Source organism: Streptomyces lanatus, assembly GCF_014655715.1.
GTDB lineage: Bacteria > Actinomycetota > Actinomycetes > Streptomycetales > Streptomycetaceae > Streptomyces > Streptomyces lanatus.
Genome location: NZ_BNBM01000009.1, coordinates 228,101 through 285,771, shown reverse-complemented (window position 1 = coordinate 285,771; position 57,671 = coordinate 228,101). Strand labels below are relative to the sequence as shown.

Genomic DNA, 57,671 nt, shown 5'->3' with positions numbered 1-57,671 from the left:
GACGCCTGGCCGCAGCTGTGGCGCGCCCAGTGGCGCTCCGAGTGGCCGGACGCCCCCGTCGGCGCCCTGCCCACTCTGCAACTGGCCCTGCGGGACGGCCGTATGGATCTGTGGCCCGCCGGCACACCGCTCGAACCGGGACTCGCCGGCGTCGGTCCCGGCGGCCTCGCCGTTCTGCCGCTGCCCGCGAAGGGCAGCGTCGCCGGGGTGTGCCTGGTCGGCTGGGACCAGCCGCACGAGTTCATCCCCGAGGAACGGTCCCTGCTGACCGCCACCGCCGCACTGGTCGGACAGGCCCTCAAACGCGCCCACGCCCATGACGCCGAGCAGGAACTCGCGACGATGCTCCAGCGCAGCCTGCTGCCCCGACGGCTGCCCGAACTGCCCGGCGGCACGGCCGTCGCCCGATATCTGCCGGCCCGCCACGGACTCCAGGTCGGCGGCGACTGGTACGACGTCATCGCCCTGTCCGAGGACCGGGTCGCGCTGGTCATCGGCGATGTGCAGGGACACAGCGCCGGAGCCGCGACGATCATGGGCCAGATGCGTACGGCGGTCCGGGCCTACGCCGTCGAGGGCCACCCGCCCGACGTGGTCGTGTCCCACGCCAACCGCCTCCTCGTCGGCATGGAGACCGACCTGTTCGCCACCTGCTGCTATGTCGAACTGGACATGGAGGAGGGCAACACCCTCTTCGTGCGGGCCGGACACCTCTCCCCGCTGCTGCGCCACCCCGACGGCCGCACCGAGGAGGTCGAGGTCGAGGGCGGGCCCCCGCTGGGCATCGTCGACGAGGCGGAGTTCCCCCTGACCGCCCTAGCGCTGACCCCCGGCACGGTGCTCGCCCTCGTCACCGACGGCCTGGTCGAGGCCGCCGACCTGCCCCTGGACGTGGGCATGGAACGCACCCGCGGCGCGCTCGCCGCCGCGGATCCGGCGGACCCGGCGCGCATGGCCGACGCGCTGCTCGGTGACATCGGCCGCCGCGAGGACGACGTGGCGCTGCTGCTGCTGCGCTACGACGGCATGAAGACCAAGCCGATCCGGGCCGGCTGGGTGGTGTGGCGGCTGCCCGACGCCGTGATGCACGCCCGGCGCTTCACCGCGCGCACCCTGCGCCGGTGGAAGGTCCAGGAGGCCGCCGACGCGGTGCTGCTCGTCGTGTCCGAACTGGTCACCAACGCCCTGGTGCACACCCAGGGCTCGGTCCGCCTCGACCTGGTGCTGCGCGGCGACCGGGTCCGGGTCAGCGTCAGCGACTCCTCGCCGCGGGCGCCCGCCAAGCCGGTGATCGTGGACTGGGAGTCGACCGGCGGGCGCGGCCTGCTGCTGGTCGAGGCGGTGTCGGACACCTACGGCACGGTGCCGGTGGCCGGCGGAAAACAGGTGTGGAGCGAGGTCACGGTGGAGCGGAGCGAGCCCGCCGCCGTGGACGCCCCGCTCTGAACGGAAGCGAGGGGAGCTGTGCTGAGGACCCGTACGCTGCACGTCGTCGCGGCTCTCGTCGCGGGACTCCTGGCCCTGTCCCTGGCAGGCTGCGGCGAGGACGCCGCGGACTCGGAGGGCTTCACGGTCGGGCTGCTCCTGCCGAACCGGGTGACCCCCCGCTGGGAGCTCTCCGACAAGCCGCTGATCGAGAAGCGGCTCAAGGAACTGTGCGACGACTGCACCATGATGTACGCCAACGCCGAGAACGACGCGTCGCGACAGCGCGAACAGATGACCTCCATGATCACCAACGGGGCGGAGATACTGATCCTCGACCCTGCCGACAGCAAAGCGCTGCGCTCCTCCATCCAGGAGGCGAGACGCTCGGGCGTCCCGGTCATCGCGTACGACCGGCTCGCCGAAGGCGCCATCTCGGGTTTCGTCAGCTTCGACGGCGCAAAGGTCGGCAAACTCCAGGGCGAGGCACTTCTCAAGGCCATGGCGGACCGGGGCGAGGGCAGCACCGTCGTGATGATGAACGGCGATCCCAGCAGCGCCAACGCCGCCTGGTTCCGCAAGGGCGCCATGTCCGTCCTCCAGGGCAGAGCGGACATCGCCAGGTCGTACGAGACCATCGGCTGGAGCCCCGAGAACGCCCACGCCAACATGTCCGCCGCGATCTCCGCCCTGGGCGCGGACCGCATCAGCGGCGTCCTCGCGGCCAACGACGCCATCGCCGCGGGCGTCATCTCCGCCTTCAAGAAGGCCGGCGTCGAGGAGATACCGCCGGTCACCGGCCAGGACGCCGATCTGGAGGCCGTGCGGCGCATCGTCCAGGGCGAGCAGTACATGACCGTGTACAAACCGTTCGAGAAGGAAGCCGCCGCTGCCGCCGCCATGGCCGTCGCCCTCGGACGCGGCGAGGACGCCCGCGACGTCTCGACAACGGCCACCGACAGCCCCACCCACAAGGACATCCCGTCCATCCTGCTCACCCCGACCCCGGTGACGGCCGGCGAGATCGAGTCGACCGTCGTCAACGCCGGAGTGTTCACCGTCGACCAGATCTGCACCCCGAGGCTGCGCGCCGACTGCGCCGCGATCGGGCTCACCGGATGAGGCGGTGGGCTGGTCGGCACGCCCGGCGGGGCGCAGCATGGGAGGGGAACGAACAAGGGAGGTCAGCGATGAAGACCGGAGACTCGGACTACGACCGCTGGCTGTACTCTCACACCCCCTCCCAGGCCGAGGGCGAACGCGAGGAGACGGCCGAGCGTTCGGCCGCGCAGCAGCATCCGGACGTCCCCAGGACCGAGCCGTCCCAGGCCGAGGGCGAGCGCACGGACGAGCCCAGGACCAGGTGAGCGACCCGCCGGGTCAGCGCAGGGTGCGCACGAACACGTCCCCGATCAGGTTGGTGTCGTCGGGCACCAGGCCTGGGTGGTACGAGTCGAACACGGCTGTCGACTCGTCCGCGCTCAGCGCCGCCTGCCCCACGGTGACGGGTGCGCCGTCCTGCCCCGCGGAGAGCAGCTCCTCCCGGCCGGTGCGCGGATCGCGCAGGATCAGGCCCAGCGGCCGGCGGTCCGAGTCCGCGGTGTTGAGGAGCAGCTTCGAGCCGTCCGCCGACAGATCCGAGACCAGGGTGAGATCGGTGGGGGAGCGGCCGTCGACGCGCTGGAGCGTGCCGTCGCGCAGATCACGGACGAAGGCGTTCCAGCCGTCGTTCGGATCGGCGCCGGGCACCAGATCACCGGCCATCGAGTTGAAGCCGACCTTGGAGCCGTCGGCACTGAGCACCGGAGCGACCGCCGACGTGTCGGCCGGCGTGCCGTCATGGGTGGCGTCGGCCTGCACGGTCCGTCCGGTCACCCGGTCGTACACCAGGATGTCGCCCTGGTCGTCGTCGGCCGGTCCCGAGTAGCCCTCCAGATAGGCGACCTTGCGGCCGTCGGCGCTCATCGAGATCTGCTGGCACTGGTGGAAGTTCCTCGAGCCGTCCGAGGGCCGGCTGACCCGCCGCACCTGCTGTGTCCGCCGGTCCAGAAGCATGACCCGGCAGGCGAAGGCCCCGTGCTCGTCGACGTCGGGGCGGGCCACGAAGGCGACGTACCGTCCGTTCGCGCTGACCGGGGCGATGCCGTACGACACGTGGTAGCCCTCGCCCAGCGCGGGAGCCAGACGCTCGATCCGCCCCGTGCGCAGGTCCATGAGCTGCACGGAGGAGGTGGCGGTCGCCGCCGAGTACGAGTTGAAGGTGAGATAGCGCCCCGACTCGGACAGCTGAGGCGTGGACGTCGTCTCCCCGGGCACCGACACCCGCGAGAGCGGGGCGCCGGGAGCCGTCCGATAGAAGACGCTGTACGACACGTCCGCGCCGGGCACCAGATTGGTCGCCCCCGACGCGAAGGCCACGACGCGTCCGTCCGCGCTGACCACGGGCTCCACCGAGTGGCGGTTGCCGCCGGTGCCGTCGGGGGCCACGCTGATCCGTTCGGTGCGCGGGGTGTCCGCTGCCGCCCCCGCGGGTCCGGGGAGTGAGGCGAGGGCGGCTGCCAGGGCGGCGGTGACGGCGAGGCGTAAGGAAGGTCTCATCAGGTGGCTCCCTCTTCGGTCCGGGACGACATCACGGGACGACATCAGTCGGGAATCCAAGCGCGGAGCACGCGAAGGGGCAATACCGCAAAGCCCTTGTCCCACTGGACCGTTCGGCCGCGATCATGCATACTTTGAACACGTTCAAAACGGGGAGCTGGAACATGCGTGACTCGATCGCCACCGACCGGACCGACACACCCGCCACCGCCCTGGGGCCGACCGCGCTCGTCCTCGGCGCCCTCTCCACCCTGGGGATCTACCTCTTCCTCCCGTTCACGGTGATCGCAGGAGGACTTGCCATGACCCTCGGAACGGCAGGCATCCACTACGCCCGCCAAGGCGTCGGCCGCATGTGGATCAGCGTGCTGGGCACCGCGCTCGGGGCCGCCGGCATGCTGGGCATCGTCGTACTCCTGGCGAGCCTGTAGGCCGGTGGGTCTCAGGCCCTGGCCGCCCACGCCGGCTTCCAGACCTCGCCCTCCGGTGCCTCCCGCCGCACGGACAGGAGGTGCTCGCGGAGCGCGGCGAGCGCCGGGTGCGGATTGTCGGCGCGCCACAGCAGCGAGTGCGGGTAGACCGGGGTCGGGTCGCGCAGCGGGACGAGGCGCATGTCGTAGCCGGCCGGCCACGACAGGGGCGTCTCGGGGCCGAGGAAGGTCGCCAGTGTCGAAGAGGCCTCGATGGTGTCGATGAGGGCCTCGACGCCGAAGTTGGGGCCTGCCGTCTCGATGATCGGGCCGAATGCGGCGGCCAGCGCCTCGTAGTACGCGGTCCACTCGGCGCCTGGGACATTGCCCGGCATCCAGATCCGATGACCGGCCAGCTCGGCCGGTGTGACCGCGTCGGCGCCGGCGAAGGGGTGCGCGGGGCCGGTGAACAGATGGAGCGGCTCGTCATGGACCGGGGTGAACTCCACACCGCCGGGGATCACCTGCCCGGGCATGATGACCGCCCGGAACGTGGCGTCGATCGTGCCGTCCCGGACGGCGGCGATGGCCTCCTCCGAGCCCGGAAGCGTCACGATGTCCAGGCCGATCCCCGGATTCACGCGATGGAACTCCCGCACCACCCCGGCCAGTGACATCCGCCGCCCCACCACGTCGACGCGCAGCGCACGGCCACCGGGACGCACGGCGGCCCACGCCCGTTCCTCCGCCCGGAGCAGGGAGCGCGCGTGGGCCAGGAACGCCCGCCCGTCGAGGGTGAGCTCCGCACCACGCGGCGTACGCGTCAGCAGCCGCACCCCGAGCTCCCGCTCCAGCGCGGCGACCCGCTTGGAGACCGCCTGCTGGGTGACGGACAGATCGACGGCGGCCTTCTGGAACTGCCCGGCGTCGGCGACGGCGACAAAGGTGCGTACGGCGTTGAGATCCACGGCGGCCACCGTACGCGGCGCGCAGGTCCTAGAAGCCGTCGACGCCGAGCTCGGTGATGCCGGCGTAGAACCAGCTCCACACATGGCCACCGGGCGTCGCGTGATCGAGCAGCCCCGGGGCCAGCTCGTCCATCTCGGCCAGGAACGTCTTCGCCACCGTGTCCTGGTTGCCCTCCACCGGATAGGGGTGCCAGCAGGCGTTGCTGTAGCGGTAGACGGCCTCCAGGACGCGGGTGAACACCTCGAGATCCGGGGCCAGTTGGACGAGCTTTCCGCCCGATCTGCGGTCCAGCAGGCTCCACATGTGCACGGAACCGTTGTGCCGGTGCAGGAACAGCTCGCCGTAGTCGACCTGCCCGAAGGTGATCAGGTCCGCGGCGGTCACCCCGTCGGGCAGCCCGCCCCCCGACAGGTCGCCGCCCGCCGGGGGACACATCGCGTCGGCCGTACGGGCCTCGAACACGGCCCCATGGCACATCCACAACGTCGGCAGCCCGACCTCGCGCAAGTACCGCCTGCTGCCCGGGTGTTCCAGCCCCTCGGGAAGCTCGCTCTCCGGGATGCGCAGCACATGCCGCTCCCCGAAGGCGTCGTCCACCCTCGCCGCGGTGAGCGGACCGGTAGGCCGCCGTACCTCCGGCTCCGGGTCGGGCAGGGCCTCCTCGGACGAGGAGTAGTCGATGCCGTCACCGCGAGGCCAGTCCAGCAGCACCTTCTCGTCGGCCTCCAGCACGGCAAGCCCGTGGTTGCCCGCGATGAGATACCGGATCGTGCCTTCCTCGGCGGCGAACGACGTCGCCTGCTCCCAGCTCTCCGGCGCCATAAGATCGAACTCGTACAGTTCGGGCGCGCCCAGCGTCTCCAACGACAACGGCGCCTCCGGCAAAGACTCCTCGGCCCGGACCCGCACCCGCTCGCCGGTCTCCGCGTCGAACCAGACCGGGCCGCGCCACTCGTCGGCGACCTCGATGAGCTCGCGTCCCTCGTGAAGCCGATGACGCACCTGGTAGTAATCGCCGTTCATGCTCGGGTTGGCCACGAACCAGTTGGCGGGCCGCCACCACGCCCACACCGTCCGCCACGGCATCCCCGGCTCCGCCGCCGCGATCCCCTCGGCGTACTCGTCGTGCCCGGTCGCCCTCGCCGCGAACAGCAGCCACGAGGCGAACTCGGCGGGCGTCACCTCCGCGTCCCCGAAAATCGCCTCGGCCTGAAGGAAAACCTCACGCCCCACGCCGTCCACATCGCCCCTGGCGGCGATGAGCTCCCGCACCACGGCACGATCGGCGGCCAACAGCCGTGCGGGGTCGGCCAGTACGTCGTCAAACTCTGCACCCATACGGCCATCCTGTCACCCGTTGGTGACATGCCTACCTGCGGTCCTCTTGCTGTCAGGGCGGCGGGTTGCGGGCGGCTGCGTGGCGGTGGAGCCCCGGGGGCGCGGGCGATGTGCCGGGTGCAGTGTCCGCTGCCGGGCGACCGCCGTGGCGGCAGGCCGATGCCCCAGATGCCGTGTCCCCCACCGACAACCCGACCCGCGCCCCTTCCCCCTCACCGCAACGGATGCACCGCAGCCAACTCCGCCGCCGGCCGACCCGTGACGATCGACTCCGCCAGCAGCTTCCCGCTCACCGGCCCCAGCGCTATGCCCCACATGCCGTGCCCGCCGCAGACATGGACCCGGGGCGAACGGGTCGGGCCGATCAGGGGCAGCCCGTCGGCCGTGCACGGGCGCGGGCCGGCCCAGACGTCGGCCCGGTGGGCGAGATCGGCGGACGGCAGCAGATCCCGGGCCGCCTCGACGATCGCGTCGACACGGCGGGGGTCGGCGGGCCGGTCGGGTGCCGTGAACTCCATCATCCCCGCCACCCGCACCCGTTCCCCGAGCGGCGTGCACACCACCCGCCGCTCGGCGAAGTACGTCGGCCGCGTCGGCAGCCCCTCCGCAGCCACCGTGAAGCTGTAGCCCCGGCCCGACTGCACCGCCGTACGCACCCCGAAGGGCGCCGCCAGCCGTCCCAGCCAGGCGCCCGACGCCAGGACCGCCGCGTCGGCCCGCACCGACGTCCCGTCCGACGTGAGCGCGGCGACCCCGCTCCCCAAGTCCCGCACCCGGCTCACCTCCACGCCGGTGACGATCTTCCCGCCCCGGTCGCGGACCGCGTCCGCCAGCGCCGCGACATACGCCCCGGGGTTCAGATGACGCTGCCCATGCAGCCGTACGGCCGCCGCCACCCGCACTGCGAGCGCCGGCTCCAGCTCCCGTGCCTCGGCGCCCGTGAGCAGGTCGTAGCCGACCTCCTGCCCGGCCGCGCGCACCGCCTCCAGCTCCGCCACCAGCGGGGCACGCGCCCCCTCGGAGGTGAAGGCGATCAGACATCCGTCACCGGTGTGCGTCGGCTCGGCCACCCCGCCCGCCGCCAGCTCGTCGTACGCCGACAGCGCACGGCGGTTCAGCGACGCGAGCGTGGCCATCGCCACCTGCCAGCGCTGCTGCGTGCAGTTGCGGGTGAACGCCAGCAGGAAGCGGGCGAGGCGTGGGTCCGGGCGCGGCGGGATGTAGAGCGGGGACGACGAGGACAGCAGTCGCCGCAACCCCAGCTTCAGCGCGCCCGGTTCGGGCAGCGGCACCGACAGCGCGGGGGTGAGCCAGCCCGCGTTGCCCCAGGACGCGCCGGCCGCCACGCCCCGCCGGTCGACGACGGTGACCTCGACGCCCGCCTCCTGCAAGAACCAGGCCGTCGCCAAGCCCGCCATGCCCGCACCCACGATCACGACACTGCGCGGGCTCATGACCGGCTCCCTGCCGCGACCGACGGCCGCCGTTCCGCCACGCGCGTGGCCTGCTCGAAGGCGTACCCCGCGCTCAGCACGGCCGCGTCCCCCCGGTGCGGCCCCACCACCTGCACCCCGACCGGCAGCCCGCCCGGCGTGAAACCGGCCGGGACCGACAGCGCCGGGCAGCCGGTCATCGTGATCAGGTAGGCCGAGCGCATCCAGTCCAGATAGGTCTCCATCGCGGTGCCGTCCACGGAGGTGGGGTGCGCCAGTCCGATGTCGAAGGGCGCGACCTGACTGACCGGCAGCAGCAGGATGTCGTACGTCTGGAAGAACGCCCGGACCCGGTGGAAGAGCGCGACCTGGAGGAGCTGGGCGCGGCCGAGGTCGGGGCCGGTGAGCTTGCGGCCCTCCTCGATGTTCCACACCACGTCCGGCGCCATCCGGTCCCGGTGCTCGGCCAAGAGCTGCCCATACGCGAGCTCCATCTGCCAGGCCCGCTGCACCAGGAACGCCTCGTCGGCGCCCGTCAGGTCCGGGCAGGCCTCTTCGACCTCGGAGCCCAGATCGGCGAACACCTCCACCGCGCCTCGCACCACGTCCCGCACCTCGGCGTCGACGGGCACGCTCCCGCCCAGGTCGGGTGAATAGGCGACCCGCAGCCCCCGGATGTCGCCGTCGAGCGGCCCGGCGAAGGCCGAACCCGGCGTCTCCAGCGCCAGCGGACTGCGCGGATCCGGCCCGGCGAGCACCGACAGCGTCAGGGCGACGTCCCGCACGGTGCGCGCCATGGGGCCCTTGACCGACAGCTGCCCCCACGGCGCCTTGTCGGGCCAGGACGGCACCCGGCCGGGGGAGGGACGCAGCCCGACCACGTTGTTGAAGGACGCCGGGTTGCGCAGGGAGCCCCCGGTGTCGCTGCCGTCGGCGATCGGCTGCATCCCGCAGGCCAGGGCGGCTCCGGCGCCGCCGCTGCTGCCGCCCGCGCTGCGGGAGAGGTCGTAGGGATTGCGGGTGGCGCCGAAGACGGGGTTCACGGTGTGCGAACCCATGCCGAGTTCGGGCACGTTGGTCTTGCCGATGGTGATGGCCCCGGCTTGACGGAGGCGTTCCACGACCAGATGGTCGCGGACGGGCACGAGGTCGGCGAAGAGCGGTGAGCCGTATGTCGTGCGGATTCCGGCCGTGTCGTGCAGATCCTTGTGCGCGACTGGCAGCCCGTGCAGCGGCCCCACCTCGGCCCCCGAGGCGAGCCGTTCGTCCGCCTCGGCGGCCTCCGCGAGAGCCCGGTCGGCGGCCAAAGTCACGATCGCGTTCACCGCTGGATTGACCCGCTCGATCTGTTCGAGATGGGCGGTGACCACCTCACGGGCGGAGACCTCCCGGCGCCGCAGCGCGGCGGCGAGGTCGGTGGCGGTGCTGAAGCACTGCTCTGCGGCGTTCACAGTCCTCCCAGGGTTTCCTTGAGCTGGACGACGGCGAGCACTCCGAACAGCACGAAGGAGCTCGACAGCAGCACGTTCGAGACGGTCTTGTTGCGGTACGGCGCCTGTAGCCCCCGCCGGTTGAGGAGCACCAACAGCGCCCCGGACAGCAGCGGCAGGACGAGGGAGCCCACGGCGGCGTAGGTGAGGACGAGGCGGACCGGCCGGCCCATGAAGATCACCGCCACCGACGTGACCGCGCAGTACAGCACGAACAGGCGGTACGGGCGGCTGCGTTGACCCATGTGCCGCTCGGCCTCGGCGTCCGGGACGCCGCGCAGGGTGCGCAGGGAGTCGGCCAGCAGATAGCACAGGGCGTTGAAGCCGCCGACGAGGGCACTGAGGGTCACGAGGAAGAAGGTGCCCAGGAACAGCACCCGCGCCACAGAACCCAGGTCAGCGCCGAGCGGATCGGCCAGCGCCGCAAGACCGTCGTTGCCGGTGATCGTCCGGCCGGTGCCGAAGAGCAGACCCGTGCCCACGATCGAGGTGCACACCACGAACAGGAACGTCACCGCGTAACTCACGGCCGAGTCCGCCCGCATGACGGGCAGCCAGCTTTGATGCCGCCAGCGCCGCTCCCGCACCCAGTAGCTGTACGACGCCACCCCGGCCGTACCGCCCACCCCTCCGATCAGCGCCAGCACGGTGATCAGATCCCCCTCCGGCAGCCGCGGTCGCAGCGACGACACCAGCGTGGCCGGGTCGTCGATCCTGACGACCGTGACCACCGCGAGCACCACCATGCCGATGAACTTGGCCAGCATGAAGCCGCTCATCACCCGCTCGAACAGCGCGTACCGGCCCACGTACACGAGTCCGGCCGACGCCAGCGCGATCACCACGGCCAGCGGCCGCAGGGGCAGCGCGGGGAACAGCGTCGTAAGCGCCAGCGACGCCACCGAGCTCAGCGCCGCCCCGTACAGCAGCCCGATGACCAGCACGAACACCAGGAAGGCGTACGGCAGCCAGCGGGCCGCCGCGCGCAGGCTCGCGATCACCGTCAGCCCCGACGCCAGATACAGCCGCCCCACAGCCTCGGTGAGCGCGTACTTGAGGACGACCCCGACGGCGATCGCCCACAGCAGCGCCATGCCGTAACCGGCCGCGCCCGCCAGCGAGGTCACCATGTCTCCGGCGCCCACACTGGTGGCCGCCAGGACGAGCCCCGGCCCTAGGACGGTCAGGCGTCCGCGTCGGGTGGTGGGGGCGTGAACCTGGGGCGGGCTTTCGGGTGTCACGGTCACGTCGGCCACCTCCGGCGGTAGGGGAAGCGCGGTCCGGCTTCCCGGCAGGGTCGGGCAGGCTGACGGATGCGAACAACGATCCCTGTGAAATCGACGGAATCGGCCATACGCTCAGGCCGATGGACGCACCGCACCCCGGCCCCGTGGCCGATTCGCTGGACCGGCGCATCATCAGCGCGCTGCAGATCGACGGCCGCGCCTCCTGGCACCGCATCGCGACGGCACTCGGCGAACCGGAACGCACCGTCGTCCGCCGGGGCACCCGGCTGCTGGACTCCGGCCTGGTGCGGATCGGCGCCATGGCGGTACGGGGCCGCAGCACCGTGCTCGCCGTGCGCTGCGCTCCCGGCCGGGCCCGCGTCGTCGCCACCGCGCTGGCCGCCCGCCCCGACTGCGTCTTCGCCCATGTGCTGACCGGGACCTGGGACTGCGTCGCGGAGGTGCAGTGTCCCCGCGACCGGCTCGCCGGCCTGGTCATGGACGAACTCCCCGGCCTGCCCGGCATCGCACGCACCCTGACGCTCCCGGTTCTGCGCCATGTGCGGACGATCCGCGAGTGGCACGCGGGCCTGCTCACGGAGACGGAGATCGCCGCCCTCGCGGACGGTACGGCCGCCCTGCCAGGGTCGGCCGACCTCCTGCCCCCGGTCGACGGTGCCGGTGAACTCTCCCGCGCCGACCGCCTGTTGGTGAACGCGCTCGCGGAGGACGGGCGGTGCACCTACGACGAACTCGCCCGCGTCTCCGGCGTCTCCGAGGCCACCGCCCGACGCCGGCTCGGCACCCTGCGGCGCGGGGGCCGGGTCCGGATCCGTGCCGTCATCGAACCGGTGCTGCTCGGACTGCCGGTGGAGGCCGTGCTGTGGGTGCGTGCCGTCCCGGCGTCCGTCGACACGGTGGCGGCGGCGCTCGCCGAGTCCCCGCACGTCCGGTACGCCAGCTTCGTCACGGGCGAACGCCAACTGCTCGCGCTCACCGCGTTCCCGGACGAGGCGGCGCTGCACGAGTTCGTCACGCGCTCGGCGTGGTTGCGCGAGGCGGTGTCGGTGGATGTGTCGATGGTCCTCGGATCGCTGAAGCGGGGCGGGATGCTCGCGCCTCGCCTGCACGGATGACCGGCGCTCTGCTTGCAATACATCGGAGGAGTCATGAACTTGGACGGGGTTCGTTGATGTAGGTGCCGTGGTCAGTGCAGGTGATCGCCCGAACTCCCGCCACTTCTGGTGCCGTTGAGGTCATTGACAGCTTCCCGGGTCCTGCTAGGTTCCGCGATACACCCGATGTATCGATGATCCGTCAGGTCTGGAGGACAAGGATGACCTCAGAGCCGGAGCAACGTTCGAAGGTGGCCCGAAGAGCCGTACTCGGCACCGCGCTCGGCGGCGCGGCAGTCGCGGCCCTGCCCGGGACGGCCCACGCCGGGGACGGCAGGCGCGGCAGCCCTTGGAGACTTCGCAACACGATGACCGGTGACGGCGCCTGGTCCGGCTTTCTGCGCGGCCAGGACCTGCTGTGGACCAGGCTGCCCACCCGCTGGTACGAGGGCCCGTTCCTCGGCGACGGGCTGCTCGGCAGCATGGTCTACCAGGAGCCCGGGGCCAACCGGATCCGTCTCACCGTCCAGCACAGCCGGGTCCAGGACCACCGGCCCCAGTTCGGCAGCGGCTGGGGCACCTGCCGACTGCCCGTCGGACACCTCACCCTCGACCCCGTAGGCACCATCACCGCCGTCGACTGGCGGCTGAGCCTGTGGAACGCCGAGCTCAACGGCACCGTCACCACCACCGCCGGCACCCTCACCCTCGCCGCCCTCATCCACGACGAGATCCTCGCCGTCCGGGCGACGGCCGACGGCGGCGAACGGGTCACCTGGACCTTCCACCCCGAGGAGGCCATCAGCCCCCGCAAGATCAGCGAGGCCCCGCCCAACGGGTACACCGCCAACCCGCCCTGGACCACACGAACCGCCCCCGACGGCACGGAGCAGGTCCTCCAACCCCTCACCGGCGGCGGCCAGACGGCCACCGCGTACCGCCTGGGCGACGACGAACTGCTGCTCTCCGTCGGCCACAGCTTCCCCTCCGACACCGCAGCCGAGGCCGACTCCCTGCGTAACCTGCGCCGCGCACAGTCGTACAGCAGCCTCCGGCGACGGCACACCCGCTGGTGGCACGCCTTCTACCGCAAGAGCTTCATCTCGTTCCCCGACCAGCGGCTTCAGAGCTTCCACTGGATCCAGCTCTACAAGGTCGCCTCCGCCAGCCGCGCGGGCGGACCGGTGATGGCCACCTCAGGACCCTGGCTGGAGCCAACACCCTGGCCCGCGGTCTGGTGGAACCTCAACGTCCAGCTGGAGTACTGGCTCATCCACGGCTCCAACCACCTGGAACTCGACGCCCTCGCCACCACCCTGCGCCAGAACCAGGAACAGCTCATCGCCAACGTGCCCGCCGCCTACCGCGTCGACAGTTCCGGAGTCGGCCGCAGCTCCGACATGTTCGCCAACCGGGGTGTGGGGCAGCCGGGTTCGGGCGCCGAGACCGGTGACCTCACCTGGGCGCTGCACAACGTGTGGCTGTCGTACCGCCACTCCATGGACAAGGCGCTGCTGCGCGACACGATCTACCCGGTGCTGCGCCGGGCCATCAACTACTACCTGCACTTCCTCACCCCGGGCAGCGACGGCAAGCTGCATCTGCCAAGCACCCTCTCGCCCGAATACCCCGTCGTGCCGCCGAGGGACACCAACTACGACCTCGCCCTGATCCGCTGGGGCTGCCTGACCCTGATCGAGTCCGCCGAATTCCTCGGCATCCAGGACGAGTTGAAGCCGCGCTGGCAGGAGGTGCTCGCCAAGCTCACGCCGTACCCCGTAGACGACAACGGCTTCATGATCGGCGGCGACACCCCGTACGCCCAGTCCCACCGCCACTACTCACACCTGCTGATGGTGTACCCGCTGTACCTCGTCAACTGGGACCAGCCCGAGAGCCGCGAGCTGATCACCAAGTCGGTCGAGCACTGGCACGCGATCACCGGCGCCCACCGCGGCTACAGCTATACCGGGGCCGCCTCCATCTATGCGATGACGGGGGACGGCGACACGGCGATCGGCTATCTGCGGAAGTTCTTCGACCCCAGCACCCGCTACCCCTGCCAGGCCAACACCCACTACACCGAGGCCGGTCCCGTCATCGAGACGCCGTTGTCCGCCTCGCAGTCCCTGCACGACATGTTCTGCCAGAGCTGGGGCGGGGTGATCCGGGTCTTCCCGGCCGTGCCGACCGATTGGAAGGACGTCACCCTGCACGACTTCCGCACCCAGGGCGCCTTCCTGGTGAGCGCCGTCCGCAAGGCGGGCACCACCCGGTTCATCCGGATCAGAAGCCTGGCGGGCGAGCCGCTCAAGCTGCGCCACGGCCTCCGGGGCAGGCTCACCGTCCTCCTCGACGACGGCACCCCCGCCCGCACCCACGACCTGGGCGACGGCACCCTCGCCATCGATCTGCCCAAGGGCCGCGAGGTCCTCGTCCACTCCGGCTCCCGCCCCGACCTGGTCATCACGCCCGTCGCCATCAGCGAACCGGGCGCGGCCTGGGGACTGCCGTAAAGGCCATACACCTCGGAGGGTTTTCATGGCTGTTCCGATCAGAACGGTGGTCGCCGGGCTCTGCGCAGGGCTGGTGGCCGCACTCCTGACGACCGCGCCCGCGAGGGCCGAACAGGACGACCAGGTCTGGGCCCTGTCCACCGGGACGCACGCACCCCGGGCCCGGATCACCCTGGACTCCGGCACGCTCAGCCTCGCGGTGTCCCGCGATGGCCGTACCGTCATCGAGCCGTCGCCTGTCGGCATCGTCACCGAACAGGCCGACCTGTCCAAGGACTTGCGCTTCCTGCACCGCAAGGACCGGACGGTGGACGAGCGTTACCGCACCAAGTCCGGGAAGCGGCTCGACCGCCGGGTCCATATGAAGGAGACCCGGCTGTCCTTCGCCACCGCCGCGGGCGCCCGGCTGGACCTAGTCGTCCGCGCCTCCGCCGACGGCGTCGCCTACCGCTACGTCCTGCCGGGCGCGCACGGCGACGTCCTCGGCGAGACCTCCGCCTTCAACCTCCCGGCGGACGCCGCCGCATGGCTCGGGACCTACCGGGTCGACAACGAGGGCCAGTTCGTGCAGTACACCGCCGCGACGGCGCCCACCGGCGAGTACTCCGACCAGGCGCTGTTCGAGACCAGCGGCGGCTACACACTGCTCGCCGAGTCCGACCTCACCGGCGCCTACTCCGGCGCCCGGCTCGCCCACACCCAGGGCACCGGCACCTACCGCATCAAGCTCGCCGACGACCGGATCCGCACCGACGGCCCCCTCACCACCCCGTGGCGGGCGATGGTCACCGGCGACCTCGCCACCGTCACCCGCTCCACCTTCACCGACGACCTCGCCCCCGCCCCCAAGGTCACCGACACCTCCTGGATCAAGCCCGGCACCGTGCTGTGGACGTGGCTCGCGGGCGGAAAGGAGGCGGGGCAGAGCCTGGCCGCGCAGAAGGCGTACGTCGACTACGCCGCCGAGCGTGACTGGCCGTACGAGGCGGTCGACGCGGGCTGGTACTACAAGCCCGGCGAGTGGGAGACCGTCGATCCCGACTGGCAGACGAACAGCTGGATGCCGGAGCTGGTGCGGTACGCGCGGGCCAAGGGCGTCGGCATCGTCGTATGGATCCATCAGCGGGAACTCGACACCCCGGAGGAGCGTGCGCAGTGGCTGCCCACCCTGGAGCGGTGGGGCGTCAAGGGAGTCAAGATCGACTTCATGAACTCCGAGGCGCAGCCCATGCTCCAGTGGTACGACACCATCCTCGCGGAGACCGCCGCCCACCATCTCCTGGTCGACTTCCACGGCTCCACGATCCCCAAGGGCATCCAGCGCACCTGGCCGCACGTCATGACCCTGGAGGGCGTGGCGGGGGAGGAGAAGCGCACCAACACCGCCGCCCATCTGACCACGCTGCCCTTCACCCGCAACGTCATCGGCTCCATGGACTTCACCCCCGGCGCCTTCCACCGCGTCGGCCTGCGCCCCAACTCCGACGCCGCCGAGGTCGGACTCACCGTCGCCTACGAATCGGGCCTGCAGATGTTCGCGGGCACCCCCGAGTCGTACGACCAACGCCCGCTCGCCCGCGCCTACTTCGACCAGGTCCCGGCGGCCTGGGACGACACCCGGCTGCTCGCCGGCCGGCCCGGTCAGGAAGCCGTGCTCGCCCGTCGCGCCGGTGACCGCTGGTTCCTCGGCGGCGTGTACGCGGGCGCCGCACGCACGGCCGAGGTGCCGTTGAGCATCGGGCCGGGGCGTTGGCTGGTCGAGACGGTCGAGGACGGCGCGGACGGGCTGGTGCGGGAGCGGAAGGTGCTGCGGGGCGGCGACACGCTGCGGGTGGAGGTCGTCGCGGGGGGCGGGTTCGCGGGGATCGCGTGTCCGTGGCGGCCGGGGATCACCACCTGCCATCGTAGCTAGTGAGTTCATGTATATGAACATTGCTCATGTGGGTGTACAGCGCTGTGTTCGTCGTGCGAGGCTCGGTCAACTCCGTTCTCCTGATGACCAGTTGGAGGGACCGGCATGAGTGTTTCCCGGCGAACTGTGCTGGCTACGGCGGCCGGTGCCGCGGCGATGAGCGCCGCCGCGGCACCGGCCGTGGCCGCGGACCGGACACCGGTACCGGCCTTGCGCACCTTCCGCGCGGCGGCCGATTACGCCATCGACAAGCTGCACGCGGTCGCCCCGACCGTGACCGCCTTCCCCGTCGGCACCAAGTTCGAGAAGTGGACGTACTCCCAGAACGGCGACTGGGTCGGCGGGTTCTGGCCCGGCACGCTGTGGATGGCCTGGCTCTACAGCGAGGACGACGCCTTCCGTAACTGGGCACTCGCCTCGGCGGAGAAGCTGGCCCCTCGCCAGTACGACACCGGCACACACGACCTCGGTTTCCTCTTCTACCCGTCCTGGGTCACCGCCTGGCGGCTCACGGGCGACGACAAGTGGCGGGCCGGGGCCCTCCGGGCGGCCGACTCGCTGATCCAGCGGTACAACCCGCGCGGGCGCTTCATCAGAGCCTGGGGTGCGCTGGGAGAGCAGCAGAACGCCGGCCGCGTCATCATCGACACGATGATGAACCTCGACCTGCTGGCCTTCGCGAGCGCCCAGACCGGCGACGGGAAGTACCTGAACATCGCCACGGAGCATGCGAAGACGGCCCAGCGGGTGTTCCTGCGCCCGGACGGCTCGACGCCGCACGTCTACGACTTCGACCCGGCCAGCGGTGCCGCGATCGGGCCGAACACCGTGCAGGGGTACAGCCCCACGTCGTGCTGGTCGCGCGGCCAAGCGTGGGGACTGTACGGATTCACCACCATGTACCGCCGCACCGGGAACCGGGACTTCCTGGCCACCGCCCGCAGACTCGCCGATTACGCGGTGGGCGCCCTGACCCCGGACCACGTCCCGGTGTGGGACTACCGCGCCCCGCAGCAGCCGTACGACATCAAGGACGCGTCGGCCGGTGCGATCATGGCCTGCGGGCTCCTCGACCTGGCCGCGGCCACCGGCAGACAGGCCTACCGCGACGTGGCGCTACGGCTGCTCACCGCACTGGCGGAGACCTGTCTGACGAGGAAGTCGACGCGCGCGGACGCGGTGGTCGCCCGGTGTACACGTAACCGGCCGAACGAGGACGGGGTCGAGGTCTCCCTGCCCTATGCCGACTACTACCTGCTGGAGGGCATTCTGCGGGTGCTTCAGCCGGAGGATGTCGACCGGGCGATCGACCTGTCCACGGTCTGATCGCGCGTCAGCCGGCGATCGAGTCCAGTTGTTCCGCCGCCGGGCGCAACGCCCACAGGTCGCCGCCCGGCGGCTCCTCCAGCAGGGGAACGGCCCGTTGCGCACGCCGGTCTCCGGCGTCGGCGGCCGCGTGGACGACGTCGGTCGCCGCGAACCGGTGGAACTCCAGCTCGGGATGCGGCCAGGCGGCGGCTCCTGTGGCGGCGGGCAGCAGATAGTCGACCGCCTTGAACAGGCTCTGCCCGTCCGGCCCCCGGTATGTCCACAGATCCACGCCGACGTGGCGTCCGATGGCCGCGAGCCGGGTGTAGGCGACCAGGTCGAAGGTCGAGTAGTGCCAGCTCCTGGTGCGGGTCAGCTCCTGGGGCTGGCTGCCGTCTGCGGCGATCTGCGGCGCGATGCGCTTGGCCCGGGCGTCCAGGACCAGGCGGCGGGCGAGATCCTTGTCGCCGGTCGCGTGGGCGAGGGCGGCGAGCTGCATGTCGTAGAAGGTGCCGTGGTTGTTGGTGGCGGCGGCCTCCTGCTTGCCGAAGTCGCTGTCGCGCAGCCAGTCACGGAAATCGACGTTCCACTTCGCCATACCGGTGCGGTCCTCGGCGGTCCAGCCGGGGGCGCCGGTCTCCAGCAGCGCGATCGCGTCGAGGACGCTGGTGTACGACTGGGAGAAGTCGATGATGCCGATGGCTCGGCCGTCGTACTTGCACGGGATGAACTGGGCGTGGTTGAGGTTGGGGTTCATACGGGTGGCCGGGTCGAGGAACCAGGTGCGCAGGACCTGGCCCGCCTTCTCGGCGTATCGCTTGTCGCCGGTGTAGTACCAGGCGAGGGACAGGTCGTAGGTGGAGTCGAAGGTCTTCTCTACGTCCTGACGGTCGGTGCCGGAGTCGACCTCGGGGTTGCGCTCGCCGTCGCGCTGTACGTAGGGGCAGCCCCAGGGGTTGTCCGTGGTCGGGGTCTTGGTGGGCCACCAGTAGGGGGCCTGGCTCAGATAGTCGTGGACGTCGCCGCCGGGGGCGGGGCGGGGTTTGTCGACGACCGTCCACGGGCCCTGGTTCAGCCACTTGTCCGCCCGTGCGGTCAACGCCCGGACCGCGCGGCGCAGTTGGGGGTCGCCGCTGTTGAGGCGGATCTTCGTCTGCTGGAGGCGGGGGCCGTCCAGGACGGTGGTGTGCGGGATTCGGGGCGTGGGGTGGGCCGTGGCGGCGGGGGCGGCGCCCGTCGTGAACGCGGCCAAGGCCACCAGTAGGACGCCGAGGCGGGGTTTTGCACTCATGTCCGTCCTCCCATTTTGGTTCATGGTTGTGAATGACGTTCAGGTGTGCGGTTGGATGTGAGCATGACATTGCGGGGGAGGGTGGGGAAGGGGCGTGCGGGGGTTTATTGGTGCGGACCTTTACGGCCTTCCGGGACTCCTACGGACGCAGCAGCCACCCCTCCTCCCCGAGGAGGACATCGGCGCGGCGATTGGTGTCGTGGCACCAAGCCCGAGTGCCAGCACCCGCACGATGCCCCGATGCGCCTCTCCCGGCCAGGCTGGTGATCCACACGAAACCAGACCTGGAGATCCGTTTCCCGTGGCTACCTTGCTCTATCGGCTGGGCCGGACCGCCTGCCGGCGCCGCTGGCTCGTCGCGTTGTTGTGGGCCGTGCTCCTCGGAGCCGTCGGCCTCGGTGCCGCAATGGCGCCGGCCGCCTCCGACGACGGCTCGTCCTTCATGCCCGGCATCGAGGCGCAGAAGGCGTTCGACCTGATCGGCGAGCGCTTCCCCGGCTCCTCGGCCCAGGGCGCGAACGCGCGGATCGTGTTCGTCGCCCCCGACGGCGAGAAGGTGACGGCCACCGACAACCGCGAGGCCATCGAGGCCTTCGTGACGCGGGCGGCCGAGGAGCCCCAAGTCGCGCGTGCCGCCGACCCGTTCACCGCGAGGGCCGTGAGCGAGGACGCCACCACCGCCTACGCCACCGTCGACTTCAAGGTGGCCGCGAGTGATCTCACCGATGCCGACAAGGCCGCGCTGGACAAGGCCATCGGCCAGGCCCGCGACGCCGGGCTCACCGTCGAGGTCGGCGGCAACGCGCTCGCCGAGCAGCCCGCGGCCGGCGGCTCGTCCGAGGTCATCGGCATCGCTCTCGCCGCCGTCGTCCTGCTGATCACCTTCGGCTCCCTAGCGGCCGCGGGGCTTCCGCTGCTCACCGCCGTCATCGGCGTCGGCGTCAGCATGGCCGCCATCATGGCCCTCGGCAGCACCTTCGGCCTCTCCCTGACCACCGGCACGCTCGCAACGATGCTCGGACTCGCGGTCGGCATCGACTACGCGCTCTTCGTCGTCTCCCGCTACCGGGAGGAGCGCGCGCACGGGCACGAGCCGCGCGAGGCGGCCGGGCTGGCAGTCGGCACGGCAGGCTCCGCCGTCGTCTTCGCCGGGCTCACGGTCGTCATCGCGCTCGCGGGGCTGTCCGTGGTCGGGGTGCCGATGCTGACCAAGATGGGGCTGTGCGCGGCGGGCGCCGTGGTCGTCGCCGTACTGATCGCCCTCACCCTCGTCCCCGCACTGCTCGGCATGTGGCCGAACGCCGTGCTCTCCCGCGCCACCCGCAAGCGCGGCCGGACAAACCTGCCTGCGGACAACGGCGGTTCGCGCTGGGCGCGTCTCGTGCTGCGTCGCCCGGTGGCCGTGCTGGTGGCCTCCGTCGTCGGCCTGGGCGTAATGGCGCTGCCCGCCGCGCAGTTGGAGATGGGCATGCCGGGAGCCGAGTCCAAGCCGGTCTCGTCCACGGAACGACGCGCCTACGACGAGCTCGCCGACGGCTTCGGCGCGGGCTTCAACGGCCCCCTCACCGTCGTCGCGGACGTCAAGGGCGCCGACGACCCCGAGGCGGCCGTCGCCAGGATCACCCAGGAGATCGAAGGCACCGACGGCGTCGTGTCCGTCTCCGCCCCGCAGTTCAACCAGGCCGGCGACGCCGCCCTGTTCTCGGCGATCCCGGCGACCGGCCCCAACGACGAGCGCACCAAGGACCTCGTCCAGACCATCCGCGCCGAACGCGCAGGACTGGAACACGACACCGGCGCCACCTTCGAGGTCACCGGCAGCACCGCCATGGACATCGACGTCGCCCAGGCCCTCCAGGACGCACTCGTGCCCTATCTCGCCGTCATCCTGATCCTGGCGCTGATCCTGCTGCTGGTGGTGTTCCGTTCGCTGCTCGTCCCGCTGAAGGCGGCCCTCGGCTTCCTGCTGTCGGTGCTGGCCGCCCTCGGCGCGGTCGTCGCGGTCTTCCAGTGGGGCTGGGGCGCGGAATTGCTGGGCGTGGAGCAGCCGGGCCCGATCATGAGCCTGATGCCGATATTCCTCGTCGGCATCGTCTTCGGCCTGGCGATGGACTACGAGGTCTTCCTCGTCGCCCGTATGCGGGAGGCGTACGTCCACGGCGACCCGGCCCGCCAGGCGGTGGTCAGCGGCTTCCGGCACAGTGCGCGGGTCGTCGGCGCCGCTGCCGTGATCATGATCGCCGTCTTCTCCGGGTTCATCGGCGCCGGCGAATCCATGATCAAGACAATCGGCTTCGGACTCGCCGTCGCCGTGCTGTTCGACGCCTTCGTCGTCCGCATGGCGCTGGTGCCCGCCGTACTGGCCCTGCTCGGCGACCGGGCGTGGTGGCTGCCGGGGTGGCTCGACCGGCTGCTGCCGCGGGTCGATGTCGAGGGTGCCGGGCTGACGACGACGCCGGAGCGCACCGCGGGAACGCCGACGGCGCGGGAACCGGCCCGGATCTGAACCGCACACGGCCGACGGTGTGTGAGCATGACTGTCCTCGACCCCCTCTCGGAGCATGATGAACACGAGCCGGCAGCGCTGGGCGGCCACCCGTCCACGGACCGTCGAGGCACTCGCGCTGGCCCTGCTGTCGTTGCTCACGGTCACCGGTGTCGTGGTCACCTGGGCGGTGATGTCCAGGCCACCCCTGTGGCCGGCCATCGCCCTGTCCGTCCTGGCCTGCACCGCACTGCGCCTCAGGCGTGCCCGGCCGCTCCCGGTGCTGATCGCCACCCTGCTGTGCACCATGGCCCAGGGAGCGCTCGGCTATCTCCTCACACCCCTGGTGATGACGCCCCTCCTCGTGGCGCAGTACTCCCTGAGCGTGCACAGTCGCCGCCGCGTCACCTGGAACAGCGCACTGGTCGCCGTCATCGGCATGGTGGCCACCGGCTTCTTCCACGCCCCGTTCCACGACTCGCCCGTGCTGTCCGTCGTCAACCCGACGGCATGGGTCCTGTTGTCCGCGGCCTTCGGAAGCTATGTGCGGGTACGCCGGGAGTACGCCGCCGCCCGCGCCGAGCACATCGCACGGGAACGTGAGGAGGAGGCCCGGCACCGGGTGATGCAGGAACGGATGCGTATCGCACGGGAGCTGCACGATGTCGTCGCCCACCATCTGACCCTCGCCGACGCCCAGGCCGGCACCGCCGCCCACCTCGCCCGCACCCACCCCGACCAGGCGCTCGACATCGTCGGCAAGCTGCCCCAGAGCACGTCCGCCGCGCTGCGCGAACTCAAGGCCACCGTCGGACTCCTGCGCCAGGACACCGACCCCGGCGACGACCTCACCCCCGCACCCGGACTGCGCGATCTGCCCGAACTGGTCGACGCCTGCGCGGCGGCCGGACTGACGGTGACCGTCACCGCCGAGGGCGAGACCCGCCGGCTCACCCCGGTGCTCGACCTGACGGCGTATCGGATCGTGCAGGAGGCGCTGACCAACGTCAGCAAGTACTCCGCGACACGTGCCGCGCGCGTCCGCCTCGCGTACACCCCACGCCGGCTGACCCTGACGGTGACGAACGACGCCACGTCCGGTGTCCTGGCCGGAGCGGGAGGTGGCTTCGGCCTGGTCAGCATGCGGGAGCGGGCCGCGGCGGTGGGCGGCAGCCTTCAGGCCGGGCACCAGGGGGAGGGCGTCTTCGAGGTCGCCTGCACACTGCCGATCGACAGCCAGGACCGTCAGGACAGCCATGACACCCACGACCACTACGACTGTTACGACGAAGGCCCCGCCACATGACCATCCGCGTCCTGCTCGCCGACGACCAGGCCCTGCTCCGTGCCACCTTCCGTATCCTCATCGACTCGGTCGACGACATGACGGTGATCGCGGAGGCGGCCGACGGTCGTGAGGCCGTCGACCTCACCGCGACGCACCGCCCCGACGTGGTCATCATGGACATCCGGATGCCGAACGTCGACGGAGTGCGGGCCACGGCCGAGATCTGCGCCCGCCCCGAACTCACGCGGACCCACGTCCTCGTCCTCACCACCTTCGAGAACGACGAGAACGTGGCCAAGGCCCTGCGCGCCGGCGCGAGCGGCTTCCTCGGCAAGGGCGTCAGCCCCGAGGTCCTGCTGTCCGGCATCCGCACCGTCGCGGCCGGCGAGGCCCTCCTCTCACCCACCGCCACCCGGTCCCTGATCACCCGCTTCCTGGCCACCCCCGACACCGAGGGCTTCCTCGCGCTCCCCGACGCCGTGAAGTCCCTGACAGACCGCGAACGCGAGATCACCGCCCTCGCCGCGTACGGAAAATCCAACGCCGAGATCGCCGAACGCCTCGTCCTGAGCCCGCTGACCGTACGCAGCCACATCCAGCGGGCCATGACCAAGCTGCACGCCCGCGACCGGGCTCAGCTGGTCGTCGTCGCGTACCAGAGCGGACTGGTGAAACCGCAGGCGGGTCCCGCGAGTTGACACGCCCGTACGAGTACGGACCGCGAAACCGGATCCGGACAATCACACCCGCGGAGCGGTTAAGGGATCCTCACCTCCTGGTGGCCGTGCGGTGAGAGGTTCATGATGGGCGCATGACGTTGGCCGCGCGAGCCTTCGCGCAATTGGCGACCTGGCCCGACCTCACCGAGGCGGAACCGAGCTGCGGAACCGGCCGGGGGCTGGTCACGGTCCATGGCGAGATCGCCCACCTCCACTCCGACTGGGAACTCGACCTCCATCTCACGGCCCGGGTGATACGGCGCTTCGAGGAGCACCTCCGGGCCGCCACCGCGGTCCGTCTGGTCCCCGGTTCGCACTGGGTGACGCTCCATCTGGACGTCGTCGCGGACGTCGACCTGCTGATGACCTTGATGAGCCTGGCGCTCCAGGCCCACCAGGCATGGCCGGCCCCCGAACAGTGGCCCGCGACCCGGTGCAATGAGCATCGCGTCGCGGTGGTTTCGCGCGAGAGTCTCAGCGGAAGTTGAGAAGCGGCAGCCGAGAGGCAAGCGGCGACTGAAAGGCTCGCCGACCGGGCAGGTGCCGTTCCGGCGCGACCGGGCGGTCGCGGCCGGGCCCCCGGCCGGTACCGGCCTTCGGGGGAATTCCGGGCCGGCTTCGCGGCCGGACGGCCGGTGGGTGGTACGTGCAAGAGGTGTCCGCGCCGCCCGACCCGCCCGCACCGCCCCCCGACCCGCCCGCCTCGCCGTCCGGACGCCTGAGCGGCGGCGAGTCCCGTGTGCCGGACGCGCTGCGGACCGCGGCCGCCTACGCATGGCGGATCATCGTCATCGGCGTCGTGGTGCGCGCCGTCTTCTCCGTGCTGGGGCAGTTCCACCGGATCGCCGTCGCCGTCTTCCTCGGCCTCGTCATCACCACCGTGCTCCGCCCCACGGCCGGTCTCCTCGCCCGGTATCTGCCCCGGCCGCTCGCGGTGGCCACCGCTCTCGTCGGCGGCATCGTCGTCGTCCTCGGCGCGCTGGCCCTGGTGGGTGAGATCGTCGCGGATCAGCGCACCGGGCTGCAGAAGGAGTTCGTGGCGGGCATCGGCCGGATCGAGCGCCAACTGCAGGACCCGCCCTTCCGGCTTCCCCCGGATACCTTCAACGATCTCCAGTCCCGGATCGGCAAGCTCCTGTCGAGCCATCGCTCCACCCTCATCAGCGAGGCGCTCAGCGGCGCGAGCCGGCTGGTCGAGGTGCTGACCGTGATCGCCCTGGCCCTGTTCTGCGCGGTCTTCTTCACCCACTCCGGCGACCGGCAGTGGCAGTGGCTGTGCGACGAGCTCCCCGAGGCGGCGCGGGAGCGGTTCACGATGGCGGGCCGGGCCGCTTGGCGGACCTTCACGGGCTACACCCACGGCATCCTGCTGGTGGCGGGCACCAACGCGGTCCTCGTCGGCATCGCCCTGTTCGCCCTCGGAGTGCCGCTGGCCGTGCCGTTGGCGCTGCTGGAGTTCCTCGCCGCCTTCGTCCCGCTGATCGGCTCACCGATCGCGCTGGCGGTCGCGGCCGTCGTCGCGCTGGCCACGAAGGGGTGGTTGATCGCCCTGGTGGTCGTGGCCCTGATCGTGGTCATCGGACAGATCGAGGGGCACCTCCTGCATCCCATCGTGATGAGCTGGGCCGTACGGCTGCACCCGGTGGTGGTGGCGCTGGCGGTCGTCGGCGGGGCGGTCGCGGCCGGGGTGATCGGTGCGGTGGTGGCCGTACCGCTGGTGGCGGTGGGGTGGTCGATGTACCAGGCGCTGCGGAGTGGCGCATGAGCCGCCGCCGCGCTGGACACGATCTGTCAGGAATCGACCACGGGTGAGGAGAAGCGTATGGACGCGGGCAGGCGTCAGTTCCTCGGCAGGTGCGGAGTCGTGCTGACGGGCGTCGCGGCGCCGTTCGCGTCACGGCCGGACGTGGCGCAGGCGAGCACCGGCACCGGCACCGGTACTCACCACGAGCGGTTCATGTGGTCGGCCATCGAGCAGGCCAGGTCGAACCCCAAGTGGCCGTTCGGAGCGGTGATCGTGCGCTCCCGGACCGGCGAGATCCTGGGGCGCGGGGTCAACACCGGGTCGGACAGCCCGTTGCTGCACGGCGAGGTGGTCGCCATGAACGACTATGTGCGGCGCAACGGCAACCAGGGCTGGGCCGACACCACCCTCTACACCACGGGTGAGCCCTGCTCGATGTGCATGAGCGCGATGGCATGGGCGGATCTGCGGCGTGTCGTGTGGGCGAGCTCGATCGACGACATCCGGCGCACCGACATCAGCCAGATCGACCTGACCGCACGACAGGTGGCCGCCTCCGCACGGTCCTTCTACACCCCGGAACTGCTCCTGGGCGGCGTCCTCGCCCACCACACCAACCACCTCTTCAGGGAGGCGCAGCGGCTACGGGAGGAGGACCCCTCGGCCGAGGTCGCCTGACCACTCGGGCCTCACCTGGCCGGCCCCGTCCGCCGCGTCCGGCGCCGGGCCTCCGTGAGGAGTCGCGTGGCCACCGGCTCGGTGGAGTCGTCGCCGGTCTCCTCGCAGAGGGCCAGCGCTTGGTGCAGTTGGGGCAGTGCCTCGTCGGGGCGGCCGGAGGCCAGCAGGTGCGCCCCGAAGTTCGTGAGGGCGATCGCCTCGCGCGCACCGTCGCCGAACGAGCGGAAGAGGGCGATGGCCTGACGGAACGCGGCCGAGGCGTCCTCTCCCCGACCGGTCCTGCCGAGGGCCAGGCCGAGCCGGTTCAGTGACTCGGCCTCAAGGTCACGGTCACCGGCCTCGCGGCTCGACGCGAGGGACTGCCGAAGACGGTCGACGGCCTCCTCGTAGTGCCCTGTCGCCAGCAGGGCGGCGCCGAGTCCGTCCAGCAGTACGGCCTGGTGCTCGTCGTCGTACTCGTGCTCGCAGGCGATCGCCTCCCGGAGGGCGTCGACGGCCTCGTCGTTCCGCCCGAGCCCGAGCCGGGCGGTGCCGAGGGCGGCGAGCAATCGCCGCTTCCCCAGGCGGTTTCCGGTCTCCTCGAAGCACGCCGCCGCAGCCTCAAGGGCCGGTACGGCCTGAGTGAGTCGTCCCATACGGGTCAGCGCCTCGCCGAGATCGCCCAGGATCTCGCCCTCGACGCGCCGCTCACCGAGCTCGCGGAAGACCGCGGCCGCCTGCTCAAGGCTCTTGACGCCCTGCTCCTCCCGCCCCGCCCGGCCCTGGACCATGCCGATCATGCCCAGGAGCCTTCCCTCGCCGAAGCGGTCACCGGCCTCCCGGCAGATGGACAGACCCTCACGCAGGGACAGGAGCGCCTGGTCGTGCTCCCCACGCTCGGCCAGACGCAGGGCATGCGCACCCGTCGCCCTGCCCTCGCCCCCACGGTCCCCGGTCTCCCGATGGACGGCCAGCGACCGCTGATGCGCCTCTTCGGCCTCCGCCGGATGCCCCGCCGCGCTCAGCGCGATCGCGAGGAAGGACAGCGCCCGAGCCTCGCCCTGACCCGCGCCGGCCTCCCGGAAGAGTGCGGCGGCCGTCCGGAACGGCTCGACGGCCTCCTGCGGTCGGCCCGGCAGCAGTACGGAGATCCCCAGCAGGAACTGCGCTCCGCCTTCGCCCGCGATGTCGCCGACCAGCCGGTGGGCCGGCAGGGCGACAGCCGCGAGCAGGGTCATCTCCATGAAGTGCAGACGCAGGGCGCAGAACTCGGTGAGCGACGCTGCCAGCGCCATGGTGACGTGGGGATGGCCCTGCCCCGTGGCGAAGGCGGCGGCGCCGAGCAGGTTGGGGAGTTCGGCGTCGAGCCAGGACATCGCCTCGGAGCGATCCCGGAAGGAGGGAGCGGGCGACTGCCCGGGGCGGTCGACGAGGTGGGTGTCGGCGGCGGCAGCGGTCCCTGCGTAGTACTCCAGGAGCCGTCCGAGAGCCGCTTCGCTCTGGTCCGCGTCGGTGCGTGCCCGGCCGAGTTCATCCGCGTAGAGCCGTACGAGATCGTGCTGGCGCCAGCGGCCCCAGGTGCGGGCGGGTTCGACGAGGTGGGCGCGGGCGAGGTCCTGCAGCATGATCCCGGTCCTCGCCTCGTCCGTGTCGCACAGCCGTGCGGCGCCCGGTGTGGCGAACTCGGGGCCGGGGTTGAGGGGGAGCAGTCGGAAGAGCCGGGCATGTGCGGGGGAGACCCGCTCCAGATGCCGGTGGGAGAGGTCGAATGCGGCCCGTACAGCGCGGTCCTCGCGGGTGAGGTGGTCGAGGCGGCGGTGCGCGTCGGCCAGTGACTCGGCGAGGGAGTCGAGGGGGCGGGTCGGGGTGTCGGCGAGCAGCGCGGCGCAGATCTGCAGTGCGAGGGGCAGCCGGCCGCAGTACTCGGCGATACGTGCGGCGGGGCCGGGTTCGTCGTCGACGCGGGTGTCGTGCGGGCCGCGGCTGTGCTGGAGGGTGCCGCGGATCAGGGCCACGGCGGCGTCGGGGGCGAGGACGTCGAGGTCGCAGAGGAGAGCGCCGACGTCGAGGGTGTGCCGGGAGGTGATCAGGGCCGCGTTGTGGCCGTCGCCGGGGAGCAGCGGGGTCACCTGGTCGGCGTGGGAGGCGTTGTCGATGACGACCAGGACACGGCGGCCGCGCTCGGCGTGGGCCGACAGGACCGACCGGTACAGCGCGACGCGGGCCAGAGGGTCGGCGGGGATGTCCGCGTCGGCGACGCCGAGCGCGCGCAGCCACGTACCGAGGACACGGTCCGGGGAGAGGCGGAGGTCCCGGTCGTAGCCGAAGACGTCGACGAACAGGACGCCACCGGGGAACCAGCCGCGTTCGGAGTGCGCCTGCGCGGCGACATGCAGGACGAGTTCGGTCTTGCCGACGCCGGCCAGTCCGGTGACCACGGCGGAGAGCGGCCCTTGGTGCTGGCTTGCCCTGCTCGGGTTCAACAGGTCGAGCAGCTCACCGAGTTGGGCCTCCCGGCCGATGAGGTCCGCCGCGGTGCGGACGGGCAGCCCGGCCATGGCGGGGGGAGTTTCCGGGATTACGTCCATGCGTGCGCGCCCTCCAACTCACCTGACAGACCCCGAACTTGAGCCTCACCGTATGGCCGACAGGGGATCCGCTGTCGGTAATCGCTTCCGGCGCAGGGCTTGTTGACGCCGTATCTCATCGGTGGTTCAGTGGCTCAGTCACTGATCCACTGGCTGGCTGGGGGCCGGGATGGAAGCACTGCCGCGTGAGACCGTCGTCGACGTCCTGGAGAAACGGCTGCGCGAGGACATTCTCGCCGGACGTCATCCGGCGGGGAGCTATCTGCCGCCCGAACGTGAACTCGCCGACGGGTTCGGGGTCAACCGCACCACGCTCAAGCATGCCTTCGGCCGACTCGTCCACGCGGGACTTCTGGAGACACGGCACGGTGTGGGCACGCGCGTACGGGATTTCCTGCGGCTGGGCGGGGCGGATCTGCTGCCGATGCTGGTGCGGCACAGCCCCGACTGGATCGGCGAGATCTTCGAAGTGCGCGGCAGCATCGGCGCGTTGATCGCGGAACGCGCCGCGACTCGTGCCACGCCCGGTCAGATCGCCGAGCTGGGCCCGCTGATGGCGGCCGTGGCGGAGGCGGACGGTGGTGACGCGGTGCAGCTGGCGGACGCCGAGGTGCACCGGGCGCTCGCCCGGGCCACGGGCAACCGGGTGTACGTCCTGCTGACCAACACCCTGTTCAACGCCTACCTGCCGGTGCGTGCCGCGCTGGTCGACCCCTTCCTGGACGCGCGGGCCGCCCACGACCGGCTGGCCCCGGTCGTCGAGGCCGTGACCGCCCGTGACCCTGAGGCGGCGCGGGTCGCCGCGGCCGCCTATCTGTCGGCGACGGAACGCATCATGCTCGAAGGGCTGGCACGCTCTCGCGAACGCCGGGACGGCGACCGGTGACCCCGCGCGGGACGGAGTTCCGGGAGACGATGCTGGGCCGTGTCCGCCTGGGCGACGAGGAGCGCGAGCGCCCTGTGCGACTGGACCTCGTGGTCCGGGCCGACGTCGTGCTGCTGCCCCACCGTACGACGCCCGCGCGTGTCACGGGACGGGTGCGGATCGCCGGGCGCGCGGACGACGCCGAAGCGGTGGGCGAGTTGGAGATCTCGCCGCTGGCCCGCCGCAGGATCCGGTACCGGATCAGCTTCGTCATGGAGGGCAGGCGGCTGGAGCTGGACGGCTGGAAGTCCATCTCGGCGGGGCGTCCCCTCGCCTCGATGACGGTGTTGCCGTACACCCTGCATGAGGACGGCGAACGCGTCGGCGAGGGCACGCTCCGCTTCCCGCTCGCCACCGGTCTGCTGCCGTTCCTCGCGAGCTTCCGCTTCCCGGGCGCCGCCGAATGGCATCTCGCCCCGCGCTGGGACGGCGACCCGGGCCGGACGGAGGTCTGGTACACGACCCTGACCGACCCGGTGACCGGCAGCGGAGTCTGGCTGCATCACGAACTCGTGGCCCCCACCGACGGATCCGGCGCCTACGCCCACGGCTGGGCCGCCGTCTTCCCCAAGGACGGCCCCGCCGAGCACGCGCGCTTCGGACCCGTACCGTGGACGGAGCACGGACCGGGCTTCACCACCGAGGACGTCCACGCCCTGCCCGGTCGACTCGACGGTTCCGCGGGGCCGTTCACCTGGTCGCTCACCGAGACGCCCCACGGCGGGCCGGTGCACACCTTCCCCCGCTGGTCCTGGCGCCGCCCCTGGCTCCCGGCCAGCCATATGCTGCCCGCCGCCCGCTGCGAGTACAGCGGAACCGTCCGATACGGGGACAGCGAGCTGCGGCTCGACGGGGCGGCCGGCGCGAGCGCCCGCATCTACGGCCACGGCAACGCCCGGCGCTGGGCCTGGCTGCACGCCGACCTCGGCGGCGGCGATGTACTGGAGATCGTCGCCGCCGTCTCCATGCGGCGCGGACTCGACCGGCTGCCGCCCCTGGTGTTCCTGCGGCTGCTGCGCGACGGACGCGCCTGGCCCCGGCGTGCGGAGCGAACCGCCGTGGGCTGGGCGGGACTCGGCCGGTTCCGCGCCCACCTCGGCCTGCCCGAGTGGCGGGTGACCGGCCGCGCGGGCCTGCGCCGCATCAAGGTGACGGTGACCCAGCCGCCCCGGCGGACGCTGACCCTCGACTACACCGACCCCGACGGTTCTCCCGCCGTCTGCCGCAACAGCGAGACCGCGGACGCGGTGGTCACCCTGGAACGCTGGTGGGGCAGCTGGCGCGAGGAGGCCACCTGGCGGCTCTCCGGCACCGCCCACGCGGAGGTCGGTGACCGATGACCCGCTCCGGTCCCACGGCACTCACCGCCCTCGCGGCCGCGCTGCTCGCGGACGACGGCACGACCGAATGGACGCGGGCCGTGCCACGGCGGGTCGAGACACTGCTGGACGCCATGCCCGCCCCGGCACGCACCGCGATACGCGGCGCGGCCACGGCGATCGACGCCTATGCCGTGGCCCGCACGGGCCGCCGGCTGCGGGCGCTCGGCTTCGCGGAACGCGAGCACGTCATGGCGTCCCTCGCCGCCCACCGTGCCCTGCTGCCCCTCCTGGACGCGGTCAAGGTGCCGGTGCTCCTGGCGGCAGGCACCGAACGGAACCTGCGACAGGGCTCGGCGCCCCCGCTCCCCGCCCCCGACGATCCGCCGCTCGACTGCACGCCCTCCTGTGGCTGGCCGACGCGTTCCACCGCCGACGCCGTGGTCGTCGGATCGGGCGCGGGCGGCGCCATGGCCGCCCGGACACTGGCCCGCGCCGGGCTGCGGGTCGTCATCGTCGAGGAGGGCGAGCACCACACCACCGCGTCGTTCGGGCGCCGGACCCCGCTCGACCGCTTCACCGACCTCTACCGCGACGGCGGCGCCACGATCGCCCTCGGCAACCCTCCGCTGGTCCTGCCCGTCGGCCGCGCGGTCGGCGGCACCACCGTCGTCAACTCCGGCACCTGCTACCGCACGCCCGACCATGTCGTCACCCGCTGGCTGGACCGGTACGGATTCGAGGTCGCCGAGGGCTTCGACGCCCACCTCGACGAGGTGGAACGCACCCTCCGGGTGGCACGGCAACCACTCGACGTCCTCGGCGACAACGGCAGGCTCGCCCTGGCCGGCGCCAAGGAACTCGGCTGGACCGCCGCACCCCTGCGCCGCAACGCCCCCGGCTGCCGGGGCTCCTGCCAGTGCGTCGTCGGCTGTCCCACCGGCGCCAAGCAGAGCGTCCAGCTCTCCGTGCTCCCCGAGGCCTGCGCGGCCGGCGCCGCGATCATGACGGGCGCCCGCGTCCTGCGCATCCTCACCGACCCCGACCGGCCCGGCGGTCCACGCGCCGCCGGAGTGGTCGTCGGCCGCCCCGACGGCACCGAACTGGAGATCCTCAGCCCTCTGGTCGTGGTCGCCGCCGGCGCCCTCCAGACCCCCCAATTGCTGCGCCGCTCCGGCCTCGGCGGCCACCCCCGGACCGGCCGGAACCTCAGCGTGCACCCCGCCCTCAGCGTCGCGGGCCGCTTCAGCCGGCCGGTCACCGGCTGGAAAGGGGTTCTGCAGAGCGTCGGCGTGGAGGAACTGCACTCCGACGGCATCCTGATCGAAGCCACCGCGGCGCCCCCGGGCATGAGTTCGTTCGTGCTGCCGGGCGTCGGCCGCGAACTACGGCGCGAGATCGAGGGGACGGACCATCTGGCGACCCTCGGCGCCATGGTCGCCGACCGGCCCTCGGGACGGGTCCTCGGCCGGGAGCGGACACTGCTGCGGTACGACCTCGCGCCACGGGACGCCCGCCGCCTGCTGCGTGCCCAACGGGCCATGGGCCGCCTGCTGTTCGCCGCGGGCGCCGCAGAGGTGCTGACCGGCGTCCCGCACGCCCCACGGGCCCGCGATCTCGGCCAACTCGACGCCCTGCTCGACACGGTGACGGCACGGCACCTGCACGTGTCCGCGTTCCACCCCACGGGCACCGCCGCCGCCGGGACGGACCCCGAACGGTCACCGGCCGACCCCGAGGGACGCCTGCGGGGCGTGCACGGTGTGCTGATCGCCGACGGATCCGTGCTGCCCGGCTGCCCGGAGGTCAATCCCCAGCTCAGCATCATGGCGGCCGCCCTGGGCATCGCCCAGCGCGTTGTGACACGGCTGTGAGGGAAGTTGCCACGAGATGTGACCGCCGTGTGATCAACGGTCCGTAGTCTTCATCCGTTCGGGGGAACGGGGATGCGGTACCGAAGACGGGGGAAAAGAGCCATGACCTATCGGCGTGCGGCGATACCGGCACTGGTCGGGGGACTGCTGCTGACGGCGCTGCTGTGGTGGGCGGGGGCGAGTGCGCACGCACTGGGCCTGCCGGGTGCGTCAAACGTGTTCGGCGTCCAGTCCGCCGTGGAACTCCGGGGCTGGCTCCTACCATGGTCCTACGATCGTCCGTACTCCCTCGGCGGCGGGGCGTCCGGGGCCGGGAACTACGCGGAGCTGTACCGCACCGCGATGCAGATCCGGTTCGCCGCGCTGTTCGCCTTCTTCGTGCCCGGTGCGCTGCTCCTGCTGCGCCGACTGCCCCCGGTGGAAGGGCGGATGCCGGTCACCCTGCTCGCCGTGTGGGCCTGGGGGGTGGTGGCGGGCACGCTCGCGGTGGCGGTCTCCGCGCCCTGGTCGATCGCGGCACAGGGGAACGGCAGTTACCGCTTCCTGCCACAGCTCGCGAGCGTCGTCGCCTCCGGGCGGCCCGTCCTGGTGGCGACGACCCTGCTCGCGGCGACGGTGACGGTGCTCGTCGCACGGGTCACCGCCAAGGGCGCCGACTCACCGCCGCGCCAGGCCGTCCCGCAGCAGGCGGCCCGGCTGGCCGCGACCGTGGGGACCGTGGTCGTCGCGGTGTCCCTCGTCGTGCTGTCGTACCAGTCGGTCGCCGCCGCCCTGCAGACGGTCCCCGGAGGCGGCGGCAGGTTCGGCGAACCGGGCGATCTGCTGCGCCAGTGGCTGCTGCTGGGCGCGTGGACCAGCCCGACGGACGGGGCGCTGGGCGACTGGCTGCTGTACCGGTGCGCCGATGTGCTGCTGCTCGCCGTGGTGTGGCTGGCGCTGCGGCGCCTGCCCGCGCTGCTCACCCGGGCCACCGTTCCGGCGATGGCGGTGGGCGCGGTGTGCGCGACCGTCCTCGGACTGCTGGCGGCCCAGCTGCTGCGGCTGGCGATCGACGACACGGCCATGGCCTACGGCGCGCTGCACCTGTTCGCCGGCCTGGGCGGCAATGTGCCGGCCGCCCTCACCTTCGGCCTGGTGGCGGGCGCCGCGGCCACCGTGACCCTGCGGCTGGCCGCGGGCCGCGCGGAGGAAGCCGCCACACCCGCGTAGCCGCGCGGGTCACCCACTGCCGGTCCGGTCGGGCGGCGACGTCGGGGTGCCGAGCCGCCGCCTGAGGAACGGGTCCTGGGACAGTACGGCACCCGCGCTGAGACCGACGGCGACGGCCACGCACACCACGATCAGCCAGGACAGCAGGACGAACACCGAACCGGCGGAACCGTAGTCGGCCAGCGCCCGGTTGAGCGCACGCGGCATGTAGAAGCGCGCGGACACCGACAGGGCACCTACCGCGATCGCCGTGAGGACGGCGCCCGGCAGCAGGGGCGCCCAGCGCACGGCGCCGCCCAGCAGCAGATGCTGGGTCCACCACCACATGGCCGTCTGCATGACCAGGACGATCGGAGCGGCCACCCACGCTCCCAGGCCGAGCCCGTCGTGCATCAGCCCCTGCACGACCAGCGCGGCGAGCCACAGCACGATCCACGCCAGCCACCGCCACGGGGCGACCCTCGTCCCCGTCCGGGGCAGCTGCCAGGCCCGTCTGCACAGCCGCTGCACCGCACGGCTCACCGCGGTGGCCGACAGCAGCACCATCAGGATGCCCACCAGGCCCGTCGCCTGACGCAGATCGTCGTCCGGGGGCTGGAACGCCTGCTCCACCTGGGCCCTCGCCTGCCCCGTCAGACCGAAGACGGCACGGATCGACGCGATGACCTGCTCCTGCACCGCCCCCGGCGCGTACGCGCCCAGCACGAACAGCAGCGGCACCGCGGTCAGGAAGCACTGCGCGGCGATACGGGTGGCGGAGTCGAAGATGTTCACCGACACCATGCGGTCCACGAGCCCCGTGATCACCGGGAAACGACTCTCCAGCCGCGCGTGGACCGCTTTCAGCCGGGCCGTCAGTTCCTGGGTACGGCCCCGCCACCACGAAGCACGCAGCGGAGAAGGGCTCGGCCGACGGGCGTTCCCGCGCTTCATCAGCCGCCGACGCGGGCGCAGCCCGGGCACGCGGTCCGGTTCCCTGCGGAAGTCTCCATCGAGCCGCTCCTTCCCGTCTCCACAGTGCGCGACGAACCTTGCCACGGCACCGCGCCGCACCAGGGACACGCGCTCGCTGCCCCCTCGAACGGCCCACTGGGTACCGCCGGACGGGACCCGGTGTCCGGTGCGCCGAAAAGGGCCGGAATTCGGTCAACCCGCCCTGCGGAGCCGGATACTGGTGCCTTGTCGCGACGTGGTGATCAGGTCACAGATCAGGGGAGTGTTTCGGTGAACTCTGCTGCGCAGAAGGGCGATGGGGACATGGGCGGTAGCCGGTACGGGCGGCACGCGGTCGTCGTGGGAGGCAGCCTCGCGGGCATGCTCGCGGCGCACGTCCTCGCCGGACACGCCGATCGGGTGACCGTCGTCGAGCGCGACCGGCTCCCAGAGGGGACGGCGTCCCGGCCCGGTGTGCCGCAGGGCCGGCATCCGCATGTGCTGCTGGAGGGCGGCCAGGTGGCCCTGGAGTCGCTGCTGCCGGGCTTCGTGGCGGAGCTTCGGGCGGCGGGGGCACCCCGGGTCGGCATGCCGTCGGACCTGGTCCTGCGGCAGAGCGACCGCTGGTTCCGCAGGTTCCCGGCGACGACGCACATCTACACCGGTTCCCGCGCCCAGCTGGAGGAGCTGGTGCGGCGCCGGGTCCTCGCCAACCCCGTGATCAGCGTGGTCGAGGGCACCGACGTCGTCGGGCTCATCGGTGACGCCTCGCGAGTGCGGGGGGTGCTGCTGCGGGACCGCTCCGGCGACGACCGCGGGGAGCAGCGGGCCGTCGAGGCCGACCTGGTCGTCGACGCCTCCGGCAGCGGCACCAAGGCACCGCAGTGGCTCACCGGGATCGGGGCCGACGCCCCGCACGAGGAGACCATCGACACGGGACTCGCGTACGCCTCGCGCATCTACCGCGGCAAGAGCGGCGCCCTCGACGGCGGCACCGCCGGCTTCTACGTCTATCCCAGCCCCGACCAGGTCCATGCCGGCGGTGCGCTGCCCCTGGAGGACGGCAGCCATCTCGTCATCGTCTCGGGGCTGCGCGGCGACGAACCGCCCACGGACGACGCCGAGTTCGTGGCCTACACCAAGAAGCTGCCGCATCCCCCGCTGCACAGCTGGCTGGACGAGGCCGAACCGCTCTCCCCGCCGTTCGGCAACCGGCGTACCGCCAACTGCCGCCGCCGCTACGACCTGCCCGGCCGCCGCCCGGCCGGATTCCTCGCCGTCGGCGACGCCCTGTGCACCTTCAACCCCATCTACGGGCAGGGCATGGCCGTCGCCGCGATGAACGCCGTAGCCCTGCGTGACGCGCTGGCCGATCCACGCCGTACCCCCACGACACGGCGCGTACAGCAGGCGCTCCTCGCGGCGTCCCGGCAGGCGTGGGACATCTCCGCCGGCGCGGACCGCAAGATGCCGGGCGCCATCGGAAACGCGGTGGACGGCGGGCCCGCGGACCGCGTCGCCGGCTGGTATCTGCAGCGCGTCCAGGACTGCTACTACGGCGACCCCGTCGTGGGCCGCGCCTTCCGCGCCGTGCTGACCCTCTCCGCGCCCGTCAGCGCCCTGTTCGCCCCGGCCGTGGCCCGGGCCGTGCTGTTCAGCCCGCCCCCGTCGACCCCCACGGAGCCACCGGCGACTCACGAGGAGACGGAGGTCTGAGCGGGGGGACGCGGGACGGCTTCAGGGCGTGGGCGCGGCGGGCCGGGGGTCGATCCACAGCGCCTCGGCGACGGCGCACAGGTCGCCCTCCGCCGTGGCGAGCGCCACGCCCATGCTGTGCTTGCGGCCGGATTCCGCCAGCATCCACGCGTACGAGACATACGGCTCACCCGTGGCGACCGGCCGCAGGATCCTGCCCGTGAGGGCGGCGGTGACCGCCCCCTCGCGCTGGGTGCCGAGGAAGCGGCCCGCCCAGTTGCCCGGGCAGTCCAGGGCGCCCCAGACCAGTTCGGGCGGGAGCAGGCCGTCCGGGTCGGCGAAGACGGGGGAGGGGATCCAGGCGGAGGCCACGAGGCCGAGTTCCGGCACCGGGCCGCAGTACACACGCAGCCCTCGGTCGGCCTCGCGCAGGCCGCAGCCGAAGCAGTCGACCACCCCCGAGGGCGGTGCCGCCCGGAACTCGTCGGCCGCGGCGGCGGCCTGGTCCCAGGAGGGCGCGGGCGGCGCGTCGATCAGCAACTCGGCGGGGCGTGCCGCGGCGAGGGGCCGCTCGGACTCGCCCAACTCCACGCCGCCGTCCGCGGTCCCGGCGATCCGAACGGGCACCTCGACCGGCACCGGCCCACGGAAGTCCACCCGCACGGCCGGCGCCCCGGACCGCTGGGCCAACACCCCGGCGACATAGCCGCCGAAGGCCACCTCGGGATAGCCGGAGTACAACTCGGGCACCACGATCGCGTCACTCGTCGTCATGATCCCCACTTCACCACAGCCAGGGGGTCAGGAGTCCGTCACCAGGAGCCGATACCCGACATCGATGGCGTCGAGCGCCAGCAGGCCGGCGTGCCGGTCGTGCCAGCGGCCGGTCGCGAGGTCGTCGGCGAGTGCCGCCAGACCGGGAGCGAGGGCGTCGTCCCCGGTCTGGGCCAGCATGGAGATGCCGGCCCGCACCTGGGGATCCAGATAGGCGTGCGGACGGCGCCAGTAAGCGGCGCCGAACCCGTCCGTGCAGTCGTGGGGGATGTGTACGGGCTCCAGACGGGCCCCGCCGAGCAGCGCTGCCAGCCGGTCGGTCGGGACGGCCCGCGTGTCGTCGAAGGCGGCGGCCTCGGGCAGATACTCCCGCACCAGCCAGAACTGCTCCCGGAAGACTTCCTGATCCCAGGTCAGCACGACAACCCGCCGACGCGCGACCCGCCGCAGTTCACCGATCCCGGCCGCGAGGTCGCTCCAGTGATGGACCGTCAGCAGCGCCATCACGGCGTCGGCAGCGTCATCACGCAGCGGAAGACGCTCGGCGACCGCGCGCACCGCGGGCGCGGACCCCGGCGGACGCTGGTCGACCATGACCTGGCTGGGCTCGACGGCGAGAACGGTCCGCGGCGGCTCGTAGGAGCCCGTGCCCGCCCCCACGTTGATGACGTCGACGGCGTCCCCGAGCGCGGCATGGATCCGGGCGGCGATCCGCGCGTCCGGCCGCCGGGTCCTGCCGTACGTGGTGCCGATGGTGTCGTAGATGGCCATGCCTCTCAGTATGAGAAGCGCCGGGCCACGTCGGGGACGGTGTCGCCGGCCGCCAACTGGCCTGCGCGACCGGGCCTTCGCATGTGAGTTTTATGTGAGTCCAGGGCCCGACGAGTGCGGCTTTCCGGGTTCTCGCAGGTCACAGGATCGGCGTTCCCACGAGACGTTCATGTTCGTCCAGATCCGGCTCACCTCGGCGACAGACAGTGGCGTGGTGCACGCGACCGTCGCCTGCACCCGCACCGGTCTGGAGTCCCGATGATCGAAGTACATGGCCTGTCGAAACGCTATGGCGAGGTCCTGGCCGTGGACGAGCTGACGTTCGCCGTGCGGCCCGGCGAGGTGACCGGGTTCCTCGGGCCCAACGGGGCCGGCAAGTCGACCACGTTGCGCATGATCCTGGGCCTGGACGCCGCCAGCAGCGGCACCGCGACCGTGGGCGGGCGGCCGTACGCCGCGCAACCCGCGCCGCTGAAGGCGGTCGGGGCGCTGCTGGATCCGGGCGCGGTGCTGCCCAGCCGTACCGCGTATCACCACTTGCTGGCGTTGACGGCCGGCAACGGCATCCCGCGCGGCCGGGTCGACGAAGTGCTCGCGGAGGTCGGCCTGGAGAAGGTGGGCCGGCGCCGTGCGGGGACGTACTCGCTCGGGATGCGGCAGCGGCTGGGGATCGCGGCGGCCCTGCTGGGCGATCCTCCGGTGCTGGTCTTCGACGAGCCGCTCAACGGACTGGACCCGGAAGGCATCGTGTGGATCCGCTCGCTGATGCGGAGGATGGCGGCCGAAGGACGCGCCGTCCTGATGTCCAGCCATCTGATGAGCGAGATGGAGCTGACCGCCGACCACCTCCTCGTCATCGGCCGCGGAAAGCTGATCGCCGACACGACGATGAAGGACTTCATCGAAGCGCACTCCGAACGCGAGGTCCTGGTCCGCACCCCACAGGCAGAGGCCCTGCGCGGCATGCTCGCCACGGTCGTGGAGGTGCGGACCGAGAGCAGTGACACCCTCGTCGTGACCGGTCTGGAGGCGGCGGAGATCGGCGCCCTGGCGTGGGCCGGCGGAGTGGAGCTGCACGAACTCGCCCCGCGCCAGGCGTCACTGGAGAAGGCGTTCATGGACCTGACCCGCGATGTGGTGGAGTACCAGGCGGAGAAGGAGACCGTCCGATGAGCAAGGCGACTTTCCGGCACTGTCTGCACGCCGAGTGGATCAAGATCCGTACGATGCGTTCGACGCTGTTCGTCATCCTGGGCACCCTGGCGTTCTGCATCGGGCTCGCCGCACTGAACGGCTCGTCCGCCGGCGGTGACTTCGCGGACATGAGCCCCGCGGACCGGGCCATGTTCGACCCGCTCGCCACCAGCCTGCGCGGCTATCTGATCGCACAGATCGCGCTCGGTCTGCTGGGCGGCCTCGTCATCACCGCGGAGTACGGCGCCCGCACGATCGTCCCCACTCTCACCTCCGTTCCGCACCGGGCGCGGGTCCTGGCGGCCAAGGCCGTGGTGCTGGTGGGCGTGGCGCTCCCGGTCGGGGTCGTGGTGTCGCTGGCCGGGTTCCTGGTCGGGCAGGCATCGCTGTCCGGGGCGGGCGCTCCGCACCTGACGCTCGCCGACGACGTGGCACTGCGCGGCATCTTCGGCGGTGGCCTCTATCTGGCACTGGCCGGGCTCCTCGGGCTGGCCCTGGGCACGGTGATCCGCTCCACCACGGCGACGGTGACCACGCTGTTCGGCGTGATGCTGATCGTCCAGGCCTTCGCGCCCGCCCTGCCCGGCGGATTCGGCGACTGGGTGTCGACGTACTGGCCGCCGATCGCCGGCGGACAGATCATCATCAGCTACCAGGATCCCGCGCTGCTGACTCCCTGGGCGGGACTGGGTGTGATGGCCGGATGCGTGGCGGCCTTGGTGGCGGCGGCGTTCGTCGTCTTCCGTGAGCGGGACGCCTAGTACGGCGGGACAGTGACGGCAGAGGATCACAGGTCGGGGACGGGTGCGATGACGACGACAGAACGACTGCTGCTGGTGGAGGACGAGCCCACGCTGCGTGAGCTGCTGTCCGCCAGTCTGCGGCTGGCCGGGTTCGAGGTGATCGCGGCCGAGTCGGGCGGGCAGGCCCTGGAGGCGGTCCGCGACCGGCGCCCCGACCTCATCGTCCTGGACGTGATGCTGCCCGACCTGGACGGCTTCGAGGTCGCACGCCGCCTGCGTGAACGCCCCTACGGCCCCGGGAACGCACATCCGCCGATCCTCTTCCTCACCGCCCGCGACGCCGCCGAGGACCGCATCAGCGGACTGCGGGCCGGCGGGGACGACTACGTCACCAAGCCCTTCAACCTGGAGGAACTCGTCCTGCGCATCCAGGCCGTACTGCGCCGCACCAGCGGCCGCCGACCCGACGGGCTCCTTGCCGTGGACGACCTGGAACTCGATCCCGACGGCCACCAGGTGACCCGGGGCGGCAAGCCGGTGCAGTTGTCCCCGACGGAGTTCAGCCTGCTGCGCGTGCTGATGGAGAACGCGGGGCACGTCCTGTCCAGGGAACAGCTCCTGGACCAGGTCTGGCACTACGACTTCGACGGTGACGACTCCATCGTCGCCTCCTACGTCAGCTATCTGCGCCGCAAGATCGACACCGGTGAGCCGAAGCTGATCCACACTGTGCGCGGCACCGGCTACGTCCTGCGCAGGCCCCGCCCATGAGCACCCCGGCCCGGCGCGGGCCGGTCGGCCGGCTGTCGTTGCGTGGGCGGGTCGTGGCGATCAGCCTGCTGCTGGTGGTCGCCGCCCTGCTGGGCAGCAACGCCCTGCTCGTCACGCTGCTGGAGCGGCAGCTGGTGCAGCAGTTGGACGCCCGCGTGCGCGCCGCCGCCACGGCAGCGGCGCGGCTGCCGGACCTGACGGACCTGCCGGGCGGGGCGGCACCGCGGGTGCGCGACGCCGTGGAGGGCGAGCTGACCGGCGATGTGTATGTCGCCCAGCTCGATGCCGAGGGCCATGCCCAGCGCACACTGCGCCGGCCCGAGGACAGCGCCCCCCGGCTTCCGGTCCTCGGCACCGATGCGGTCGCCGCCCGCGACCGGCGCCCCTTCCAGGTCCCGGCCGAGGCCGGCGACGACTGGCGCGTGACAGTCGCCCCGCTGAAACTCGCCGATGGCGCGGATACCGGCGGCAGTGTCGTCGTCGCCGGTTCGCTGGCGCCGGTCCATTCCACGATCCGGCACCTGGGCGTGTGGATGCTGGTGATCGATTCCCTGGTGCTCGTCCTTCTGGGCGTCATCGCCTGGTTCGCCGTACGGGCCGGGCTGCGGCCGCTGCGGCGCATCGAGACGACGGCAGCGGCCATCGCGTCCGGTGACCTGTCCAGCCGGGTCCCGCAGCCGGCCATCACCCGCACCGAACTGGGCCGTCTGTCCGCCGCGCTCAACGGCATGCTCGACCGGATCGAGGCCGGCGACGCGGCCGGCGCCGCCACCAACGAACGCATGCGCACCTTCATCGCGGACGCCAGCCACGAACTGCGTACCCCGTTGTTCGGGATCAAGGGCTTCACCGAGCTGTACCGCATGGGCGGCATGCCCCAACGTGCGGACATCGATTCCGCCATGAACCGCATCGAACGCGAAGCGGCCCGCCTCGTCAGCATCGTCGAGGACCTCCTGCTCCTCGCCCGTCTCGACGAGGAGGCCACCGCCGATGCCCGCCTGCCTCTTCGCCTCACCCCGATGGACCTGCGCACCCTGGCCGCCGACGCCCTGCACGACCTGCGGGCCCTGGCTCCCGAGCGTCCCGTCACCCTGACCGGCCCGTACGGCGGCCCGCCCGGCGGAGCCCCGGTGCTCGGTGACGAGGCGCGACTGCGCCAGGTGACCTCCAACCTCGTCGGCAACGCCATCGCCCACACCCCGCCCGGCACACCGGTGCGCATCGGCGTGGGCACGCTGGACGGCCGGGCCGTCCTGGAACTGTGCGACCAGGGACCGGGGATGACGGCGGATCAGGCCGCCCATGTCTTCGACCGCTTCTACCGCGCCGACGCCGCCCGCGGCCGCACCGCGACCGGTGGCGCCGGTCTGGGCCTGTCCATCGTCCAGTCCCTGGTCACCGCACACCACGGCCGGGTCGACCTCCGCACCGCCCCGGGCCAGGGCGCCACCTTCTGCATCCTGCTGCCCCTGCACGGCGACAGCTCCACCGGCGGTTCCTGAGGTCCTCCGGACGGAGCCGGTCCCCTAGGCGCCGCTGGGCACGAGCGCGGTGACCAGCGCGGTCACGAGGGGCGACAGCACGCTCAGCAGCGCGATCGGGTTCCTCAGGAACCGGGCGCTCACCTGGAGTTGCGCTTCCATGCGACTCCTCGCGGCGAGCCCGTCCTCGTCCACGAGACCTGAGGCGGGCAGGGGCAATGTCCGCTCGACGAGTGCCAACGCCTGTGCCCGCCAGGCGAGTACGAGGGGGAGCAGGATGGCCACCAGGACGGCGGTGAAGAAGGCGCCGTGTCCCAGCACCTACACCGGCGGGAAGTCGGCCGGTTCCGTGACGCCCGCCCCGATGACCGCCAGCCGCAAGGCACCCGTGTTGAAGGCGGAGGTCGACACGATCAGGGACAGCGCGAGTCCGCCGCGCTCGATCACCCGCCACACGGCGAGAAGGTCGGCCATGGCAGCGGCCAGGTCCGGAGGATCGGCCACGGCGTCAGGATCCGTGCCCTGCCCGGCCTCGTCCGTCCGCTCCCGCACCTGCTCCTGCGCGAGCCAGACCGAGAGGACCCAAGGAGCCCCGGCCCCGGCGCCGACCGCGGTGAGCAGGCTGATCAGCGCCGGGAAGTCATCGATCGGCACATGGCCCTGTCTGACCCCGCGGAGCATCGTGCTCGCGGCCACCATGAGCACGGCGTACGACACGAGCGAGGCCAGCCACCAGCGCCGCCCTCGCCGCCAGGAGGTGGGCAGTTCGCGAACCGCCTTGACGCCGCCGTCCAGGAGGGCGATCCAGACGGCGAAGGAGAAGGAGGCCATGACGGCCCACAGCCGGAAACCGCTGTCGGCGACGAAGGCGTCGTCGCGGGAGTTGAGCCGTCCGAACAGCACCAGACCGTGGAAGACCAGCGTCGCGAGCAGCACGAATACCATGGCGCGCACCGCCGGAGAACCCCACCATCCGCGCACATCGTCCCTGAACGCCACTGCCGCCCCCGAAGCGTTGCCGCCGACCCCGCCCGATTATGCGGACCGGGAACGCGCCGGTGAAGACAGCGGACCGCGTGGGAGGGAAGCAACCAGGGCCTAGTCCCGGTCCGCAGCAACGGCGCGCCGCACGCTCTCGCGGAGCAGCGTCCGACGCTGCTCGTGCAGTTCGGAGGGCTCCTGCGCGGTCGCCGCGTAGACATTGCTGACCGGTGACCAGGCCATGGACATGGCGATCACCATCGCCATCACGTCGAACGGGTCCCCGTCGCGGACCAGACCGTCGGCCTGGGCCTGGGCGATGGCGCGCAGCTTGTGGTCGTCGAGACGGTCGGGATCGTCGACCAGATGACCGGCCGGGCGTCGCTCCAGGCGCGCCCAGGTGGCGAGTCGGATCAGGTCGGGGCGGCGCAGATACTCGTCGTAGAGGCGTACGGCCCAGTCCGCGAGGTCGGTCGCGTCGATCGGGGCGACGTTCACGATCCGCTCCAGCGAGCCGAAGAAGATGGCGTCGAAGAGCCCCTCCTTGCTGCCGAAGTAGGAATAGAGCTGCGCCTTGTTCGTGCGTGCCGCGGCCACGATCCGCTCGACGCGCGCACCGGCGATCCCGTGCTCGGCGAACTCCTGGGTCGCCACATCGAGGATGCGTCGGTACGTCGCGGCGCCACGCGAGGTCAAGGGCTGATCGGCCATGGTCCGACGCTATCAGACAGAACAGTTGGTTTGCCTGTGCGGGGGTGGGTGTGCTTCTGTGGCCTGGATAGACCGAACGGTCTGTTTGGGAGTCTGAAAGGGAGGCGCTATGAGGAGCACCGTTGGCTGGCAGGTGGAGGGCTCGTCGTCGACGCTGCGGCGGACGCCGCTGATACGGCGCGATCTGCGCCCTGACGACCTCGCGGTCCGGGTCGACTACTGCGGGGTCTGCCACACCGATGTACACGCCGTCGGCGCCCGGCCCGGCGAGGGAGGACGGCCCCTGGTGCCGGGGCACGAGTTCACGGGCGTGGTGACCGAGACCGGACCCGCGGTCACCCGCTTCACCGTCGGCGACGCGGTCGCGGTCGGCAACATCGTCGACTCCTGCGGCGAGTGCGCCATGTGCCGGGCCGGCCAGGAGAACTTCTGTCACGCCTTCCCGACCCTGACGTACGACGGCACCGACCGGCACGACGGAACGCCCACGCTGGGCGGTTACTCCCGCGAGTACGTCGTACGCGACCGCTTCGCCCACCCGCTCCCCGCCGCCCTGGACCCGGCCGCCGCCGCACCCCTGCTCTGCGCCGGGATCACCGTCTGGGAACCCCTGAGCGCCCTCGGCGCCGGGCCGGGGACCCGTGTCGCCGTGGCGGGACTGGGCGGCCTGGGGCATCTCGCGGTCAAGATCGCCGTGGCGCTCGGCGCGGACACCTCGGTCGTCAGCCGCTCACCGGACAAGGCCGACGACGCGCGTCGGCTCGGCGCCCGCGATCTCATCGTCTCCACCGACCCGGAACAACTGGCCGACGCCCGCGACCGGTTCGACATCGTCATCGACACCATCTCCGCACCGCACGACCTCGGCCCCTACCTCCGCCTGGTCGCCATGGACGGCACGCTCAGCCACCTGGGGCACCTCGGACCCGTCACCGTGGACACCATCGATCTGCTCATCGGGCGCAAGAAGCTCAGCTCCGCGGGCAGCGGCGGCAGCCGCTCGACCGCCGCCATGCTCGACTTCTGCGCCGAGCACGGCATCACCGCCGACGTCGAAGTCCTCCCGTCGGCCCGGGTGAACGAGGCCCTCGACCGGCTCCGGCGCAACGACGTCCGCTACCGGTTCGTACTCGACCTGTCCGACCTGGACTGAACGGCGGGACTGGCCGAGGACGGGGGCTTGCCAGCGCGGCCGGTGGCGGAAAAACTACTGTCAGCGATCTGCGGGCATCCGGGGGGACATGTGGCGCGGGTGGTTGGAGTACATGGAATCGCCCAGCAAGTGAAGGGCGAGTCGGTGCTGCACCGCGAGTGGTTCGCACCGATGGCCGACGGGGTGCGGTTCGCCGGCGGACAGCTGGCTCCCGACGAGGTGCGCTGTGTGTCCTACGGGCAGTTCTTCCGCCCGCCGGGGCGGCTGCTGGGCCCCGGTCTTCCGCCGCTGACCGCCGCGGACGTCGGCGAGGGCCTCGACACGGAACTGCTGGGCCTGTGGTGGGCCGAGGCCGCCCGAGTGGACGATCAGGTCATCCCGCCGGACGCGCGGGCGCTGCTGCGGACTCCCGGCGCGGTGCAGGCGGCTTTGCGGGCGTTGTCGGGTTCGCGGTTCTTCGCGGGGCTGGCGCTGAGGGCGATGGTGTTCGACCTGCACCAGGTGCGCCGCTATCTGACCGAACCCGACCTGCGCGCCCGTATCCAGCGGCAGTTGGCGCAGGCCGTGGACGAGGACACCAGGGTGATCGTGGCGCATTCGCTGGGGACCGTGGTCGCCTACGAAGCGCTGTGCGCCAACCCCGACTGGCCGGTGCGGGCCTTGGTGACGATGGGATCCCCGCTCGGCATCTCCCACGTCGTCTTCCACAGACTGCGGCCCGCTCCCACCCCCACCGGCGACGGCGGCCCGCCGCGCGGACACTGGCCGGGAGCGGTGCGGCAGTGGACGAACATCGCCGACGGCGGGGACGTCGTCGCCCTGGTCAAGGACCTGCGGCCGTTGTTCGGCGCGGACGTGCAGGGGTTCCTGATCCACAACGGCGCCAAGGCCCACGACGTCGCCCCCTATCTGACCGCACCCCAGACCGGGGCGGCCATCCACGCGGGCCTGGTGGCCTGATCGTGGGGGCACGTCGTCTGCTGCTGGCCGGCGCGGTCACCCGCTACCCCCTGGCACCCGAACTGGACCGCCCCGAGCTGACCCAGGACGTCGAGCGGATGTGCACGCTGCTGCGCGACGACTTCGGCTACGCCCACCAGCCGGTGCTGCCCCCGGACCCCACCGGTGAGCAACTGCGGCACGCCCTGCGGGACTTCGCGGTCGACGGCGACCGTCGGGACGACGACTACGTGCTGCTCTACCTGGCCGGTCACGGGGACGTCGTCGACGGCGGCCAGCATGTGCTGCTGCCGTCCGACCACCGGCCCGGCGACCCGCTGGGCCGCGGCGTGAAGACCGTGTACCTCACCGAGTGGCTGCTCGAACAGACCCGGATCAAGCGGCTGATGGTCATCCTGGACTGCTGCTACGCCGGACAGGGCGGCAAGGATCTGGCCACGGCCGCCATCGGCGGCTGGGACGGTCAGGGCTCCCTGGTCGTCGTCACGTCCACGAGGCCACGGCAGGCGGCCCAGGCCGGCGTGTTCACCCAGGCGTTCGCCCGCGCGGTGCGCAACGAGGACCGAGCGGTCGGCGGCTTCACGGCCCCCGCCCTGTCGGTGCCCTCCCTCGTGGACCGGATCCGCCACGACGTCCAGGTCCCGGGATTCCAGACCCCCGTGCCCTTGCAGTACGGCGTGGCGCACGACCTGGAGTTCCTTCCCAACCCGCACTACCGCCCGAGTCTGGTCGATCTCGACGTCGAGACGCAGGAACGCCTCTACCGGCAGCAGCACGAGCATCTGGAGACCCGATTCCTGCCCGCCACCCAGTGGTTCACCGGCCGGCACCGGGCGCTACGACAACTCACCGGCTGGCTCGCCGACCCGTCCGACCGGCGCCTGCACGTCGTGACGGGCGACCCCGACTCGGGCAAGACCGCCGTACTCGGACTCCTCGCCGCGCTCAGCGACCCGGACCGCCGCCCCGGCGTGCCCCGCAGGGGGCTGCCCGAGCAACTGCCGCCGCCCAGAGCGATCGACGTCGCGGTGTACGCGGGCACCATGACCACGGTGGAGGTGCTCACCGCGATCGGAGCCGGTGCCGCGATCCGCATCGACCCCGGTCTGAACAGCTCCGAACAGCTGCGGCGACTGGTCACCGCGCTCCGCGACCGCCCCCGGGACGAGAAACCCCTGACCGTGCTCGTCGACGCCCTCGACGAGGCCGCCGAACCCCAGGCACTGGCCCAGCGCCTGGACCATCTCCTCCGCCTCCTGGGCAAGGACGACGGGGGACTACGGCTGCTCCTGGGCACCCGCAGACACCTCCTGGAACACCTGCACCCGTCGGCCGAGGTCATCGACCTGGACGACAGCACCCACGCCGACCTGGACAGCACACGCGCCTACGCCCGCACGGTGCTGCTGCAGTCCCATGCCGGCAGCCCCTACCGGCAGAGCCCCGAGGAGTTGCTGCTGGCGGTGGCCGAGGCCGTCGCCGCGGCCGCCGGTCCCTCGTTCCTGATCGCCCGGATCCTCGCGCAGTACCTGGCCGCCCGGGCCGAGCCCGCCGACCCGACCGACGAAGGATGGCGGCGCAGTCTGCCCCGCACCGCGGGTGACGCCATGAGCCGGGACCTGACCAGCCGCCTCGGCGACCAACTGGCCGCCCGGGCACGTGAACTGCTGCTGCCGCTCGCCTATGCGCAGGGCGCGGGCCTTCCCCGCGAGGAAGGCATCTGGGCCCGGCTCGTCGACGCCCTGCATCCCGGCCCGGGCATCACCGACGACAGCGAACTCACCTGGCTGCGCCGCCAGGCCGGTTCCTACTTCAAGGAGGCCAACGGCTCGCTGTACCGCCTGTTCCACCAATCCCTGGTGGAACACCTGCTGCAAGGGCGGGACGCCGCGGCGGACCAGGCCGCGATCGCCCGGACCCTCATCGACTGCGTTCCGCCGGCCGCACAGCACCGCCGGGGCTGGCCCTCCGCTCACACGTACATCCACACGCACCTGGCCGCCCACGCCGTCCAGGGACACCTGCTGGACATCCTGCTCGCCGACCCCGACTACCTGCTCACCGCGACCCGGGCGCCACTGCTCGCCATACTGCGGCACGCGGACAGCGACGAGGCCAAGGCCGCCGCCAACGCCTACCGCCGCGCCGCTCTCCATCTGTCCGACAACCCCGCCGCGGAACGCGCGTCCTACCTGGAACTGGCCGCCCACTGCAGCGGTACCCATCATCTGGCCAAGGCCATCGCGGCCCATCACCCGCACCGTCCCTGGTCCACCCGGTGGGCCCGCTGGCAGCCCATCCACCCCCACCTCACGCTCACCGGCCACACCGGCTTCGTGTACGCGCTGGCGATGGCCCGGCTGGAGGCCCGTCCGGTGGCCGTGTCCGCCGGCGGTGACGGTGTGGTGCAGGTGTGGGACCTGGACGTCGGCAGTCCGGTGGGTGCCCCTTTCACCGGCCACACCGGGGCGGTGTACGCGGTGGCCGTGGCCCGGTCGGAGGGCCACTCGGTGGTCGTCTCCGCGGGCGCCGACGGTGCGGTGCGGGTGTGGGACCTGGCCACCCGCGTTCCTCTCGGCGCCCCGTTCACCGGCTACGGCTGCGCGGTGTACGCGGTGGCGGTGGCCGAGTTGGAGGGCCGTACGGTGGTCGTCTCCGCCGGCGTTGACGGAGTGGTGTGGGTGTGGGACCTGGAGGCCGGCAGTCCGGTCGGCGCACCTTTCACCGACCACACCGGCTCCGTGTACGCGTTGGCGGTGGCCGAGTTGGACGGCCGTCCGGTGGTCGTCTCCGCGGGCACCGACGGTGCGGTGCGGGTATGGGACCTGGCCACCCGCGCCCTCATCGGCGACCCCTTCACCACCATCGGCGGCACGGTGAACGCCGTGACCGTGACACGGCTGGAGGACCGCGCGGTGGTCGTCTCCGTCGACGCCGTCGGCGTGGTGTGGGTGTGGGACCTCGCCACCCGAGCCCCGGTCGGTGAACCCTTCACCGGTCACCGGACCTGGGTACGAGCGCTGGCCGTGGCCCACTTGGACGGCCGTCCCGTGGTCGTCTCCGGCGACATCGCCGACCGGACCGCGTGGGTGTGGGACCTGGCCACCCGTGAACCCGTCGGCAAGCCCTTCACCGGCCACACGAGCGGCTTGCGAGCGCTTGCCGTGGCCGAACTGGACGGCCGTCCCGTGGTCGTCTCCGCCGGCGACGACCGGACCGTACGGATATGGGACCTGGACGCCAGCAACCCTGTCGACGACAGCTTCACCGGCTCCACCAGCGGCGTGCGAGCGGTGACGGTGGCCCGGATGAAGGGCCGCCCGGTGGTCGTGTCCGTCGACGCCGACCGGGTCCTACGTATCTGGGACGTGCACGCGGGCGACGTGGTCGAGGAGCCCGTCACCGGTCACAACGGCACGGCGCACGCGGTGGCGGTGGCCGAACTGCAGGACCGCGCGGTGGTCGTGTCGGGCGACGCCCGCGTGCGGGTGTGGGAGCTGGCCACGGGTGGACCGATCGGCATACCCGTCACCGCCCACAAGGGCGGGGTCCGAGCGCTCGCGGTGACCGAACTGGACGGCCGTCCCGTGGTAGTCACCGCAGGCCACGACCGGACCATTCAGGTGTGGGACCTGGCCACACGACAACCCGTCGGCAAGCCCGTCACCGCCCACAAGGGCGCGGTCCGAGCGCTCGCGACGACCGAACTGGACGGCCGTCCCGTCATCATGTCCACCGGCGACGACCTGACCCTGCACATATGGGACCTGACCGATCACCGTCCCGTCAGAACGCTCAGGCTCGTACGGGCCGACGGATCCGCATGGCGCCTGGTCCGCGTCTCCGCCGGACGCGGGGGATGGTGGCGCGGAAGGCTCCGCAACCTCCGACGCGCCGCACCCGACCACCGCCGACATGACAGCCAGGACACCGCCAGGGTGGTGGCATACCTCCCCGACTCCCGACGTGCCGTCGTCGGACACGGCCGTCTCATAGAGATCGAGGACTCCAAAGGCCGCCAGGTCATCGAGCTGGAGGCGGAGGTACTGGCACTGGCCGCGGCGGCCCACACGGTCGTCGCGGCGACCGAACTGGGCGTCATCGTGCTCGACGTTCCTGAATGCGAGTCCCGGGCATGAGGCCTGGTCAACCCTTTCGGCGCCCTGTCTCCTGATACCACCGGCCCCACGTGTCCAACTGCTCCCGTGACGGCGTCCAGGCTGTGCCCGACGTCGGTCAGTGTGCACTCGACCCGTGGCGGGACCTCCGGGTATACCGTCCGCCTCCCGCACCTCAGCTGACGGGTCAATATGCGCTGCGACGGATTCACAGCAACGGCATGTATCTCGGCGGAGTCGGTGGCTGGTCCTGGTCGTGATGTCGGGAAGCCTGCTGCTGTGCGGGTTCGACCTCACTGTGCTGCATGTCGCCGCATGGCGCTCGGCGGCTTCCTCACCTTCGGACTCGCCTCGGCGGCCCGCGCCTTGTCGACGTCGTCCGTGCAACTCGTCGCCGTTCGTGCGGCGATGATCATGGCTTCGGCGGTGGCCCGGAGAAGTGAGCGCGCCTGGGTCCTCCCGACCGAGGAACATTGAGCGCAGCAGCCGCGTACATGGCGGAGAGCGTGACGGCAGTGCTGTTGGCCACCCTCCAGGGGGTGCCGAAAGTCGTGGAAGCCACGCGGATGATCGCCGTCATCGGACGCCAGGGGCTGTTCGGGTTGGGGTTGGTACGGACGCGGCGCGTTCTGACGGGGCCGGATCGGGGCGTGGCGCAGGATGCGGGGCATGTTTCCCGGTTTCCTGACCCGGGTGGTCCGGCTGCTGCTGGGCCGCGAAGGGCGTTCACTGCATGTGAAGGCGGCCGGGGCTGCGACGGTCGTCCTGATGGCCGTGATGCTGGTGGGCTCTTACGTCGTCGTAGTCGCCGAGACCGGCGCGCCGCGGGCACAGCTGACCACGTACCCGAGGGCGTTGTGGTGGTCGGTGGAGACCGCGACGACAGTGGGGTACGGCGATTTCTACCCGGTGACGCTGTGGGGACGGCTGGTCGCTGTGGTGGTGATGGTCGTCGGGATCACCGCATACGGGCTGGTCACCGCAGCCCTGGCCACATGGTTCGTGGGACGGGACCAGGCGAGTCGGCACCATCGGGTGCACCAGGCGGAAAGAGCCGTGGAGCAGGAGTACACAGAGGTGGCTCACACGGTGCACGAGCGCTTCGATCGCTTGGAACGGATGCTGGAGGGCGGCGGCAGAGCCCGGTGAGGGCGCACCCGCCCACGGCGTCGCCGGTGACCTGTCGGTGCGTCCCTCACCTCGTCGTCCAGCCCGCGCCGGGAGCACGCCCGCCGCAGCGTGCCGCTTCCTGCGCCCTCTGGAAGAAGCCCGGCTTCCTCGGCGAGATCGCCGGCCCGGGAACGGTCGATGGGGGAGGGGCGATCGGTATCACGGCGCGATGTTGTGCCTTGTGGTAGCGTCACGCGTTTGCGTGGTCGTCGCGGTGGGCGGTTCTGCCTGTTCGGTTCCGTTTGAGCGTGGACTGTTCAACCTGCCGGGCCTTCCTCGGTACGTTCCCCTGCGGAAGGCTGTTCATGAAGCATCCCGACGACTCCGGCATCGCTCACGGCGGTCCCGTCAAGTCCGGAGCCACCACCCCGGCGCTGTCCCCGGACCCGGACCTCTCCTTCGCCGGCCTGCAATTGCCGGTGGAGGTGCTGCGGACACTGAGCGGGCTCGGGGTGCGCGAACTCTTTCCGATCCAGGCCGCCACACTGCCTGATGCCCTGGAAGGGCGCGACGTCCTGGGGCGCGGGCGCACCGGATCGGGCAAGACGCTCGCCTTCGGCCTGCCACTGCTGACACGTACCGCTGGGCGGCGCTCCGAACCGAAGCAGCCCCTCGCTCTGATCCTCGTGCCCACCCGCGAGCTGGCCCAACAGGTCACCGAGGCGCTGGCGCCGTACGCCGAGGCACTGCGGCTGCGGATGGCCACGGTCGTCGGCGGCATGTCGATCGGCCGGCAGGTCGCCGCGCTGCGCCAGGGGGCCGAGGTGGTCGTCGCCACCCCTGGACGCCTGCACGACCTGATCGAGCGCAACGCCTGCGGCCTGGGACGGGTGAGGATCACCGTGCTGGACGAGGCCGACCAGATGTGCGACTTGGGATTCCTGCCGCAGGTTGTCGACGCGCTCGACCAGGTGCACCCCGACGGTCAGCGGATGCTGTTCTCGGCCACTCTGGATCGCGACGTCGATCAGCTGGTCCGCCGCTACCTCCACGACCCCGTCGTCCACTCGGTCGACCCGTCCGCGGGCACGGTCTCGACGATGGACCACCACGTTCTGGTCGTCCACGGCCCCGACCGCTACGCCGTCACCACGGAAATCGCCGCCCGCGACGGCCGCGTACTGCTGTTCCTCGACACCAAGCACGCCGTCGACCAGCTCACCCGGCATCTGCGGGCCAGCGGGGTGCACGCCGGGGCCCTGCACAGCGGCAAGTCCCAGCCACAGCGCACACGGACCCTGGCACAGTTCAAGAACGGCCAGATCACCGTTCTGGTGGCGACCAACGTCGCGGCCCGTGGCCTGCACGTCGACGACCTCGACCTCGTGGTCAACGTCGACCCGCCCACCGACCCCAAGGACTATGTGCACCGGGCCGGCCGCACCGCTCGCGCCGGTGAGTCCGGCAGCGTGGTCACGCTCGTGCTGTCGGGCCAGCGCCGCGAGACGAGCCGCATGATGGCCGAGGCCGGCATCGAGCCGACCGTCACCAAGGTGCGCTCGGGCGAGGCGGAGCTGAGCCGGATCACCGGCGCCAAGGCTCCCTCCGGCACCCCGCTCGATGGCGGGCCCGCCGTCCCCCGACCCAAGAACAGCAACGCCCCCTTCCGCGGCATCGGCACCAGCAAGGACACCTCCCGCGGCGCCGGCGGCAAGTCCCGAAAGGCCGGCGAGGCCCGCAAGCTCGCCGAGGCCCGCAAGGCCGCCCGGATGCGTCGCAGCGGCTGAGAGCCGTTGCCCTGGCAGTGAATTCCCCGAATCGGAGCTCGATGATGTTGCCGGTGCCCAGCACTGCGCCCGGCATGACAAGCTGTGCTTGCCCGCCCCCCCCGAACCCAGGAGGTCACCATGACCGCAGAGCCCGTATCTACGGAAGGTTCGGAGCCCGCTGCCCCCGAGACGTCCTCTCTGGCGCCGGACAGCGACGGAAACTACGACCTCAAGCGCAAGTTCCGCGAAGCCCTGGCGCGCAAGCGCGCTGCGCAGGCGGACGCCGCTGATACTGCCGCCAACCCCAATGCGTCGAAGGTGCGTGCGGCGCACGGCCCGGCTGCGAGCCAGCGGTCGTTCAGGCGCAAGAGCGGCGGCTGACTCGATCAGGCCCGGGATCCGGCCGCTTCGCCGGCACTCTGAGCGCTACCCACTCGCGCGCCCCGTGCAGTGGCCCGCAACGCGCATACCTCTGCGCGTTGCGGGTGAGGCGTAGCCGAGGGCTCTCGCCTGTGCGAAACACTGCGCTCCTGGAGATCGTCAGCGTCGAGGTTCAGCAGGTCCAGGCACACGGGGCACTGTGCGACACGCTGGACATGGAGGCGCCCAGGTGGCGAATTCCCAGCCGGGCGCCCACTTCGAGCTTGCCTAGAAGAAGCCCAGCTTCCTCGGCGAGTACGACACCAGCAGGTTCTTGGTCTCTTGGCGGTACACGAGTAGTCCCCTCGCTGACCTGCGGTGACGGTGCGGTGCTGGTGGACGGGTGAGAACGTGGTCCGCGGATGGTCCGGATCTTGGTCTCGGACGAGTGACGCGGGCTAGCCTTCGGCCTTCTCCATAGGCGTCGTTGACAGAGACACCTGCCGCTGGCCGTCTGGCTTCGAAAGGGGCGTAGCAAAGGCATCGTTCGTTCCATTAGTGGGCCTCCGGACTTCGCCAGCGGCCGAAGAGCATTGAGGAGGCGAACCCCGCCGTTAGACGAGCAGCGGACTCATAATCCGTCGGCCGTGGGTTCGAGTCCCCCCCCGCCCCACCAGCGCTCATCCATGCAGAAACGTTCTGACCTGCGGAAACGCGGCTGGGAGGAGTGTTTTGTGTGAGGCGGTTGCTTGGAATCGGTGTGGCGAACGGGCGTCTTTGCACGTCTCACGTCGGCTCTGAACCCTTGTGACCTGGGCTTTAGGGGTGGGATCGGTGGTGTGGCGGTCCCACGTGCCGTCCACCGACCGCAGCCGCCCATGGGCGGCTTCCAACTACCAACACGCTCGGGCCGGCTGCGCCATGGTTTGCCGGTGCGGGTCTGTCAAACGTTCGGCTCTGGCCCGTAGTCGGTGGTGACGCCGGGTAGTCATCCTTGATCATGATCTTGTGATGGATGTCAACTCCCTTGTCAGCACGGTGTTTTCCGGGCTGTCGGTGCTGGTCGTCGTGGACGTGGCGGACGGTGGTGACGCGGTGGTAGTCACGGCTCGCACTCGGGATGCGGCGGTGCCGTGTCCCGCGTGCCGGACACTGACGGCGAAGGTGCACGGGTATCACCGCCGGACGGTGACGGACGTGCCGGTCGACGGCCGCCAGGTCGTCGTCCACCTGCGCGTACGGCGGCTGGTCTGTCCGGTCCTGGGCTGCCGACGGCAGACCTTCCGCGAGCAGATTCCCGGACGGCTCGAGCGCCATCAGCGCCGCACGGTGCGGCTTGCCCGGCAGATATCCCAGGTGGCGCGGGAGTTGTGCGGCCGGGCAGCCGCACGCCTCGCCGGTCTGCTGGCCGTCCCCGTTTCCCGCAGTACCGCACTGCGCTATCTGCGACGCCTGCAACTGCCGCAGCAGGCGGTCCCACGAGTGGTCGGCGTGGACGATTTCGCCGTACGCCGCCGCCACCGCTACGCCACGATCGTCACGGATGCCGAGACCGGCCGACGCGTCGGGGTCCTGCCCGACCGCGAGAGGGCCACCCTGGAGTCCTGGCTGCGCGAACACCCTGGTGTCGAGATCGTGTGCCGCGACGGCTCGGCCACCTACGCCGAGGCCATCCGCCGCGCCCTGCCCCACGCGATACAGGTCAGCGACCGATGGCACCTCTGGAGAAACCTCTGCGACAAAGTCCAGCTCGAGGTCCGCGCGCACACCGGCTGTTGGGCCACCATCAACCCGCCACGCCCCGGTGGAGTACACGAGCAGACCACCCGCGAACGCTGGAACAAGATCCACGACCTCCTCGGCCAGGGCGTCGGCCTGCTCGACTGCTCCCGCCGCTTGGACCTGGCCCTGAACACCGTCAAACGCTACGCCCGCATGCCCGAGCCCCAAGCCCTGCGCATCACTCCCACTACCGGCCCACCCTCGTAGCCCCCTACCGCGACCATCTGCGCGCCCGCCGCGCGGACGAACCGGCAGTTCCTGTCACCCACCTCCTCGAAGAGATCCGGGAGTTGGGCTACACCGGCAGCGCGAACCTCCTAGTCCGCTACCTCAATCAGGGCCGTGCCGAATGCGACCGCCCTGTCACCACCCCACGTCACGCCGTCTCCTCCTCACCAACCCCGAAAACCTGCGCCCGAAGGAAACGACCCTGCTGGAGAAGATCGCCGCGGCCTGCCCGGAGATGACCGCACTCGCCGATCTCGTAGGCGGCTTCGCCGCCCTGCTGAAACCGATCGAGGGCAACGACGTGAAACTCGCCAAGTGGATCACGGCCGCCCGTGCCGTCGACCTACCCCACCTGCGCAGCTTCGCCAACGGCCTCGAAATCGACCGGCCCGCCGGGAACGCCGGCCTCACCTTGCCTTACCACAACGGCCGCACCGAAGGCGTCAACATCCGCACCAAGAGGATCATGAGGCAAATGCACGGACGCGCCGGATTCGACCTCCTCCGCCACCGTATCCTCCTGCCCTGACGGACACCCGGCGTCACCACCGACTACGGGCCAGAGCCGAACGTCTTACAGTCCCCTCGACCACGCCGCACAGGTTAAAGATCAAGCTAGTTGCTGCCACTATCGAAGAAGTACCAGCTCAGACAACGATTTCTGACTGGAGTACTGGGACATGGAGATGAGCATGTTTGGAGGCGCGCCGGCCGAGCTTGGCGGAGCTGGTGGCGCGTCGGCAAAGGCAAGGTCGTCGGTGCTGCGGACAGTCGGGGTGCGGCCTGGAACAACTGGACCTGGTCGCGTGGTATGCCCTGTCCGCCTTGGTGGCGAAGTTGACGCTGCTCTAAGGTCATCCTGCATGAACACTCCTGACGGTCAGAGGCTCGGTTTCCAGATCGATGTCCGGGTGCGGCAGGCCGATCTTGGTCGAAATGGCTCGGCAAGCACAATCGGCATGGCCCGCTGGCTGGAAGACGCCCGGATCCGGCTGCGGCTGCACCGCTTCGAACGCCTCATCGGCAAGGGTGGTTTCGGGCCGTACCAGATTCTGCTCGTCGGCCAACGGGTCAACCGGCTTGCTCTGGTCGGCCCGACTGGTACCCACGTGCAAGTGCACACCGGCGTTTGCCGGATCGGGCGCTCCTCATTCACCTTTGAGCAGGTGATCATGGTCGACGGAAAGTACGTGGGCAGGGGTGACGCCATCGTCGTGCTGGCCGACAACTCGGGGCCGCTCCAGCTTCCGGACGAACTGATCGCCGATCTCGACGAGATGCGGCTACCAGAGACAGGAACGTCGGCAGCTGGCCGTCCACGCCCTGAGCGCCTGCAACGTGCCCACTACTCGCACTGGGCCACGCTGCGTTCCCGGATCGGTGACGTCGACTCCAACGAGCACGTCAACTTCATCGCATTGGCCACTTGGTACGACGAGGCCGTCGCCACCTTCACCTCGCACGCGATTGGGACGCGTGGTGCGGGCTTGGTGCCAGATCTGCCCCCTTCGTCCTACCAGATTCAGTATCTCGGTGAGGTGACCTACCCGGGCGACTACGAGATCGGGCTCACGGTCCGCTCCGTCGACACCGACTCTGTGCACTACGAACTCGGTATCTTCCACGACAGCACCTGTCTGAGCGTGGCCGACGCCACCGGCCCACGCGGCGAACTGACCTCCGAAGCTCTGAAAGCGGCCCCGACGGCAGACTGACCACAGTTCTCTCGGGGACAGGCCCAGGTACATACCGGCATAGCGGCACCACTGGGCCCGATCCGCGGCTGCGGAGGAATGCCCTGATTCGGGGTGCAACCTCAGTAGGTCCCTGCGACGGTGGCAGTTCGTGACTCATGACTGTTCTGCGCCGATGACGTAGGCGTCGCCAGGCGAACAGATTCGCAGATCACAAACCCGTGACACCATCGCGCGTCATTGGCGAGCTGCCCTGGCTCGAGTCTTGATTGCGAGGATGACGTCGTTCTTGGCGTCGGCGTAGTCGTTCATGTCGTTCCACTGCTGGCTGAGCAGAGCTCGTTTGACGCTCTCGTACAGGGCGCGATCGTCTGCATTGGTGCGCAAGTGGTCACGGAAGAGAAGGTACTCCTGTACCGCTGCGTCCCCTCGTTCATATACGTGCACGTGAACCTCGCGAGTCGGCGTACGCACGAGCCGATGTCCTGGCTCGCGAACCCGCAGTTCGTAACCTGCAGCCAACAGCCCGTCGAGGTAGTCCTCTTCTGCTGTGATGTCGGCCACCGCGACGACGATGTCGACAATCGGTTTGGCGGCAAGG

General features: G+C 71.3%; 46 protein-coding genes and 2 pseudogenes (2 of these 48 running past the window's edge). 32 read left to right on the top strand and 16 right to left on the bottom strand.

Features of this window, described 5'->3' with window-relative positions; translation table 11 throughout:
- The 3 genes from IE325_RS24690 to IE325_RS24680 form a co-directional block, all read left to right on the top strand.
- Nucleotides 1-1,446: the 3' portion of a SpoIIE family protein phosphatase gene (locus IE325_RS24690; protein ID WP_190072212.1), read on the top strand. The gene continues 1,056 nt to the left of window position 1, outside the view; only the last 1,446 of its 2,502 coding nucleotides appear in the window; its start codon lies beyond the left edge, outside the window; it ends in the stop codon at nucleotides 1,444-1,446.
- Nucleotides 1,447-1,467: 21 nt separating this feature from the next.
- Nucleotides 1,468-2,547, top strand: a complete 1,080-nt coding sequence (locus IE325_RS24685) for a sugar ABC transporter substrate-binding protein (protein ID WP_190072333.1) — start codon at nucleotides 1,468-1,470, stop codon at nucleotides 2,545-2,547.
- 68 nt (nucleotides 2,548-2,615) lie between these two features.
- Nucleotides 2,616-2,792: a hypothetical protein gene (locus tag IE325_RS24680; RefSeq protein ID WP_190072211.1), complete on the top strand. Its 177-nt coding sequence runs from the start codon at nucleotides 2,616-2,618 to the stop codon at nucleotides 2,790-2,792.
- Between the two features lie 13 nt (nucleotides 2,793-2,805).
- Here IE325_RS24680 and IE325_RS24675 read toward each other — a convergent pair whose 3' ends face one another.
- Nucleotides 2,806-4,023 (bottom strand): TolB family protein, encoded by a 1,218-nt coding sequence (locus tag IE325_RS24675; protein WP_190072210.1) that lies wholly within the window; start codon nucleotides 4,021-4,023, stop codon nucleotides 2,806-2,808.
- Nucleotides 4,024-4,187: 164 nt separating this feature from the next.
- Here IE325_RS24675 and IE325_RS24670 point away from each other — a divergent pair, with 164 nt between their 5' ends.
- Nucleotides 4,188-4,454, top strand: a complete 267-nt coding sequence (locus IE325_RS24670; RefSeq protein ID WP_190072209.1) for a hypothetical protein — start codon at nucleotides 4,188-4,190, stop codon at nucleotides 4,452-4,454.
- An 11-nt stretch (nucleotides 4,455-4,465) separates the two neighbouring features.
- Here the strand turns inward: IE325_RS24670 and IE325_RS24665 are convergent, their stop codons facing one another.
- From IE325_RS24665 to IE325_RS24645, 5 genes are all read right to left on the bottom strand, one after another.
- Nucleotides 4,466-5,401: a LysR family transcriptional regulator gene (locus IE325_RS24665; RefSeq protein ID WP_190072208.1), complete on the bottom strand. Its 936-nt coding sequence runs from the start codon at nucleotides 5,399-5,401 to the stop codon at nucleotides 4,466-4,468.
- Nucleotides 5,402-5,429: 28 nt separating this feature from the next.
- Nucleotides 5,430-6,740: an SUKH-4 family immunity protein gene (locus IE325_RS24660; protein WP_190072207.1), complete on the bottom strand. Its 1,311-nt coding sequence runs from the start codon at nucleotides 6,738-6,740 to the stop codon at nucleotides 5,430-5,432.
- 212 nt (nucleotides 6,741-6,952) lie between these two features.
- On the bottom strand, nucleotides 6,953-8,194 hold the full coding sequence (locus IE325_RS24655; protein ID WP_190072206.1) for an NAD(P)/FAD-dependent oxidoreductase: 1,242 nt from the start codon (nucleotides 8,192-8,194) through the stop codon (nucleotides 6,953-6,955).
- On the bottom strand, nucleotides 8,191-9,624 hold the full coding sequence (locus IE325_RS24650) for an amidase (RefSeq protein ID WP_190072205.1): 1,434 nt from the start codon (nucleotides 9,622-9,624) through the stop codon (nucleotides 8,191-8,193). The genes IE325_RS24655 and IE325_RS24650 overlap by 4 nt, the downstream gene beginning before the upstream one ends.
- Nucleotides 9,621-10,910: an Nramp family divalent metal transporter gene (locus IE325_RS24645; RefSeq protein WP_229911998.1), complete on the bottom strand. Its 1,290-nt coding sequence runs from the start codon at nucleotides 10,908-10,910 to the stop codon at nucleotides 9,621-9,623. Before IE325_RS24645 ends, IE325_RS24650 begins: the two co-directional genes overlap by 4 nt.
- Nucleotides 10,911-11,029: 119 nt before the next feature.
- On the opposite strand from IE325_RS24645, the gene IE325_RS24640 reads away from it, so the two are divergent.
- The 4 genes from IE325_RS24640 to IE325_RS24625 all read left to right on the top strand — a co-directional run bounded on the left by IE325_RS24640 (nucleotide 11,030) and on the right by IE325_RS24625 (nucleotide 17,758).
- Nucleotides 11,030-12,025, top strand: coding sequence for an Lrp/AsnC family transcriptional regulator (locus IE325_RS24640; protein WP_190072203.1), 996 nt, complete (start codon nucleotides 11,030-11,032; stop codon nucleotides 12,023-12,025).
- A gap of 200 nt (nucleotides 12,026-12,225) precedes the next feature.
- Nucleotides 12,226-14,520, top strand: coding sequence for a glycosyl hydrolase family 95 catalytic domain-containing protein (locus IE325_RS24635; RefSeq protein ID WP_190072202.1), 2,295 nt, complete (start codon nucleotides 12,226-12,228; stop codon nucleotides 14,518-14,520).
- Nucleotides 14,521-14,545: 25 nt separating this feature from the next.
- Entirely contained in the window at nucleotides 14,546-16,432 is a 1,887-nt protein-coding gene (locus IE325_RS24630) for a glycoside hydrolase family 97 protein (protein WP_190072201.1), read from the top strand.
- A gap of 105 nt (nucleotides 16,433-16,537) precedes the next feature.
- Entirely contained in the window at nucleotides 16,538-17,758 is a 1,221-nt protein-coding gene (locus IE325_RS24625; RefSeq protein ID WP_190072200.1) for a glycoside hydrolase family 88 protein, read from the top strand.
- A gap of 7 nt (nucleotides 17,759-17,765) precedes the next feature.
- Here the strand turns inward: IE325_RS24625 and IE325_RS24620 are convergent, their stop codons facing one another.
- Nucleotides 17,766-19,031: an alginate lyase family protein gene (locus IE325_RS24620; RefSeq protein WP_190072199.1), complete on the bottom strand. Its 1,266-nt coding sequence runs from the start codon at nucleotides 19,029-19,031 to the stop codon at nucleotides 17,766-17,768.
- Between the two features lie 301 nt (nucleotides 19,032-19,332).
- Here IE325_RS24620 and IE325_RS24615 point away from each other — a divergent pair, with 301 nt between their 5' ends.
- The 6 genes from IE325_RS24615 (at nucleotide 19,333) to IE325_RS24590 (ending at nucleotide 25,945) form a co-directional block, all read left to right on the top strand.
- The gene (locus IE325_RS24615; protein ID WP_190072198.1) at nucleotides 19,333-21,537 is read left to right on the top strand and encodes an MMPL family transporter; all 2,205 of its coding nucleotides are present in this window, start codon (nucleotides 19,333-19,335) and stop codon (nucleotides 21,535-21,537) included.
- A gap of 58 nt (nucleotides 21,538-21,595) precedes the next feature.
- Nucleotides 21,596-22,822, top strand: a complete 1,227-nt coding sequence (locus IE325_RS24610; protein ID WP_190072332.1) for a histidine kinase — start codon at nucleotides 21,596-21,598, stop codon at nucleotides 22,820-22,822.
- Nucleotides 22,819-23,502 (top strand): response regulator transcription factor, encoded by a 684-nt coding sequence (locus tag IE325_RS24605; protein WP_190072197.1) that lies wholly within the window; start codon nucleotides 22,819-22,821, stop codon nucleotides 23,500-23,502. The genes IE325_RS24610 and IE325_RS24605 overlap by 4 nt, the downstream gene beginning before the upstream one ends.
- Nucleotides 23,503-23,615: 113 nt before the next feature.
- Complete coding sequence (locus tag IE325_RS24600) at nucleotides 23,616-24,011, top strand: luciferase domain-containing protein (RefSeq protein WP_190072196.1); 396 nt, start codon at nucleotides 23,616-23,618, stop codon at nucleotides 24,009-24,011.
- A gap of 230 nt (nucleotides 24,012-24,241) precedes the next feature.
- Complete coding sequence (locus IE325_RS24595) at nucleotides 24,242-25,288, top strand: AI-2E family transporter (RefSeq protein ID WP_308437676.1); 1,047 nt, start codon at nucleotides 24,242-24,244, stop codon at nucleotides 25,286-25,288.
- Between the two features lie 57 nt (nucleotides 25,289-25,345).
- Entirely contained in the window at nucleotides 25,346-25,945 is a 600-nt protein-coding gene (locus tag IE325_RS24590; protein ID WP_229911996.1) for a nucleoside deaminase, read from the top strand.
- Nucleotides 25,946-25,956: 11 nt separating this feature from the next.
- Here the strand turns inward: IE325_RS24590 and IE325_RS24585 are convergent, their stop codons facing one another.
- Entirely contained in the window at nucleotides 25,957-28,512 is a 2,556-nt protein-coding gene (locus tag IE325_RS24585; protein WP_190072195.1) for an ATP-binding protein, read from the bottom strand.
- 169 nt (nucleotides 28,513-28,681) lie between these two features.
- On the opposite strand from IE325_RS24585, the gene IE325_RS24580 reads away from it, so the two are divergent.
- From IE325_RS24580 to IE325_RS24565, 4 genes are all read left to right on the top strand, one after another.
- Complete coding sequence (locus tag IE325_RS24580) at nucleotides 28,682-29,398, top strand: FadR/GntR family transcriptional regulator (protein WP_190072194.1); 717 nt, start codon at nucleotides 28,682-28,684, stop codon at nucleotides 29,396-29,398.
- A complete protein-coding gene (locus IE325_RS24575; protein WP_190072193.1) occupies nucleotides 29,395-30,777 on the top strand; it encodes a tocopherol cyclase family protein in 1,383 nt (460 codons plus the stop codon). The genes IE325_RS24580 and IE325_RS24575 overlap by 4 nt, the downstream gene beginning before the upstream one ends.
- Nucleotides 30,774-32,630, top strand: a complete 1,857-nt coding sequence (locus IE325_RS24570; RefSeq protein ID WP_190072192.1) for a GMC family oxidoreductase — start codon at nucleotides 30,774-30,776, stop codon at nucleotides 32,628-32,630. The genes IE325_RS24575 and IE325_RS24570 overlap by 4 nt, the downstream gene beginning before the upstream one ends.
- A gap of 102 nt (nucleotides 32,631-32,732) precedes the next feature.
- Nucleotides 32,733-33,839 carry a hypothetical protein gene (locus IE325_RS24565; protein ID WP_190072191.1) on the top strand — a complete coding sequence of 369 codons (1,107 nt, stop codon included), beginning with the start codon at nucleotides 32,733-32,735 and terminating at the stop codon, nucleotides 33,837-33,839.
- A gap of 9 nt (nucleotides 33,840-33,848) precedes the next feature.
- On the opposite strand, the gene IE325_RS24560 is transcribed toward IE325_RS24565, so the two are convergent.
- Nucleotides 33,849-34,802 carry a YhjD/YihY/BrkB family envelope integrity protein gene (locus IE325_RS24560; protein ID WP_229911995.1) on the bottom strand — a complete coding sequence of 318 codons (954 nt, stop codon included), beginning with the start codon at nucleotides 34,800-34,802 and terminating at the stop codon, nucleotides 33,849-33,851.
- Nucleotides 34,803-35,096: 294 nt separating this feature from the next.
- On the opposite strand from IE325_RS24560, the gene IE325_RS24555 reads away from it, so the two are divergent.
- The gene (locus tag IE325_RS24555) at nucleotides 35,097-36,488 is read left to right on the top strand and encodes an FAD-dependent oxidoreductase (RefSeq protein WP_190072328.1); all 1,392 of its coding nucleotides are present in this window, start codon (nucleotides 35,097-35,099) and stop codon (nucleotides 36,486-36,488) included.
- A 21-nt stretch (nucleotides 36,489-36,509) separates the two neighbouring features.
- Here the strand turns inward: IE325_RS24555 and IE325_RS24550 are convergent, their stop codons facing one another.
- Complete coding sequence (locus tag IE325_RS24550) at nucleotides 36,510-37,241, bottom strand: hotdog fold domain-containing protein (RefSeq protein ID WP_190072190.1); 732 nt, start codon at nucleotides 37,239-37,241, stop codon at nucleotides 36,510-36,512.
- Between the two features lie 27 nt (nucleotides 37,242-37,268).
- Entirely contained in the window at nucleotides 37,269-38,012 is a 744-nt protein-coding gene (locus tag IE325_RS24545; RefSeq protein ID WP_190072189.1) for a methyltransferase domain-containing protein, read from the bottom strand.
- 258 nt (nucleotides 38,013-38,270) lie between these two features.
- On the opposite strand from IE325_RS24545, the gene IE325_RS24540 reads away from it, so the two are divergent.
- The 4 genes from IE325_RS24540 to IE325_RS24525 are packed head-to-tail and all read left to right on the top strand — an operon-like array spanning nucleotide 38,271 to nucleotide 42,225.
- Nucleotides 38,271-39,185: an ABC transporter ATP-binding protein gene (locus IE325_RS24540; RefSeq protein WP_190072188.1), complete on the top strand. Its 915-nt coding sequence runs from the start codon at nucleotides 38,271-38,273 to the stop codon at nucleotides 39,183-39,185.
- A complete protein-coding gene (locus tag IE325_RS24535; RefSeq protein ID WP_190072187.1) occupies nucleotides 39,182-39,967 on the top strand; it encodes an ABC transporter permease in 786 nt (261 codons plus the stop codon). The genes IE325_RS24540 and IE325_RS24535 overlap by 4 nt, the downstream gene beginning before the upstream one ends.
- 48 nt (nucleotides 39,968-40,015) lie before the next feature.
- Nucleotides 40,016-40,720, top strand: coding sequence for a response regulator transcription factor (locus IE325_RS24530; RefSeq protein ID WP_190072186.1), 705 nt, complete (start codon nucleotides 40,016-40,018; stop codon nucleotides 40,718-40,720).
- Entirely contained in the window at nucleotides 40,717-42,225 is a 1,509-nt protein-coding gene (locus tag IE325_RS24525; RefSeq protein WP_190072185.1) for a sensor histidine kinase, read from the top strand. The genes IE325_RS24530 and IE325_RS24525 overlap by 4 nt, the downstream gene beginning before the upstream one ends.
- A 24-nt stretch (nucleotides 42,226-42,249) precedes the next feature.
- Here the strand turns inward: IE325_RS24525 and IE325_RS24520 are convergent, their stop codons facing one another.
- From IE325_RS24520 to IE325_RS24510, 3 genes are all read right to left on the bottom strand, one after another.
- Nucleotides 42,250-42,525, bottom strand: coding sequence for a hypothetical protein (locus IE325_RS24520; protein WP_190072184.1), 276 nt, complete (start codon nucleotides 42,523-42,525; stop codon nucleotides 42,250-42,252).
- Complete coding sequence (locus tag IE325_RS24515) at nucleotides 42,526-43,158, bottom strand: hypothetical protein (RefSeq protein WP_190072183.1); 633 nt, start codon at nucleotides 43,156-43,158, stop codon at nucleotides 42,526-42,528.
- Nucleotides 43,159-43,302: 144 nt separating this feature from the next.
- A complete protein-coding gene (locus IE325_RS24510) occupies nucleotides 43,303-43,896 on the bottom strand; it encodes a TetR/AcrR family transcriptional regulator (RefSeq protein ID WP_190072182.1) in 594 nt (197 codons plus the stop codon).
- 109 nt (nucleotides 43,897-44,005) lie between these two features.
- Here IE325_RS24510 and IE325_RS24505 point away from each other — a divergent pair, with 109 nt between their 5' ends.
- From IE325_RS24505 to IE325_RS24495, 3 genes are all read left to right on the top strand, one after another.
- Nucleotides 44,006-45,049, top strand: coding sequence for an NAD(P)-dependent alcohol dehydrogenase (locus IE325_RS24505; RefSeq protein ID WP_190072181.1), 1,044 nt, complete (start codon nucleotides 44,006-44,008; stop codon nucleotides 45,047-45,049).
- 129 nt (nucleotides 45,050-45,178) lie between these two features.
- A complete protein-coding gene (locus tag IE325_RS24500; protein ID WP_190072180.1) occupies nucleotides 45,179-46,009 on the top strand; it encodes a hypothetical protein in 831 nt (276 codons plus the stop codon).
- A 2-nt stretch (nucleotides 46,010-46,011) separates the two neighbouring features.
- The gene (locus IE325_RS24495) at nucleotides 46,012-50,148 is read left to right on the top strand and encodes a caspase family protein (protein ID WP_190072179.1); all 4,137 of its coding nucleotides are present in this window, start codon (nucleotides 46,012-46,014) and stop codon (nucleotides 50,146-50,148) included.
- A 119-nt stretch (nucleotides 50,149-50,267) separates the two neighbouring features.
- On the opposite strand, the pseudogene IE325_RS46205 reads toward IE325_RS24495, so the two are convergent.
- Nucleotides 50,268-50,339, bottom strand: a pseudogene (locus IE325_RS46205) (hypothetical protein); the annotation flags it as partial.
- 103 nt (nucleotides 50,340-50,442) lie between these two features.
- Between IE325_RS46205 and IE325_RS24490 the strand changes: the two are divergent.
- From IE325_RS24490 to IE325_RS24465, 6 genes and pseudogenes are all read left to right on the top strand, one after another.
- Nucleotides 50,443-50,604, top strand: coding sequence for a hypothetical protein (locus IE325_RS24490; protein ID WP_190072178.1), 162 nt, complete (start codon nucleotides 50,443-50,445; stop codon nucleotides 50,602-50,604).
- A gap of 192 nt (nucleotides 50,605-50,796) precedes the next feature.
- Nucleotides 50,797-51,276, top strand: coding sequence for a potassium channel family protein (locus IE325_RS24485; RefSeq protein ID WP_190072177.1), 480 nt, complete (start codon nucleotides 50,797-50,799; stop codon nucleotides 51,274-51,276).
- Between the two features lie 326 nt (nucleotides 51,277-51,602).
- Nucleotides 51,603-53,024: a DEAD/DEAH box helicase gene (locus IE325_RS24480; RefSeq protein ID WP_190072176.1), complete on the top strand. Its 1,422-nt coding sequence runs from the start codon at nucleotides 51,603-51,605 to the stop codon at nucleotides 53,022-53,024.
- Nucleotides 53,025-53,144: 120 nt separating this feature from the next.
- Complete coding sequence (locus IE325_RS24475; protein WP_190072175.1) at nucleotides 53,145-53,387, top strand: DUF5302 domain-containing protein; 243 nt, start codon at nucleotides 53,145-53,147, stop codon at nucleotides 53,385-53,387.
- Nucleotides 53,388-54,377: 990 nt separating this feature from the next.
- Nucleotides 54,378-55,905, top strand: a pseudogene (locus IE325_RS24470) (ISL3 family transposase).
- A 334-nt stretch (nucleotides 55,906-56,239) separates the two neighbouring features.
- Nucleotides 56,240-57,091, top strand: coding sequence for an acyl-CoA thioesterase (locus tag IE325_RS24465; RefSeq protein WP_190072174.1), 852 nt, complete (start codon nucleotides 56,240-56,242; stop codon nucleotides 57,089-57,091).
- A 216-nt stretch (nucleotides 57,092-57,307) separates the two neighbouring features.
- Here the strand turns inward: IE325_RS24465 and IE325_RS24460 are convergent, their stop codons facing one another.
- Nucleotides 57,308-57,671 carry the 3' portion of a GrpB family protein gene (locus tag IE325_RS24460; protein WP_190072173.1) on the bottom strand. 200 nt of this gene lie beyond the right edge of the window, so only the last 364 of its 564 coding nucleotides appear in the window; its start codon lies off the right edge, out of view; it ends in the stop codon at nucleotides 57,308-57,310.

Excerpts from the sequence above, each read along its gene's own strand:
- IE325_RS24485 (WP_190072177.1), top strand. The coding sequence starts at position 50,797 with ATGTTTCCCGGTTTCCTGACCCGGGTGGTCCGGCTGCTGCTGGGCCGC.
- IE325_RS24590 (WP_229911996.1), top strand. The coding sequence starts at position 25,346 with ATGGACGCGGGCAGGCGTCAGTTCCTCGGCAGGTGCGGAGTCGTGCTG.
- IE325_RS24635 (WP_190072202.1), top strand. The coding sequence starts at position 12,226 with ATGACCTCAGAGCCGGAGCAACGTTCGAAGGTGGCCCGAAGAGCCGTA.
- IE325_RS24585 (WP_190072195.1), bottom strand. The coding sequence starts at position 28,512 with ATGGACGTAATCCCGGAAACTCCCCCCGCCATGGCCGGGCTGCCCGTC.
- IE325_RS24490 (WP_190072178.1), top strand. The coding sequence starts at position 50,443 with ATGGCGCTCGGCGGCTTCCTCACCTTCGGACTCGCCTCGGCGGCCCGC.
- IE325_RS24630 (WP_190072201.1), top strand. The coding sequence starts at position 14,546 with ATGGCTGTTCCGATCAGAACGGTGGTCGCCGGGCTCTGCGCAGGGCTG.
- IE325_RS24505 (WP_190072181.1), top strand. The coding sequence starts at position 44,006 with ATGAGGAGCACCGTTGGCTGGCAGGTGGAGGGCTCGTCGTCGACGCTG.
- IE325_RS24510 (WP_190072182.1), bottom strand. The coding sequence starts at position 43,896 with ATGGCCGATCAGCCCTTGACCTCGCGTGGCGCCGCGACGTACCGACGC.
- IE325_RS24605 (WP_190072197.1), top strand. The coding sequence starts at position 22,819 with ATGACCATCCGCGTCCTGCTCGCCGACGACCAGGCCCTGCTCCGTGCC.
- IE325_RS24475 (WP_190072175.1), top strand. The coding sequence starts at position 53,145 with ATGACCGCAGAGCCCGTATCTACGGAAGGTTCGGAGCCCGCTGCCCCC.
- IE325_RS24570 (WP_190072192.1), top strand. The coding sequence starts at position 30,774 with ATGACCCGCTCCGGTCCCACGGCACTCACCGCCCTCGCGGCCGCGCTG.
- IE325_RS24535 (WP_190072187.1), top strand. The coding sequence starts at position 39,182 with ATGAGCAAGGCGACTTTCCGGCACTGTCTGCACGCCGAGTGGATCAAG.
- IE325_RS24540 (WP_190072188.1), top strand. The coding sequence starts at position 38,271 with ATGATCGAAGTACATGGCCTGTCGAAACGCTATGGCGAGGTCCTGGCC.
- IE325_RS24655 (WP_190072206.1), bottom strand. The coding sequence starts at position 8,194 with ATGAGCCCGCGCAGTGTCGTGATCGTGGGTGCGGGCATGGCGGGCTTG.
- IE325_RS24465 (WP_190072174.1), top strand. The coding sequence starts at position 56,240 with ATGAACACTCCTGACGGTCAGAGGCTCGGTTTCCAGATCGATGTCCGG.
- IE325_RS24525 (WP_190072185.1), top strand. The coding sequence starts at position 40,717 with ATGAGCACCCCGGCCCGGCGCGGGCCGGTCGGCCGGCTGTCGTTGCGT.
- IE325_RS24620 (WP_190072199.1), bottom strand. The coding sequence starts at position 19,031 with ATGAGTGCAAAACCCCGCCTCGGCGTCCTACTGGTGGCCTTGGCCGCG.
- IE325_RS24660 (WP_190072207.1), bottom strand. The coding sequence starts at position 6,740 with ATGGGTGCAGAGTTTGACGACGTACTGGCCGACCCCGCACGGCTGTTG.
- IE325_RS24600 (WP_190072196.1), top strand. The coding sequence starts at position 23,616 with ATGACGTTGGCCGCGCGAGCCTTCGCGCAATTGGCGACCTGGCCCGAC.
- IE325_RS24565 (WP_190072191.1), top strand. The coding sequence starts at position 32,733 with ATGACCTATCGGCGTGCGGCGATACCGGCACTGGTCGGGGGACTGCTG.
- IE325_RS24480 (WP_190072176.1), top strand. The coding sequence starts at position 51,603 with ATGAAGCATCCCGACGACTCCGGCATCGCTCACGGCGGTCCCGTCAAG.
- IE325_RS24625 (WP_190072200.1), top strand. The coding sequence starts at position 16,538 with ATGAGTGTTTCCCGGCGAACTGTGCTGGCTACGGCGGCCGGTGCCGCG.
- IE325_RS24555 (WP_190072328.1), top strand. The coding sequence starts at position 35,097 with ATGGGCGGTAGCCGGTACGGGCGGCACGCGGTCGTCGTGGGAGGCAGC.
- IE325_RS24610 (WP_190072332.1), top strand. The coding sequence starts at position 21,596 with ATGAACACGAGCCGGCAGCGCTGGGCGGCCACCCGTCCACGGACCGTC.
- IE325_RS24675 (WP_190072210.1), bottom strand. The coding sequence starts at position 4,023 with ATGAGACCTTCCTTACGCCTCGCCGTCACCGCCGCCCTGGCAGCCGCC.
- IE325_RS24545 (WP_190072189.1), bottom strand. The coding sequence starts at position 38,012 with ATGGCCATCTACGACACCATCGGCACCACGTACGGCAGGACCCGGCGG.
- IE325_RS24670 (WP_190072209.1), top strand. The coding sequence starts at position 4,188 with ATGCGTGACTCGATCGCCACCGACCGGACCGACACACCCGCCACCGCC.
- IE325_RS24580 (WP_190072194.1), top strand. The coding sequence starts at position 28,682 with ATGGAAGCACTGCCGCGTGAGACCGTCGTCGACGTCCTGGAGAAACGG.
- IE325_RS24550 (WP_190072190.1), bottom strand. The coding sequence starts at position 37,241 with ATGACGACGAGTGACGCGATCGTGGTGCCCGAGTTGTACTCCGGCTAT.
- IE325_RS24680 (WP_190072211.1), top strand. The coding sequence starts at position 2,616 with ATGAAGACCGGAGACTCGGACTACGACCGCTGGCTGTACTCTCACACC.
- IE325_RS24530 (WP_190072186.1), top strand. The coding sequence starts at position 40,016 with ATGACGACGACAGAACGACTGCTGCTGGTGGAGGACGAGCCCACGCTG.
- IE325_RS24640 (WP_190072203.1), top strand. The coding sequence starts at position 11,030 with ATGGACGCACCGCACCCCGGCCCCGTGGCCGATTCGCTGGACCGGCGC.